The organism is Paenibacillus etheri, from assembly GCF_001012825.1.
Classification (GTDB): Bacteria; Bacillota; Bacilli; order Paenibacillales; family Paenibacillaceae; genus Paenibacillus_AQ; species Paenibacillus_AQ etheri.
The window spans coordinates 1-57,671 of sequence record NZ_LCZJ02000054.1; the positions used below are offsets into that span (position 1 = coordinate 1).

51 protein-coding genes, 1 tRNA gene and 1 pseudogene (1 of these 53 running past the window's edge) are annotated in these 57,671 nt (G+C 42.3%); 14 read left to right on the forward strand and 39 right to left on the reverse strand.

The window, feature by feature from the left end:
* Window positions 1-231: 231 nt before the first annotated feature.
* The 3 genes from UQ64_RS27170 to UQ64_RS27180 form a co-directional block, all read right to left on the reverse strand.
* On the reverse strand, window positions 232-753 hold the full coding sequence (locus UQ64_RS27170) for a glycosyltransferase (protein ID WP_060626590.1): 522 nt from the start codon (window positions 751-753) through the stop codon (window positions 232-234).
* 78 nt (window positions 754-831) lie between these two features.
* Window positions 832-1,755: a hypothetical protein gene (locus tag UQ64_RS27175; RefSeq protein WP_060626591.1), complete on the reverse strand. Its 924-nt coding sequence runs from the start codon at window positions 1,753-1,755 to the stop codon at window positions 832-834.
* Window positions 1,745-2,320, reverse strand: a complete 576-nt coding sequence (locus UQ64_RS27180; RefSeq protein ID WP_060626592.1) for an RNA polymerase sigma factor — start codon at window positions 2,318-2,320, stop codon at window positions 1,745-1,747. The genes UQ64_RS27175 and UQ64_RS27180 overlap by 11 nt, the downstream gene beginning before the upstream one ends.
* Before the next feature lie 390 nt (window positions 2,321-2,710).
* Between UQ64_RS27180 and UQ64_RS27185 the strand changes: the two genes are divergently transcribed.
* From UQ64_RS27185 to UQ64_RS27195, 3 genes are all read left to right on the forward strand, one after another.
* Window positions 2,711-3,901 carry a coenzyme F420-0:L-glutamate ligase gene (locus tag UQ64_RS27185; RefSeq protein WP_060626593.1) on the forward strand — a complete coding sequence of 397 codons (1,191 nt, stop codon included), beginning with the start codon at window positions 2,711-2,713 and terminating at the stop codon, window positions 3,899-3,901.
* A gap of 92 nt (window positions 3,902-3,993) precedes the next feature.
* Window positions 3,994-4,893: a LysR family transcriptional regulator gene (locus tag UQ64_RS27190; RefSeq protein WP_060626594.1), complete on the forward strand. Its 900-nt coding sequence runs from the start codon at window positions 3,994-3,996 to the stop codon at window positions 4,891-4,893.
* Window positions 4,894-4,971: 78 nt separating this feature from the next.
* Window positions 4,972-5,913, forward strand: a complete 942-nt coding sequence (locus tag UQ64_RS27195; RefSeq protein ID WP_060626595.1) for an NAD(P)H-binding protein — start codon at window positions 4,972-4,974, stop codon at window positions 5,911-5,913.
* A 433-nt stretch (window positions 5,914-6,346) separates the two neighbouring features.
* On the opposite strand, the gene UQ64_RS27200 is transcribed toward UQ64_RS27195, so the two are convergent.
* From UQ64_RS27200 to UQ64_RS27210, 3 genes are all read right to left on the reverse strand, one after another.
* A complete protein-coding gene (locus UQ64_RS27200; protein WP_060626596.1) occupies window positions 6,347-7,486 on the reverse strand; it encodes a 5-methyltetrahydropteroyltriglutamate--homocysteine S-methyltransferase in 1,140 nt (379 codons plus the stop codon).
* A 127-nt stretch (window positions 7,487-7,613) separates the two neighbouring features.
* A complete protein-coding gene (locus UQ64_RS27205; RefSeq protein WP_060626597.1) occupies window positions 7,614-8,387 on the reverse strand; it encodes an ABC transporter permease in 774 nt (257 codons plus the stop codon).
* A complete protein-coding gene (locus UQ64_RS27210; RefSeq protein WP_060626598.1) occupies window positions 8,359-9,348 on the reverse strand; it encodes an ABC transporter ATP-binding protein in 990 nt (329 codons plus the stop codon). Before UQ64_RS27210 ends, UQ64_RS27205 begins: the two co-directional genes overlap by 29 nt.
* Window positions 9,349-9,559: 211 nt before the next feature.
* Here UQ64_RS27210 and UQ64_RS32450 point away from each other — a divergent pair, with 211 nt between their 5' ends.
* Window positions 9,560-9,766: an SDR family oxidoreductase gene (locus tag UQ64_RS32450; RefSeq protein ID WP_280818265.1), complete on the forward strand. Its 207-nt coding sequence runs from the start codon at window positions 9,560-9,562 to the stop codon at window positions 9,764-9,766.
* A 142-nt stretch (window positions 9,767-9,908) separates the two neighbouring features.
* On the opposite strand, the gene UQ64_RS27215 is transcribed toward UQ64_RS32450, so the two are convergent.
* The gene (locus UQ64_RS27215; protein ID WP_060626599.1) at window positions 9,909-10,532 is read right to left on the reverse strand and encodes a nucleotidyltransferase family protein; all 624 of its coding nucleotides are present in this window, start codon (window positions 10,530-10,532) and stop codon (window positions 9,909-9,911) included.
* Between the two features lie 388 nt (window positions 10,533-10,920).
* Window positions 10,921-11,805 (reverse strand): LysR family transcriptional regulator, encoded by an 885-nt coding sequence (locus UQ64_RS27225; RefSeq protein WP_060626601.1) that lies wholly within the window; start codon window positions 11,803-11,805, stop codon window positions 10,921-10,923.
* Between the two features lie 110 nt (window positions 11,806-11,915).
* On the opposite strand from UQ64_RS27225, the gene UQ64_RS27230 reads away from it, so the two are divergent.
* Window positions 11,916-13,307: an MFS transporter gene (locus UQ64_RS27230; RefSeq protein WP_060626602.1), complete on the forward strand. Its 1,392-nt coding sequence runs from the start codon at window positions 11,916-11,918 to the stop codon at window positions 13,305-13,307.
* 548 nt (window positions 13,308-13,855) lie between these two features.
* Here the strand turns inward: UQ64_RS27230 and UQ64_RS27235 are convergent.
* From UQ64_RS27235 to UQ64_RS27270, 8 genes are all read right to left on the reverse strand, one after another.
* Complete coding sequence (locus UQ64_RS27235; RefSeq protein ID WP_060626603.1) at window positions 13,856-14,869, reverse strand: zinc-dependent alcohol dehydrogenase family protein; 1,014 nt, start codon at window positions 14,867-14,869, stop codon at window positions 13,856-13,858.
* A 6-nt stretch (window positions 14,870-14,875) separates the two neighbouring features.
* Window positions 14,876-17,449, reverse strand: a complete 2,574-nt coding sequence (locus UQ64_RS27240) for a beta-mannosidase (RefSeq protein WP_060626653.1) — start codon at window positions 17,447-17,449, stop codon at window positions 14,876-14,878.
* Window positions 17,450-17,516: 67 nt separating this feature from the next.
* Window positions 17,517-18,578: a BtaManbiosPhlase gene (locus UQ64_RS27245; protein WP_060626604.1), complete on the reverse strand. Its 1,062-nt coding sequence runs from the start codon at window positions 18,576-18,578 to the stop codon at window positions 17,517-17,519.
* A 36-nt stretch (window positions 18,579-18,614) separates the two neighbouring features.
* Window positions 18,615-19,559: an MTP-1 family protein gene (locus UQ64_RS27250; RefSeq protein WP_060626605.1), complete on the reverse strand. Its 945-nt coding sequence runs from the start codon at window positions 19,557-19,559 to the stop codon at window positions 18,615-18,617.
* Window positions 19,560-19,576: 17 nt separating this feature from the next.
* Complete coding sequence (locus tag UQ64_RS27255; RefSeq protein ID WP_245238272.1) at window positions 19,577-21,232, reverse strand: alpha-glucosidase; 1,656 nt, start codon at window positions 21,230-21,232, stop codon at window positions 19,577-19,579.
* A 23-nt stretch (window positions 21,233-21,255) separates the two neighbouring features.
* Complete coding sequence (locus tag UQ64_RS27260; RefSeq protein WP_060626606.1) at window positions 21,256-22,095, reverse strand: carbohydrate ABC transporter permease; 840 nt, start codon at window positions 22,093-22,095, stop codon at window positions 21,256-21,258.
* Entirely contained in the window at window positions 22,082-22,960 is an 879-nt protein-coding gene (locus tag UQ64_RS27265) for a carbohydrate ABC transporter permease (protein WP_179283670.1), read from the reverse strand. Before UQ64_RS27265 ends, UQ64_RS27260 begins: the two co-directional genes overlap by 14 nt.
* A gap of 2 nt (window positions 22,961-22,962) precedes the next feature.
* Window positions 22,963-24,276, reverse strand: coding sequence for an ABC transporter substrate-binding protein (locus tag UQ64_RS27270; protein ID WP_060626608.1), 1,314 nt, complete (start codon window positions 24,274-24,276; stop codon window positions 22,963-22,965).
* Between the two features lie 335 nt (window positions 24,277-24,611).
* Here UQ64_RS27270 and UQ64_RS27275 point away from each other — a divergent pair, with 335 nt between their 5' ends.
* Window positions 24,612-25,622 (forward strand): LacI family DNA-binding transcriptional regulator, encoded by a 1,011-nt coding sequence (locus tag UQ64_RS27275; protein ID WP_060626655.1) that lies wholly within the window; start codon window positions 24,612-24,614, stop codon window positions 25,620-25,622.
* Between the two features lie 125 nt (window positions 25,623-25,747).
* On the opposite strand, the gene UQ64_RS27280 is transcribed toward UQ64_RS27275, so the two are convergent.
* The 12 genes from UQ64_RS27280 to UQ64_RS27335 form a co-directional block, all read right to left on the reverse strand.
* Window positions 25,748-26,863 (reverse strand): glycoside hydrolase family 88 protein, encoded by a 1,116-nt coding sequence (locus UQ64_RS27280; protein WP_209445891.1) that lies wholly within the window; start codon window positions 26,861-26,863, stop codon window positions 25,748-25,750.
* Entirely contained in the window at window positions 26,844-28,718 is a 1,875-nt protein-coding gene (locus UQ64_RS27285) for a DUF2264 domain-containing protein (protein ID WP_245238273.1), read from the reverse strand. The genes UQ64_RS27280 and UQ64_RS27285 overlap by 20 nt, the downstream gene beginning before the upstream one ends.
* Before the next feature lie 24 nt (window positions 28,719-28,742).
* Window positions 28,743-30,341, reverse strand: coding sequence for a response regulator transcription factor (locus tag UQ64_RS27290; protein ID WP_060626609.1), 1,599 nt, complete (start codon window positions 30,339-30,341; stop codon window positions 28,743-28,745).
* Entirely contained in the window at window positions 30,316-32,115 is a 1,800-nt protein-coding gene (locus tag UQ64_RS27295; protein ID WP_245238275.1) for a cache domain-containing sensor histidine kinase, read from the reverse strand. Before UQ64_RS27295 ends, UQ64_RS27290 begins: the two co-directional genes overlap by 26 nt.
* A 105-nt stretch (window positions 32,116-32,220) precedes the next feature.
* Entirely contained in the window at window positions 32,221-33,585 is a 1,365-nt protein-coding gene (locus UQ64_RS27300) for an ABC transporter substrate-binding protein (protein WP_060626610.1), read from the reverse strand.
* A gap of 139 nt (window positions 33,586-33,724) precedes the next feature.
* Window positions 33,725-34,507, reverse strand: a complete 783-nt coding sequence (locus tag UQ64_RS27305; RefSeq protein ID WP_060626659.1) for a carbohydrate ABC transporter permease — start codon at window positions 34,505-34,507, stop codon at window positions 33,725-33,727.
* A gap of 63 nt (window positions 34,508-34,570) precedes the next feature.
* Window positions 34,571-35,470, reverse strand: a complete 900-nt coding sequence (locus UQ64_RS27310) for a carbohydrate ABC transporter permease (protein ID WP_060626611.1) — start codon at window positions 35,468-35,470, stop codon at window positions 34,571-34,573.
* 258 nt (window positions 35,471-35,728) lie between these two features.
* Complete coding sequence (locus UQ64_RS27315; RefSeq protein WP_060626612.1) at window positions 35,729-36,106, reverse strand: MarR family winged helix-turn-helix transcriptional regulator; 378 nt, start codon at window positions 36,104-36,106, stop codon at window positions 35,729-35,731.
* Window positions 36,107-36,400: 294 nt separating this feature from the next.
* A complete protein-coding gene (locus UQ64_RS27320; protein WP_060626613.1) occupies window positions 36,401-39,331 on the reverse strand; it encodes an insulinase family protein in 2,931 nt (976 codons plus the stop codon).
* A gap of 151 nt (window positions 39,332-39,482) precedes the next feature.
* A complete protein-coding gene (locus UQ64_RS27325) occupies window positions 39,483-39,956 on the reverse strand; it encodes a YhjD family protein (protein WP_060626614.1) in 474 nt (157 codons plus the stop codon).
* The gene (locus tag UQ64_RS27330; protein WP_060626615.1) at window positions 39,953-41,215 is read right to left on the reverse strand and encodes a DNA polymerase IV; all 1,263 of its coding nucleotides are present in this window, start codon (window positions 41,213-41,215) and stop codon (window positions 39,953-39,955) included. Before UQ64_RS27330 ends, UQ64_RS27325 begins: the two co-directional genes overlap by 4 nt.
* Window positions 41,208-41,405 (reverse strand): hypothetical protein, encoded by a 198-nt coding sequence (locus UQ64_RS27335; RefSeq protein ID WP_060626616.1) that lies wholly within the window; start codon window positions 41,403-41,405, stop codon window positions 41,208-41,210. Before UQ64_RS27335 ends, UQ64_RS27330 begins: the two co-directional genes overlap by 8 nt.
* Window positions 41,406-41,722: 317 nt before the next feature.
* Here UQ64_RS27335 and UQ64_RS27340 point away from each other — a divergent pair, with 317 nt between their 5' ends.
* A complete protein-coding gene (locus UQ64_RS27340) occupies window positions 41,723-42,601 on the forward strand; it encodes a helix-turn-helix transcriptional regulator (RefSeq protein ID WP_060626617.1) in 879 nt (292 codons plus the stop codon).
* Between the two features lie 45 nt (window positions 42,602-42,646).
* Here the strand turns inward: UQ64_RS27340 and UQ64_RS27345 are convergent, their stop codons facing one another.
* On the reverse strand, window positions 42,647-44,830 hold the full coding sequence (locus UQ64_RS27345) for an alpha-galactosidase (RefSeq protein ID WP_060626618.1): 2,184 nt from the start codon (window positions 44,828-44,830) through the stop codon (window positions 42,647-42,649).
* Between the two features lie 498 nt (window positions 44,831-45,328).
* Here UQ64_RS27345 and UQ64_RS27350 point away from each other — a divergent pair, with 498 nt between their 5' ends.
* Both UQ64_RS27350 and UQ64_RS27355 read left to right on the forward strand, forming a co-directional pair.
* The gene (locus tag UQ64_RS27350) at window positions 45,329-46,126 is read left to right on the forward strand and encodes a DNA-binding protein (protein ID WP_209445892.1); all 798 of its coding nucleotides are present in this window, start codon (window positions 45,329-45,331) and stop codon (window positions 46,124-46,126) included.
* A 294-nt stretch (window positions 46,127-46,420) separates the two neighbouring features.
* Window positions 46,421-47,494: a Gfo/Idh/MocA family protein gene (locus UQ64_RS27355; RefSeq protein ID WP_060626620.1), complete on the forward strand. Its 1,074-nt coding sequence runs from the start codon at window positions 46,421-46,423 to the stop codon at window positions 47,492-47,494.
* Between the two features lie 159 nt (window positions 47,495-47,653).
* On the opposite strand, the gene UQ64_RS27360 is transcribed toward UQ64_RS27355, so the two are convergent.
* Window positions 47,654-47,842, reverse strand: coding sequence for a hypothetical protein (locus UQ64_RS27360; RefSeq protein WP_060626621.1), 189 nt, complete (start codon window positions 47,840-47,842; stop codon window positions 47,654-47,656).
* Between the two features lie 221 nt (window positions 47,843-48,063).
* On the opposite strand from UQ64_RS27360, the pseudogene UQ64_RS32455 reads away from it, so the two are divergent.
* The 4 genes and pseudogenes from UQ64_RS32455 to UQ64_RS27375 all read left to right on the forward strand — a co-directional run.
* Window positions 48,064-48,237, forward strand: a pseudogene (locus UQ64_RS32455) (FMN-dependent NADH-azoreductase); the annotation flags it as partial.
* 100 nt (window positions 48,238-48,337) lie between these two features.
* Window positions 48,338-48,967, forward strand: coding sequence for a DsbA family protein (locus UQ64_RS27365; protein WP_060626622.1), 630 nt, complete (start codon window positions 48,338-48,340; stop codon window positions 48,965-48,967).
* 103 nt (window positions 48,968-49,070) lie between these two features.
* Complete coding sequence (locus tag UQ64_RS27370; protein WP_060626623.1) at window positions 49,071-49,892, forward strand: MBL fold metallo-hydrolase; 822 nt, start codon at window positions 49,071-49,073, stop codon at window positions 49,890-49,892.
* A gap of 4 nt (window positions 49,893-49,896) precedes the next feature.
* Window positions 49,897-50,295: a nuclear transport factor 2 family protein gene (locus UQ64_RS27375; protein ID WP_060626624.1), complete on the forward strand. Its 399-nt coding sequence runs from the start codon at window positions 49,897-49,899 to the stop codon at window positions 50,293-50,295.
* A gap of 405 nt (window positions 50,296-50,700) precedes the next feature.
* Here UQ64_RS27375 and UQ64_RS27380 read toward each other — a convergent pair whose 3' ends face one another.
* Entirely contained in the window at window positions 50,701-50,859 is a 159-nt protein-coding gene (locus tag UQ64_RS27380) for a hypothetical protein (RefSeq protein ID WP_209445893.1), read from the reverse strand.
* A 118-nt stretch (window positions 50,860-50,977) separates the two neighbouring features.
* Between UQ64_RS27380 and UQ64_RS31135 the strand changes: the two genes are divergently transcribed.
* Window positions 50,978-51,184, forward strand: coding sequence for a DUF6809 family protein (locus UQ64_RS31135; RefSeq protein ID WP_341129588.1), 207 nt, complete (start codon window positions 50,978-50,980; stop codon window positions 51,182-51,184).
* Between the two features lie 109 nt (window positions 51,185-51,293).
* Here UQ64_RS31135 and UQ64_RS27385 read toward each other — a convergent pair.
* The 8 genes from UQ64_RS27385 to lplA all read right to left on the reverse strand — a co-directional run.
* Window positions 51,294-51,368, reverse strand: a tRNA-Leu gene (locus UQ64_RS27385).
* Between the two features lie 566 nt (window positions 51,369-51,934).
* Window positions 51,935-52,153, reverse strand: coding sequence for a hypothetical protein (locus UQ64_RS31410; RefSeq protein ID WP_060626626.1), 219 nt, complete (start codon window positions 52,151-52,153; stop codon window positions 51,935-51,937).
* On the reverse strand, window positions 52,153-52,341 hold the full coding sequence (locus tag UQ64_RS27395; RefSeq protein ID WP_060626627.1) for a hypothetical protein: 189 nt from the start codon (window positions 52,339-52,341) through the stop codon (window positions 52,153-52,155). The genes UQ64_RS31410 and UQ64_RS27395 overlap by 1 nt, the downstream gene beginning before the upstream one ends.
* 144 nt (window positions 52,342-52,485) lie before the next feature.
* Window positions 52,486-54,078: a sensor domain-containing diguanylate cyclase gene (locus UQ64_RS27400; protein ID WP_060626628.1), complete on the reverse strand. Its 1,593-nt coding sequence runs from the start codon at window positions 54,076-54,078 to the stop codon at window positions 52,486-52,488.
* 499 nt (window positions 54,079-54,577) lie between these two features.
* Window positions 54,578-55,105, reverse strand: a complete 528-nt coding sequence (locus tag UQ64_RS27405) for a hypothetical protein (protein WP_060626629.1) — start codon at window positions 55,103-55,105, stop codon at window positions 54,578-54,580.
* 1,077 nt (window positions 55,106-56,182) lie between these two features.
* Window positions 56,183-56,566, reverse strand: a complete 384-nt coding sequence (locus UQ64_RS27410; protein WP_060626630.1) for a hypothetical protein — start codon at window positions 56,564-56,566, stop codon at window positions 56,183-56,185.
* A 70-nt stretch (window positions 56,567-56,636) separates the two neighbouring features.
* On the reverse strand, window positions 56,637-56,921 hold the full coding sequence (locus UQ64_RS27415; protein WP_060626631.1) for an amidase domain-containing protein: 285 nt from the start codon (window positions 56,919-56,921) through the stop codon (window positions 56,637-56,639).
* Between the two features lie 263 nt (window positions 56,922-57,184).
* A protein-coding gene (lplA, locus tag UQ64_RS27420; RefSeq protein ID WP_060626632.1) for a lipoate--protein ligase crosses the window boundary here: on the reverse strand, window positions 57,185-57,671 show its 3' portion. Its footprint extends 458 nt past the window's final position; only the last 487 of its 945 coding nucleotides appear in the window; its start codon lies beyond the right edge, outside the window; the stop codon is at window positions 57,185-57,187.

A 57,671-nucleotide genomic window follows, 5' to 3' on the forward strand; every position in this document is an offset into this window, starting at 1 on the left:
ATTTGAAGAGGCCTATGAATCGCTTGACCAGTACATGGATTTCTACAATAACCGAAAAATGCACGGTAGTTTAAAATCGAAACCTCCTGCCGTATTTTTTTCCACAATCAGTCTGTCCTCTCCACTGTTTAAGGGGGAATAGCTCCACACTTTGCTTGCCAATGGATCTTGCCAGACTCGGCGAATCGTCAGAGATAAGTAGTAGCCCCTACATAATTTAACTAATAAGCATCATATATGCTCTCGCTCTTGTTTATGGGTGGAATGATCCTGATTCACCTTGATTCCCATCCATTTCATCAATCGGTAGAAGGCAAACTCCAAGTTGCGTTTGAACCTGATATACTTACTGCTACTCTCCCTTACACCAAGTTCATATTCCTCCAAGTAGCACACCACAAATTCACGAATAAAACGCATATGATCCAACAGATCTATATCAATCGAGATAACGCAATCCGCCAGTTCTTTAGCGTGCATCAGACTATCCAGTAGGGCATTTTTATAACCTACTTTCGGATCTAACTTAAGCTCAACCACGCTAGGATTCCGTTCTTGATGTTGGTTAATCATTTCCCAGATGTGATCCAAGCTGCTGTCATTAATGAAGAGCAGAAAGCTTTTGTCCGAGACACATTTCTCCCTGATCAATTCAGTTAGTACATTCATAAGCTGACTAATCTTCTCTTCAATTTCAGGCTTCTCATTATAACAAGACAAGACGATGCACAATGTCGGTCTGTTTTTCAGCATAGAACTAACCACCTTAATCTATATAACTTTCCAAAATCCACTTCTTAGCAAGAAACAAGTCTCCATTCCGCAGATAATTTAATGGGCAAGTATTACTTTGGCGAATTCAACGAGTTGTTCTTTCGTAGCAGCAGATCCGGAGAGACTATAGTTCATGAAACCTCCCTCACTCCTCTCAACCCAGTTCAGAGTATGATCGTCATAATAGGTATCCGTGCCCCACACATCTGTAATCAGGTCCTTTGAGGGTTTTGTGATAAAAAACTTGGACTTCTCAACCCCCCTAAGAAAATTCACTTGGTAGGCGATTTCGTCCTTGCCCTTCTTGTAGTTCATCGTAACGGATTGGATTCCACTACCAGCCTTCCGCAAACCATAGGCGTATTCCTTTCCAGTCTCCGTTTCAACAAAAGTTTGAAGGTTATCCTCAGGACTTTGCGGTTGATAGTCCATGTATATATAACCAGCCTCGAATTCGTAACCGTCAGGTACTTGAACGAAAAGGCGACTATTAGCTAACGGCCCTTGAACAGCATCAATAAATGCGTTATGGTCGCGGTATTTAATGGGAGAAGTCGTCCACAAGATCTGGTCAGTTGTCTGCTTTGTGATTTCTTCTTTACTACCGAAATAAACGACGGCTGACTCGCCCGGTGCTATTTGCTTCTTTACCTGCTCCAATATTTTGGTTTGCCAATCGGGAATCTTCGAGTTAGTGCTTCTGACTTCCATGACAGGATTACCAGCTTTATCCCGTAAATTAAACCACTCGTTGGCTACATAAGAAAAGCCACTCAAAAGACCAATCACGCAAATGGCGATGGCCAGCCTCTTCATAGTGATGACGAGCGTTTTGCGAGGATTAGTCGGTATACTTTCCAGCTGTTTAATCTGCATCATGACAGTGTCAGAAAAATCTTGTTCCGGGAGATTCGTCATATTCATCAAATCTTTGATTTTGTGAATCATGTCCGCTTGCTGAGAAAGGTCATTAGGTTTCATTAGCTGTTCCCTCCAATTGTTGAGACCAGAGCGGTCTCAGTCTTTTTTTTATCCGCTCATATTTTTTGCGTGCGGTGGCTGGTTTGCAGTCCATAATTTGACCAATCTCCTCATAACTACGCTCATCAATCACCCGCATCAGAACCAAGTTCCTGTCTTCAGATGAAAGTCGGCCAAGCATCTCCCCGACGAGATCATTGTAATCAGATTCATTAGAGGTAGTGACCTGTTGTTGCCAACGGTATATATTCAATATCTTGTACCAGGCGTTTCGCTTTTTCAGTAAATTAATACAGTGATTATAGGAGATCTTGAATAACCAAGCCGAGAAAGAAATGCTCTCCTTATAGCTGTCTATATTCTGATAACACTTGATAAAAATATCTTGAACCGCGTCCTCTGCTTCCTGTCTATCGCCCAGCATATGATAGCAATACACGTGGATCTGACGTTGATATTGTTTGACCAATAGTCGAAACGGCTCCTGTTGACCGTTTTTAATCTGCTGGATGATCCATTCAATTTCCGCATTTGATATTGCTACGGTTACATGATCTGATTTCATAAGTACTCCTTTCGTATTAGGGTGGCTCTTTCACACGTTATAACAAAACGAACAGTTGTTTTGTGACAGGTAATCTATTTTTTTATCGGATGATTCCGAATCTCGTGTAGAAACGATGCATCTATGTATGTCTATTAATTAATTTAATCGCAACAAAAAAGGGCTGTCTAAAAATTGACCGGCCTCTCACTTATTTGTTTATTAGCAGTTTTATATTTAGATATGATATTGACTTTTAAGCCATTAGTACTCCAACTTATCTATCAATCCTTTTTATATTAGATATCACAAACATTAATTTCACTTATATCACTTAAAAAGGTATAGTAATATAGGGATTATAACCATTACTTATATATAGAGTATACCCTTACAAGAGGAGAGATCATATTGGAAAGAGTAGTTGGAACAGTGGTACGTGGACTCCGCGGGCCCATCATTAACAATGGGGATAACATTGAAGAAATCGTAGTTCAAACCGTATTGAATGCTGCAAAAGTCGAAGGTTTCTCGATCGAGGATCGTGACATTGTAACCGTAACTGAATCCATTGTGGCTCGGGCACAAGGTAACTATGCGACAATTGATAATATTGCTGCTGATGTTAAAGCAAAATTCGGCGAGGAAACCGTGGGTGTTATTTTCCCAATCCTTAGCCGTAACCGATTTGCTAACTGCTTGCGTGGTATTGCCAAAGGGGCAACAAAAGTAGTCTTAATGCTAAGCTATCCAGCTGATGAGGTGGGCAACCATCTTGTAGACATCGACGAACTTGATGCAAAAGGGATCAATCCATGGACGGATGTATTAACAGAAGCTCAGTTCCGTGAACATTTCGGCTATATTAAGCACCCATTCACAGGTGTTGACTATATTGAATATTATAAAGGTTTGATTGAAGCTGAAGGTGTGGCTTGTGAAGTCATCTTCTCCAACAACCCAAAAACCATTTTAAACTATACAAAAAATGTATTAACTTGCGATATTCACACTCGCTTCAGAACCAAACGCATTCTCACAAACAATGGTGCTGAAAAAGTATTTGGCTTGGATGATATTCTTACACAATCCATCGATGGCAGCGGCTTTAACGAAGCCTATGGTCTGCTAGGATCAAATAAAGCAACAGAAGAAAGTGTAAAACTATTTCCAAATAACTGCCAACCTATAGTGGATGGTATCCAAGCAAAAATCAAAGAAATTACAGGTAAAACTGTAGAAGTTATGGTTTATGGCGATGGAGCATTCAAAGATCCAGTCGGAAAAATATGGGAGCTTGCAGATCCAGTTGTCTCCCCTGCTTACACTGCAGGCCTTGATGGAACGCCAAATGAAGTGAAATTGAAATATTTGGCCGATAACAACTTCTCTCATCTTCGTGGTGAAGAGCTGAAACAAGCCATTTCTAAATATATTCAGAATAAAAATGATGATCTCGTTGGTGCGATGGAAGCACAAGGGACTACTCCTCGTAGATTAACGGACCTCATTGGATCATTATCTGATTTGACTTCTGGTAGTGGAGACAAAGGAACACCAATGATTTATATTCAAGGTTACTTCGATAACTATACAAAATAAGAATAGTACAAACAAAGGGAGTCTCTAAACGAGGCTCTCTTTTTTACTTTCTGGGTTATAATTAAACAAACAGCGGCATGCGGAGGATACTTATGAACATAAGAAGGATTAAATATTTTATCGATCTCGTGGAATGCAGAAATTTTACGGAAACAGCTAAAAAGAACTATGTATCGCAGACCACCATTAGCCAACAAATTGCCGTGCTTGAAGAGGAATTCAATATTCAATTGATTGACAGAAAGCAGATCCCTATCGAGCCAACCAAAGCCGGATGGCTTTTCTATGGCGAAGCTCTCATCCTCTGGAAGCAATATAACCATATGAAGATGAGCATGGAAAACTTTCAAAAGTATAATACGCAATCCCTGAGTATCGAATATGCGGCGATGACGGATATCCAAAGTTTATTGAAATTGATTCCCTCGTTTCAGGAGCATCATCCGAATATTAAGCTGGAACTGAATAAAGTATTACTAAAAGATATTGCAGAATATTTGCTAAAAGGGATTTACGACGTGGCTATTGCCTTTGACTCCGAGTTCCAGGGAAAAGAGGACATTGTAACCTATCCCTTATATAAGGGACGTTATTGTGCGGCTGTGAGCCATCACCATCCCCTTTTCCATCATGAAACGATCACTAAAGAGGAGTTATATGAACACCCACTTGTCATGCTGAATCCAACGGTTATTGGAAGCTCTTATCATCTGATGATCCAGCATGCAATTGAAGACGGCTATCAGCCGAACATCCTTCGAACCGCAGACGATGTGGAGACAGAATTGTTCTATATCATAACGGAGAATTTAATCGGCTTTTTCCCGGATAACTATCAGCTCGCCTATCTTCAAGATAAAGTCCGGCTAATCCCCTTAGATGATTCACACCATACCTTTGCAATCGAAGCAGGTTATCTCAAAAATAATACAAACCCAGCCTTGCCCTCCTTCCTGCAACAAATCCAAATTGGATTTAGCAATCGGTCATAAGTTTTATGTGTTAGACTATGTTCTTTTTTTCACATACTATAAGGGTATAATTCATTTCAACAAGGAGTGACAACGATCATGGGTAAATTATTGTTGACTGGTGTCGATGGAAATCTAGGGAAACAAGCTGCGGAATATTTGTTGGAGCTGGTAGATAAAGACCAAATCATTTTTTGCGCCTACGATCCAGCATGTTTGAAAGAATATGCGGAACAAGGGATTGAAACACATGTGACCAACTTTAATAACAAGGACGGCCTTGCCGAAGCTTTTGCTCATGCCGATAAACTTGCTCTAATCTCCATGCCTTTTGTTGGGGAGAAACGCCAAAATGCACAAAAAAATGTGGTCGATGCTGCCAAAGAAGCTGGAGTCAAACAGATCATTTATACTTCTCTGGTAAATGCAGCCGATGAGAGCAATCCAAGCGTAGAAAAAATCGACCATGTGTATACCGAACGTTATATTCAAAGCGTTGGGCTAGATTATATCTTCCTTCGGAATTCCCAATACGCGGAAGCCATGATTACCAATTACTTCACGTATGTGAAGGGTGACGGGGTATTAACGAACAATCAAGGTGATGGTAAAATGGCTTATATCTCGCGGAAGGATTGCGCAAAAGCCGTTGCGTATGCCCTAGCCTCTAATAATTATCAGGAAGCGATTCTAAATATCAACGGGCTTGAATTGATGACAATTACCGACTTCATTAAGATTGGTAATGAAGTAACGGCTAATCATATTACCTACAAAGAAAACACGGATGAAGAGAATTATGCTGTATTCGAAGCAATGGGCGTGCCTAGAACTACCGATGGTGCATTTAAAGAAGGCTCCGAAGCACCCTTTTCTTCAGAAGGTATGGTTACTTTCGGACAAGCTATTCGTGAAGGAAAAATGGATGTTTATACGGACGACTTCAAACAACTAACTGGTCAAGACCCTCTGACCGTGAAATATATGTTTGAACATGCCGATGAATTCCAGGTTGGCGAAAGACACTCTAAAGATAATTAAAAGCTGACACCTTACTTCTTAGGCTAAATCACCCCCGTTTAATAAACGGGGGTGATTTCTTTTATACTGAGAGTGGCACAAAAACAACCCGTTTTCCGAGGTCAGTAGGAGCACTCCAAGCTTCCTCTACTTACTGAACACACACAATTTTCTGCCATTGCAACCACAATCGTGGACAACTCAGCAAGTGCCGTGTGTTAATAATTCCTAATTAATTCTCTGACTCTCTGCTCCGTAAAGCTCAATCATATGCTTGCCCTGGAGATAATCAGGGAAATCCTCCCTAATTACTCTCAATCTTCTCGCATAAAGGGCGGTAGCCAAGTATATCGGTATACTCGCTGTAGAATAAAACACACCTTTAACCGTACGGATAAACATCCGAATGGCTAAAGGTGCATTATCTTTATCTCTGTCTACTTTTTAATTAGAGTTAGTTCCAAATCTCCTCAGCAATCTCTTTAATATAAGCAAGCTTGCGCCATTGCTGCTCCTCTGTCAGATGGTTGCCTTCTTCCGTGGAAGCAAAGCCGCATTGCGGGCTTAGGCAAATCCGGTTTAGATCGACATATTGCTTCGCTTCCTCAATACGCTTCAGAATATCTTCCTTGCTTTCAAGTTCACCAAACTTGGATGAGAACAGGCCAAGTACGACCTGCTGATTGTCTTTCAGGAAACGCAATGGCTTGAAATCGCCTGCACGGTCGGTATCAAATTCCAGATAATAACCCGAGTAGTTATTAATGTTCAGGAGCGTTTCCGCGATAGGCTCGTAACCTCCACCCACTCCAGCATAAGTAGAAACATAATTGCCTCGGCATACATGGGTCGTTACAACGAGATCTTCCGGCAGACCGGTCACAACTTCCTCGTTCAATTTTGCAAGTTCGCTCGCATATTCAGCTACGTTCACGCCAATCTGATTCATAAACGCTATAAACTGTTCGTCGCAAAGCGCTCCCCACGTACAATCGTCGATTTGAATGCTGCGGCAGCCCGCTGCATAGAAGGCAAGAATCGATGCTTTGTATGCTTTAGCAATATCCGAAATTAGCTCTTCACGATTCGGGTATAATTCAATCGTACTTTCCTTATTTTCTGCCCGATCCAGCTCGAACAGGAATTGCGCAGCTGCAGGAATCGATTGACGTGCAACAACATCCTCACCTGCAACGCCTTTTAAAAATTCATAATGTGATACAAAAGGATGGCTGCTGTAGCTTATTTTCCCGGTCAATCGGGCTGTTTCAGGTCTCGACTCCGCGCCGTTAAATTGGTAGCCTTGATCAATAATGGTCCGCTCTACACCGTCAAAGCCCCAGAAGAAGTCGAGATGCCACCAAGAGCGGCGGAACTCGCCGTCAGTTACAGCTTGAAGACCAACCTCTTTTTGTTTTTGCACGAGCTTCACGATCTCGTCGTTCTCTAATTCCTTCAACTGCTCGGCGGTAATTTCACCGTTTTTAAATTTTAATCTAGCTTCTTTTAACGCCTGAGGGCGCAGGAAACTTCCAACAATATCATATCGAAATGGAGTAACGGTTCGCTTTTTAGGTTCGGTTTGAGTGCTCATATATTAATCTCCTCGTAAAAAATTATTAAAATTAATATAGCATATCCGACTGCCTATACCGGTACACCAATGATCTATGACAGGTTATAAGTATTAGCTATACCTAATAGATAAATGATTGTATACGCTAGTATTGCCCCAGAAGCCCTTTCTTCATGGCTATTTTCTCGCAGCGATCAAACACAACGAGCCCTAGAATCAAATATACCAGCGAATTTAATATTAATATGCCATAGTCTGATAAAGGCAACTCCGTTAACGTAAGATTCTCTAGCATCACTGTTCTTACCATATTCACCCCTTTGACGAATGGAGCGAAAGCTAGAAATGGTGCTACAGTTATCGGAACAAATACAAGTCCCATCAAAACGAATTGAAAAATCTGTAAAAAGGCTTGGATTTGCTTCACGATAATAGCTAATCCAGCGATCATAAAGCTAACACCTACCATACTAATCATAGTAACTACAATAATCGGGATAGTTGTCATGGGGTTAAGACTCAGCCACTGTCCGGAGGTTAGCATCGCACCAAAGAGTAAAAGGATCATAATAACAGACTGTAAGCCCAATTGACTGATGATCCGTGTAAGCATGATTTTCCACACACCCATAGGAGACATATATAACTGTTCTAACGTTCCACGCGTCGCTTCTGTGATTACCGAATATCCAATAAAGTTCATCGTCATCATCGTCAAGCTCCAAAAGACTACACTTACAATTGAATATTGAACATTCGTATCAAAACTAGCCGGATCTCCTATGAACATAATCCCAAAGAATGCAGCCAGAAATATAATATAAAAAGTGGCTACTAACGCGATTGTGTTCGGTAGATAACGTTTCATCTCAATATATTCCTTACGAAAATTAGCATTGAACAAATGGAGCCATTTCACGGGTCTTCCCTCCCTTCACAATCTGAATAAACACTTGTTCAAAATCAATGGTTATACGATCAATACTTTCCACCATCGTTCCTTCCTCTTTCAGAAGGTCGAACAACTCGTAAATATCCTGACCATGCTCTAAATTCACTTCCACGATTGTTTCATGAGAGCTTGCTTTATAAGTACTTAAAGGGAATATACTCAACAGTTTTTTCTCCTGTCCAGGGCTTAATTGCTCACCTAATTTAATGGAATATGCCCTTGTTTCAAATAACTTAAGTAAATTCTCCACCCTGTCATCAATCACAACTTCACCTTTGTTAATGATAATGGCACGGTCACACAGCTCCTGAACGACGGGCATATCATGTGAGCTAATAATGATCGTACGTTTCTCTTCCCTCACTATCGTTTTTAGAATATTTCGTAATTCATAACTAACCTCAACATCCAAACCGAGCGTTGGCTCATCCAGCAAGATGACATCCGTATTCGCTAATAACGCCACAGCGATTGCCAGCTTTTGCTGCATCCCCCGAGATAATCCATTAACCAGCTCGTTCTCCTTTTCTTTAAGATTGAATTGCTCTAATAATTTATCTGCTTGATCGGCAATTTGCTTCCGAGAGTACCCCCGGTTACCTGCAAAATACTCTAAATTTTCCCGTACCGTGAGACGCCAATATAAATTCCGGTTCCCCTCTAATACAGCACTAATATGCTCTAGCGCTTTAAGTCTCTTCTTGCAAATATCTAAGCCATTAATGAATATAGAACCCCCATCCGATTCTAACAAACCACAGAGCATCTTTATCGTTGATGTTTTACCAGCACCGTTGGGACCTAGTAAACCGAGAACCTCTCCACGATTTACATGAAAAGAAACATCACGAACGGCATGTATTTTCTCTTTCGTCTTTCTTTTCTCGTAGATCTTGCTAATCCCCCGTACTTCTATAATTTTCTCCACCTTATAACCATCCTCTCCCGTACGATTTAAAAGAGTGATTCCATTGTTAAATTTATTTTATTTTAGGATCTAAATTTAGATAACTGGCTCCAGATGGATACTTTCTCCGTCTGAGGAATGAGATTTGTATAGACGACAACTATGATAAGTCTATGCATATGAGGATTGGCAGAAAATTAATTCCGTCAATGGCTATGACCCGTTCGCTGGGATTAAACATGTCGCGCATTATCTAAAGCGGACTCAAGCTTTAAGTACCTCAAAGGACCTGCTAGACCGATTGATTCAGGTAACGCCTTTGCAGCGTTTGGGTCAAGCCATCGATATTGCCCAAGCGGCGCTGTTTCTGACAACTGATGAATCTTCGTACATTACAGGTTCGGAAATAGTCATCGATGGAGGATACTCAGCTCAATAACAATAATGCCAGCCCTCAAGTTGAATGAGGGCTGGCATTTTTTCATTACAAGGCCATTAGAATATCCATATGAGTAAGAATATAACTGCAATTATTGCCACCACGATCAACAGATTGGTTACCTCGCTCCAACCTCCTTAGCTCAATTCATTTGAGAATAAAAATAAGGTAAGTGCTCCTTTGATAGAGCTTTTTCGATTAATTCTTGATCGTATCCATATTTTTGCAATGCAGTAATAATCGCTTGTGTCCTGTCTGATCGTTGTCTTCTTAAATTAGACTCTAGCTGTATTTCTAGAGGAACCGTAGGAATAGTGTACCGTCCGATTGTCACATTCTTAAAATATTTCCAAATGAATCGCCCGCCTTCCCATATTCCATCACCATCCATAGAATCAGGAATTCCCGCTGAATTGGAGATATGAACGACTTCCACTTTAAACCCATCGATGATCCAACTCCCCTTTGTCCATGAAAAGCCCGAAGAAAAGGTCTGAGTGTATGTCGGTTCTTCTAAAGAGGATAACCAGTTTTCCCCATGAGGGAATTCACATTTATCCAGCAGGGAATATTCCTTCAGAAGTTCTGCAAATTGTGCAATCCCTTCTTTATTTTTTGTATAAATATCAACGTCTCCCGGAGTCATTTCACAGCCCTGTAAAACCGAACCCACCGAGCCAACCAAGATCCATTCTAAATTCGAATTCACTTCCGATGAAAAATAAAGCTCACATACCTTTGACAAAGCTGTTTCCCAGCTATTCATAATTTCACCCCAAATTGACTAGTAAGTTCGATTACATGAAACCTTAATAACCTCAGATGCGTTAAAGAACTATACAAATTCACAGGAGGTTTTTAAAATGAGATACAGTGCTGCAGGCGCACGAATAACCTGTCCTTGTTGTCAAAACGATACCTTTGCTCTGGATTATAAACTACTTAACACAAGCGGAGCATCATTTCTAGGTTTTGACTGGGCGAATAAAAACGCTGCTATACTTATTTGTAAGAGATGCACCCATATTTCATGGTTTATAGAAGAACCAACATCAGATAACTAAACATTACCAGATTCTTCTACATCCTCATTATAAAATATTTCTATAGACCATGCGTCCTTGAGCTGGATGCAATTGTTCTTTTGTATCCAGTTAAATACCTCTAGATAACGATCCGAAATATTCTACAACCACTTCACGAAATTCCAAAGCAGCCTGAGAAATATACCGACTCTTGTGCCATATTAAAGCTATTTCCCTTACCAATTCGTGATTCTCTATTTGAAGATATTTGATGTCTTCCCGTGAATTTCTTGCAGTACTTGGTATGAAGGCAAGACCAATCTCAGCTTCCACAAGTGTGATCAACCTTGCAGGTTCATCCCCCTCATAAACATATTTAGGTGTAAATCCAACCGATTGGCACACAGAGTCTATTAAATCCCGAGTTCCATAACCACTCTTAACCCCTACGAACCATTCATCTCTAAGCTCTATCAAAGATACACTGCTTCGGTCTGCCAAACGGTGCCCCTTAGGAACAGCGACAAGGATTGGGTCGATAAACACGATTTGGCACTCGATGTCATCCCCTTCTATAGGAGGTGAGGACAAGCAAAAGTCCACCTCTCCTCTATCCAAAAGTGTAACCATTTCCTTCGTAGTCAGCATCTGCACATGAAATTGAATATCAGGTCGCTTTTTCCGAAACTCACGAAGGATATTGGGCAATGTACTGGCGGTGGTCACCGCTAATTCGAGCGTGTTATGTTCAGGGTGAGATAAATCACTAAGCTCCTGTTTTCCCTGTTCCAATTCAAACAAAGCTCTTTCTGCACGACGAAGGAATCTGCTTCCGAATTCATTCAGACGTAGGTTCCTACCTACTCGATCGAATAAAGGGACCCCTAGATCCTCCTCCAAACGCTGGATTGTTTTGCTAAGTGATGATTGAGTAACGTGTAGATTTCGTGCAGCTTCGGTCACATGTTCCAACCGGGCTACCGCGAGAAAATATTGCAGCTGAAGAAGTTCCATTTCGCACCCCATTCATTCCTTTAAGTCAATGAGAATATAACATAAAATGCGTTGGAATGAATAATTAAAATCAAGTACGATGACATTAATACGCTTTAGGGGGACCCAAAATGAGTGTTCGTAATTGGTGGTTAATGATTTCAGTGGGTCTAGGGATATTATTGAATCCATTAAATTCGTCAATGGTTTCTGTTGCTATTCCAAGATTGCAAAATGTATTCCAACTTAACTATTCAGGTGTTTCCTGGATTATTTTTTCTTTCTACATTGCTAGTAGCATCGCTCAACCCGTCATGGGAAAGGCCAGCGATTTATTTGGTCGTAAGAAGATATTTCTTACCGGGCTTGTAGTAGCCTTCCTTGCCTCATTATTTGCTCCATTCGCACCAAGCTTCGCGTGGCTCATCGTGTTCCGCATTGTGCAAGCCATTGGAACAAGCATGATGGTTGCCGTAGGGATGGCCATAGTACGGATTCATGTTACGGAAAAACAAGCGACAGCACTGTCTGTTTTGTCTATCTTCCTATCCGGTGCGGCAGCCATTGGACCCTTTATTGGCGGGGTTATCATACACTGGTGGGGCTGGCCAGCTATCTTTTTCGTGAATATTCCATTTGTGATACTGAGCTTTCTATTGTCTTGGAGAAATATTCCCAAAGATGACCCGTCATTAGCCGTCGCACAGGGCATGTCCCTTCGTAAATGGTTGCATTGGATGGATGGATCAGGGATCCTGCTCTTCACAGCGGGTCTGGTTGCCTTGCTCGTAGGATTACTCTCAGCAAAATCATCTGGGCACATCGCTTTAGGAAATGTCATGGTTTCATTGATAGGACTCGCTCTGCTGGGAGTATTCGTACGACATGAGTTAAAAGCGACCTCACCCTTTATTCCTTTACGTACATTCGCCAAATATCCTGCGATGACTTGGGTTAATGTGGAGTTTATGCTCGTTAACGTACTTTACTACTCACTATTTTTCGGGATTCCGTCCTACTTACAAATGGTTCGCCATGTCAGTGAGTTCCAAACAGGGATACTAATGCTAACCTTAGGCCTCTGCTCTCTGGTTACTTCTCCAATAGCAGGACGATGGATCGATAAATCCGGACCAGGACCGGCATTGCTATTGTCTGCAATTTTAATGACTTTGGGATCGGTATGGCTCGTGACATTAAATCAAACTTCACCGGTTATCAGCGTATGTCTGGCTTTGGCTGCCTTCGGGATTAGTAACGGGTTGAATAACGTAGGTATGCAAGCAGCTTTGTTCCAAAGTTCACCAAAAGAAATCATCGGTGTAGCATCCGGATTATTTAATACATCAAGGTATTTGGGAACCATCCTCTCATCGTTGTTAATAGGGATCGTAATGAGAGGTAAGTTCAGCTTTGAGGGATTTCAAGTACTTGGGATTATTCTCACGATCATTGCATTATCTTTGGTATTCATGAGTCGGCGGCGCCGGAAGTCAGGAGATTTGCAGGAGCGGTTAAATTAATGCGAAAACAACCTTTTAATAAAGAAAGTCCCTATGACTAATCGTGGAGGCCACTGAAAAAGTCCCAATACTAATTTCCCTGAAGACTATAATCCAATGTGTCAGTTGTAACTACGGGGAATATTTGGACTTCCGGCCGCTGTTGTCGTAAGAATTTCTTGAATTGTACCGCTGTTCGCGGATGAAATCCGGAGACAAAGGCGGTCGCTATCGCTCCTACAGTTCCAAATTTCCCCTTCGCTACGCTCCTCTAATGTTTTTTAAATTTAAATTATACGGGCGTCTTTTAGAGGGCTATGAAAACTCCATTTCAGGACACCCTTCCTCGATCTTTTCGAGGAAGGGTGTCCTGTTTTGCTGTATAATTATTGTATTAATTCTAGGTGGTGACTCGGATGATTTCAAACCACCAACAATCCCTTAACCTCAGTCCATTTATGGCGATTTACGATATCGTCGTAGCCAGTTTTTGCCCACTAAAAAAAGCGATGCCTCCTGGCGAAATAGCCAGTAGTCATCGCTTGTTGTACGCTTACTATGATTTAGCACTACCTCTCGTGCACAATAACCCCTTTACCAACACGCAGTTTCGAATACTCTTCCATGATTTCCGGTATATCTTTCAACGAAAATCGATGGCTAATCAACGGCTCAATCTGAACGATCCCCTTCTCAATTAACGCAATCGATTCCTCATGGGTATACGGATTAATGAAAGAGCCCATGATTTTCAACTCTTTTGTAAAAATTTCAAATGGTGAGACTTGAATCAACGTGTCTGGGGAAGCAACACCGAACATCAATACTTGTCCACCCTTGCGTGAAGCCTTTACCGCCAGCTCCATGGAATCCGCCCGGCCTACACATTCGATAACAATATCAAATTGATGATGGAGAGCTTCCATCACGCCTGCTGCAGTAGGAGACACCGCTTCATCCGCACCTAATTCGACTAATCGGTCATGCTTGAACACTTCCGGCTCACTAACAATAATCCCTTTAACACCTGCAGCTTTGACGAGCTGTAAGAACAATTGACCAATAAAGCCACCGCCGATAATCAGAACTTGGTGTGTCGGATGAATATCCAGCTTCTTATAACCATGAAGCACACAACCTAGAGGTTCAATCATTGCTCCTTCAATCCAGCTCATTTCATCAGGCAATAAGTAACAGTTCGTCACTGGAACAACGCAATACTCGCCCATGCCACCATCACGAGTCACTCCAACAGCCTGCAAATTATCACACAAATGCACTTTTCCATTCCGGCAGAAATAACAGTTTCCACAATAGATATTCGGATCCACCGATACACGGTCTCCCACCTGCAGGGCTGTAACCTCATCACCTACAGCAACTACTTCGCCTGCGAGCTCATGTCCTAATACAATCGGAGCTGTCACCTCCGCAGACCCAGGGAATCCATGATAAATATGCTGATCTGTACCGCATATCCCACAGCATTTCACACGAAGTTTAACTTCTTTGGAGCCAACAGCCGGAGTTTCCCGGTCCATATATACAATGTGCCTAGTTCCTTGAAATACAGCCGCGTTCATATTAGCTCATCTCCTTAATTCCAGCTTCTGTAGGCTTGCATCATTCATCGCCGTTACACGTAAGGACTCCCACGGCAGTGCCCCGGCATCAACATGCTGCACACGAACAGTCTTCTCTACACCCGGGATCAGATCAAAGAAATTATCATCCATGATTACCCAAGGAGCATCCAGTTCGATCATCACCATCCGAGCAACACGATCAGAGATCAAACGGATATGTCCTTTCGCTTCATCCACGGAGATCTGAATATGTACAGGTTCATAATCCATATCTTTATAGTCTCTTAAATAGAGTACATAATCTTCTGTTACCCGTTTCTTCGAACGAAGTACGACCACAACCTCGCCAGCGCTATGTTGTTGCAGTACCTCAGCTTCAGTTAACTTGGCAAAATTAACTTTACTGTTCACTTCAACGGTAACATCGAATGCACGCTGATATACAATTGAACCATCCATTCGATAGATCGTTAATTCCGCCTCATCCTGATATGCCTCGCGTCGATCGTTGACTGCCCATAGCAGCAGCGGCCCATTCGGATCATGATCCACACATAAGAGTATCGGTGCAAAGAATTTACGCGCATAGTGGTAGCTAGCCTTTGGCAAGCCATAGTAATCGATGACAGACCAGCTTGTTCCCGGCCAGCAATCATTAAACTGCCAGAATAAAGCCCCACTCGTATCCGGCTTATTACGACGGTAATGCTCAATGCCATACCTTAAACCCTCTGCCTGAGTTAGCATCGAGAATTGAATATATTCATAAATATCCTTCGGAACTCCTGTATAACCTTCCATAAGCATAATGCCCTTTGGATAATGAACATCTTTATTCCGGTACTTCATTTCATCGCTATCCCAATAGAACTGATTGTCCGGCATGTTCTTTGCTAAGGTATAACGATTGGAAGCAGCGTGCAGCCCGAATTCACTGGCGAATTTCGTGAAGTCTGACTTGAATCTTTTGAACGATATCCCTTCAACACTATAATCCTGTGTCTGCGGTTCACCAAACTGACGAGGCTCATTATTCCCATGCCAAACTTGCCAGTTATGGGTATCACCCACATCACGAGAATTGTGATCATTACCACCAAAAGGCGAGCTAGGCCAAAACGTTCGCGTGGGATCAAGTTGCTCCAATACCATGGGCATGAGCTCATGATATATTTTTTCTCCATAGAAAGGATGTGTGATTTCACCGCTAGAGGACAGCGCCTCATACAACCAATCATTTTCGTTATTCCCACACCATAGGGCAAGGCTCGTACGACTGCGAAGACGTTTTACGACCTGCTCAATTTCACGGTGAACATTATTCATGAAATTACGATTATAATCCGGATACAATGCACAAGCGAACATAAAGTCCTGCCAGATTAAAATCCCTAACCGGTCACATTCATCAAAGAAAATATCCCGCTCATAAATGCCTCCACCCCAAGCACGCATCATATTCATATTGGCATCCTTGGCCATCTGAAGCAGATGTGTATAGCGGCTATCCGGCACGCTCGCAATAAAGCTATCAACTGGAATCCAATTTGCACCTTTAGCAAAAACTTTTACGCCGTTTAATACAAAAGTGAAAGCATGGCGCCCTTCTTCATCAAGCTGCATCAATTCGATCTTTCGAATCCCAAATGACTGCTCATAGGTATCTATTTGCTCCCCATCGGCAAATAACATAACGCGTAAATGATATAAGAAAGGCGTTCCTAAATCATGGGTCCACCATAACTTTGGATCCGTCACCTGCAAGGTAACAGAATGATGAAGTGTGCGTGCTGTAATCGCTCCATCAACTGTAATGCCTCCAACCCTGTCCAAAGAAACATTTGCTTCTGCAACACTCTCTGCCCCTTCTAAGAGTTCCACACGCGCCGTATACGAACACCCGCGATCAAAAGCATGTGCACATAAATCCACATCAACGACACCTACTTGATCCTGGATCGAAGTTGTTCGAGCAAACACATGATCTAAATGTGCATGACGGCGTTTGATCAAATGCACCTCTTTCCATATGCCAGCACAGACCAGACGTGGACCCCAATCCCAGCCAAAATGACTCTGCGCTTTACGTGTCCAAATCCGTTTTTTGCTAAAGCCCGACCAATAATATTGAATTTTATCGCCTGCGTGCACATGAACAGGATCAAATTTTACAGCAAGCGTATTCTTCCCTTTATTTAATTCACGGGTAACATCAAAAGAATGGCTGATGAACATATTATCTGTTGATCCAAGCTCCACACCATTGAGAAATACGGTTGCATAGGTATCTAACCCTTCGAACAATAACTCTACTTTCTCACCAGGTTTAGGATCAGAATCGTATGAAAAGACCGTACGATACCACCATACCCTTTCTTCCACCCAACGGCATTTCTGATCTTGATGGCCAAAAAAAGGATCCTCAATGATACCTTTCTCCCGAAGCGTCGTATGAATATCACCAGGCACTGTGGTTGTCATCCAGAAATAATCAATGAATTCTGGGGATGCAACTTCAAGATCACGTGCTTCCCCGACATGAAAATCACGAAGTTTCCAATTCTCAGTTAATTTGATGTTCATTCTCTTCGTCATCTCTCCCAAATTAAAACGCCAAAACCACTTCGGTTTTGACGTTTTATTGTTATACGTATACCAAGCTATCTAAAATTTCTTGTACACTAAGTTCTGCGCAAGCCATTGATGTATCCGCGACTCCGTAATACATTTTGACAACATCGCCTTCCACAAGTGCCCCGCAAGAGAATACAACATCACCGAAGAATCCATTCTTCTCATAATCTGCTTCAGGCTCCATGATAGGAGCATTGGAACGCGCAATCACCTTCGAGGGATCATCTAAATCCAATAGGACTGCCCCCATGCAATAACGATGTTCCAGCGTCGCCCCATGGTACAGCTCCAACCAACCTTTTTCGGTCTTGAACGGGACCGCACCGCCGCCGATCCGTCCACTATCCCACATACCGTCACGCAAACCGATCAGATGCTTATGATTGCCCCAATATAATAAATTGTCCGATTCAGCGATCCATATTTCCGGATTTCCCGTGCTTTTCGTCGTTGGACGGTGCAATGCATAATATTTGCCGTTAATTTTCTCCGGGAAAATCAATACGTCTTTATTATCAGGCCCAAAGATCATGCCATGATGAGTTACATTCACGAAATCTTTAGTTGATACCAGCGATTCTCCAACACCTACAGGAGAGACTGCCGAGAAATAAATATAGTAGGTATCCCCAATTTGAGTTACGCGGGGATCTTCCACCCCGAAGGTCTCCAGTGAATTAGAAGGGTACACAAATGGCTTCTCATCTACCGAAAAATGATGTCCATCTTTACTACGGGCAATTCGGATGTAAGATAATGAAGTCAAGTACTGGAATGTAGCACTAGCGGATTTATTCTTGATCACACGCGGATCAGTGAAGTCGAAACGCTCATCATCTGTATTCAGATCCATGATTTCCAATTCATTGGTCTCTGGATTATAAATCGGAGCTTTCACAATCTTTGGATCCTTGCTGATCGGACGTTCCGCTACACGAAGAAACATTAATATTTCACCATTATAGCTGGCGATACCAGCATTAAATGCACCAATTACTTCAAAGTCATCGTGATACGGCTTGACGTCCGCTGGTGTAATTAGTGGATTTTGTTCGTAACGATAGATTTTCATGTTGTAATAACTCCCTTAACCAAATGGATTTCATATTTACAAAACTTCAAATTGAGCAAATGGATCAGGGATTACTGCACATTGTGCTTCCGCATCGCTGATTCCTGCATATATGTGAGCTGTACCGTCTTGATGGCGTACAAGCCCACCGCTAAATACGACATCCGCCAAATCAGGCCGTTTGGTAGCACCTGGTAAGAACTGATTACGTACAGCAATTAATTGAATATCCGAGTATTCACCCGTCGCCGGATCGATAGCGAATACCATCGGGTAATAGTGACGATCGCCCGCATCATCAAAAGATGCGATATGCCCAAGAACACCGAGAAGTCCGTTCTTCAGCAAGTGTGCTTCATTCGCACCGCCCCACTCTTCATCAACAAACTGTCCTTCCAATAACGGTGTTTCTTCGATCAATGGAATGGATAACGCCTCCAACGATGCAATGCGGGTAAAGCCGATTTTACCGCGTCCTCCTTTATCTCCTTGAGGGCGGGTCAGTACTCCGATGCTATCTTTCAGGTCAACTAGGCGCAGATCTTTCATGCCATCTGGACCTTTAAAGAATAATGCTAAGCTCGCGATGTTCTTCCCGCGGTAGAATACTGTACGCCACATTAAGGCATCAGCTTTTACTGGGTGTGGATAAATTTGAACGCCTCCAACAATCAATTCTCCATTGATTTTCGTAAAAAACGGATCTTGAAGTTCAAAGATAGGTGCACCTTCACGGGGAACCCACTGTCCATCACGTTCGACAAAAAAAACGACATTGGAATGCTCACTATCACGGGATTCAACCCGACCAGCAATCACCCACTCACCTTCATCTTGGAAGGGTGCTGTAATGTTGTAGACATCTTTGTGCTCTACACCTGTGAATTTTATTTTTTGTGTATTGGTTACGGATACGTCTTTCATCGCGTATTCCGTGAGCAGTTGTTCACATGTCTTCACAGCATTCTTGTACAGTTTCATAATAAGAAAATTCCTCTCTATTCAAATAATAGCGGCGCACGCATCCATATTGCGGCTTCATTCGGCAACAGCGTTATAAGGTCTGTACCGCTCACTGTTTCTCGGCGGCTTGATAATACACAAGTTGCTTCCCCATCCAGCAATTCACTAGGATCAATCTGTACACTCTGCGAATCATAATTCAAGGCTACGAGTGCTCTAGTATTGAGTTTTTTCAATGTTCTTACATATAAAATAAGATTGCCTCTGCGTTCTAGCACGTCATAATCCCCGAACTGAAACACATCCTGTGTATTACGCAAGTGGAGAAGTTGTCTATAATAATGAAGCAATGAATTCGGTTGATTCCATTCGGACTCCACGTTCAATTGTTCATAATTCGTGCCCATGCCAATCCATGGTGTTCCTGACGTAAACCCACCATGTGGACTTGCGTTCCATTGCATTGGGGAGCGAGACGCATCTCTTCCCTTCGCATTCGCAATTTCCAGAGCTTCCGCCCAGGTAGCCCCCCGCTGTAGTGCGATTTCATATGCGTTCAATCCTTGAATATCCCGCATATCTTCCAGCTTATGGGCTACGAAATTCCGCATCCCAATCTCTTCACCGAAATATAGGAAAGGTACCCCTTTTGCGGTCAAGACCAACGTTGCCATAAGGCGGGCCCGTTCTTCCTCAATCTCCGCGTCCCCTTCACCAAATCGCGAAATTACGCGATCCATATCATGACTGCCGAAGAATAAAGTAGGAATTTGATCTGCACGGTGCACCTTCTCCATCGTCTTAAGCTCGGCGAACAAATTCTCTGGACTAAATACCTTCTGGCTTCCCAGATTGAAATTAAAGACCACATCAAACTTACCCGTTCCGCTGTAACGCCTCAGCATATCCATATCTTCAGAGCCGACCTCACCCACCATGAACATTCCGCTATGCGCATGAACAAACCTACTAATTTCCTCGATGGCATCCATAATTCCATCTTGATTCTGATCATGTACATGCTTCTGCTCACCCGTTACTTCATCCATCGGGTTATCCGGGAATTGATTGGACACCGATAAGAAGTTGATAACATCTAACCGGAACCCGCTTACGCCTTTACCCAGCCAATAGACCATAATATCCTTCATCGCTTCTTTTACTTCCGGATTTGCCCAGTTCAAATCAACCTGTTCTTTCGCAAACCCATGATAGTAATACTGTTCCGTAGCAGCATCCCATTCCCACGCGGTTCCACCAAAAGATGATTCCCAGTTATTTGGAACTCCGCCGTTCACAGCGTCCTTCCAAATGTACCAATCCCGCTTCGGATTTGTCTTTGAGGATCGGGATTCCTTGAACCACGCATGCTCTGAAGACGTATGATTCAGGACAAGATCGGCGATCACTCTGATCCCACGGTTCTTCGCTTCCTGAATAAACCGTTCGAAATCTTCCATCGTTCCAAAGTCTGGATCAATCTGGCAATAATCCGCAATGTCATACCCGTTATCTACTTTTGGAGACTTATAGAATGGTGTTAGCCAAATACCCCCGATGCCAAGATCCCGCAAATAATCCAGTTTGGAAGTAAGACCGTCGAAATCACCAATCCCATCCCCGTTACTATCACAGAAGCTTGGCATATACACTTCATAGAATACCGCCCTTTTCCACCACGGCTTTTCCAATCGTTAACCCCTCCTGTGCTGACCTATTTCAAGTTAAATTGCATGCCTTCCTGGAATTTCTTGCCGAAAATAATGAACAAAATAATGATTGGCAAGGTGAGCATCACTGCACCGGCATACATCGGACCCGGATACGCTTGATACGGACCGAACATCTGAGATAATAAGACGTTCAATGTTAACATGCCGTCACTTCGGACAACGATCATATCCCATAGGAGCTCTGTCCAACGTTCCATTAGCAGGAATAGAAATACAACGGTCGTAATGGACTTCGACATCGGCATCATAATCTTATACAAGATTTTGAAATCGGATGCCCCATCCAGCTTGGCAGCTTCAATGAAGGCGTCGGGTACTGCCTTAAAGAAGTTGGTATACATGAAGATCCCCCATAAACTCATCGCCTTGGGAATAATGAGCGCCCAATACGTATCGAACAGTCCTACTTTTTGAATAATCAAAAAGTTAGGGATGATCAGAATGATTGCCGGGAAGAACATATGAAACAACACAAAGTTGTTAATAGAGTCTCTCCCGCGGAATTTCAGCTTCGCCAACGCATAAGCGACCATAATCGCGAACATCATCATTAAGGCCGTAGATACCAATGAAACGAACACACTGTTAAAGAAGGCGTGGATCCATGGTCTTGTAATCCCGGTCTCACCACCTGTAAAGAGCCATTGATACGAGCGCAGCGTAAATTTCGTCGGTATCAGCTTCCGATCTACCTGTGACCAATCTGCAAGTGAGTTCAATACCATATATAAATAGGGGAATACCATAATCACGAGCAGTACGATCGCAATCAGATAGCGGATCGACAGCCGGAGCTTGATGTTTGAATTAGACCCAACCATTGCGCTTACCCCACATTTCCAGAATTTTTCGGATCACGAAGATAGATATAAATGTCGCAACCGCAGCCATAATCGCGATAGCTGATGCGTAACCTGCCTGCAGGTTCTTAAATGCTTGACTGTATATTTCCATTTGCCATGTATTCGTAGCATAGTTTGGTCCGCCGCCTGTTAATTGGTAGACCTCAGTAAAGATACCGAATGTTGCACCAAAGGATAAAATTAAAGTTGTATAAATCGCAGGGTAAAGCAAAGGCAACGTAATTTTCCAGAACCTTTGGCTGTCCTTCACGCCATCAATCGCCGCTGCTTCATATACTTCCTGATCAATGCTCTCTAAACCTGAAGTAAGAATTAACGCATAGTAACCTGTGAATTTCCAAGCCATAATCATCGCAACGACGAATAATGCCGAGAAAGATCCGCCGAGCCAGTCAATATCTAGACCTAACCGTTCCCTTAGAAACGTCTGAACAGGACTTGTATGTGACAAAAAACCTTTAACAATAAGGGATGCAACAACCCCTGAGGATAGGTAAGGCAAGAAGAATCCAATAAGAAATACGGTTTTTAATTTAGGTAAGCCTTTTACAATTACTGCTACAAAAAGCGACATGGCTGTGACAATCGGTACAAATACGATCATAAATTTGTACGTTACCCAAAAGGCCGATCTTACCCCTGGTGTGCCTAATGCTTTGGTAAAGTTCTTGAATCCTACAAAATCATAAGTTGGTGAAATCAAGTCCCAGTTTGTAAAAGACAAATATAGAGACCAGATAAGCGGCCCTAAAAAAAATACAGTCGAAAAAATAAGGTAAGGGCTGGCAAAAAGCCAGCCTAACCGATTATTATTTTTTTCAATCATTATTGAAGTTCCCCTTCAATCGCCTTCTTCATATTGTCCCAACCCGTTTTTGGATCAATCTCACCACGAACGACTTTGTTAAAGGCCTCTTGACCAATAAAGGTTTGCAATTCGTTGAATTTCGGATTGTCCATGGATGGAACAGCATTCGGGATTGCTTTTGCATACTCTAGCAATACAGGCGTTTTTTCAAATACAGGTTTAAATACTTCATTCGTACCTACATCATCACGTGCTGGAGGCAAGTTTGTTTCTTGGAAAAAGGCAACATCGTTCTTGTCATCCGAGTAGACCCACTTGATGAATTCAATTGCAGCAGCTTGTTGCTCAGGGCTTGCCGATGCATAGATAACAATTCCTTTAGCATCTGCAAATGTTTTTGCATTCGCTGGATCCATACCGTCCGGAACAGGAGGCAATGTTACCTCAAAGTTCTTCTTGTACTGAAGCTCTGGATATTTCTCAGCCCATGTGCTAAAAGTCCAAGGACCGATATCTGTAAACACGCCCACGCCATTTTCGAAAGGTTCTGTTACATTCTGAGACAACAGTCCTTTTTCCTTACGAAGATTGTCAACGAAAGAAAGAACGTCTACACCCGCTTTTTCGTCGCCTACAAAGTTGCTACCTTCAATGAATTTGTTACCGTCTGAAGCTGCATTGTACAGCATGAAGAAGTCGAACCATCTTTTCCAAGATGTAGGGTCAGCTAAGTCAGGTTTCGCCCAAAGATATTTATCTGGGTATTTTGCTTTTAATTTTTTCGTTGCCTCAATTACTTCGCTGTATGTTCTCGGAACTTCGTTCACTCCAGCTTCTTTCAAAATATCCGTTCTCCATCCAAACAACATCGCATTCGAGTAGATTGGGAGAACATATTGATGACCATCCGCAAATTCCCAAGGCTCAATTGTTTTGGTCATATTACGTTTTGTCACAATATCATTGAAGCCAGCTATCGTATCCAATGGAACTAACGCTTTACTGTTTGCAAGTTGCGCTGCAAAACCACGGCTAATATTCTCAGTCATCGTAGGAGCGCTTCCACCCGCGATTGCAGCTTGGATACTTGCCTCAGAAGTAGGGGACTCCTTGATCGCACTTACATTAATTTTCACCTTAGGATTAACAGTCTCATACTCTTTGGCAATCTTTTGCCAATATGCTTGTTGAGTCGGGTTAGGCGCTGCCCAGAACTCAATAGTTGTTACTCCATCTGCTGAAGTGCCAGAATTATTACTCTTCGAACCACAACCAGCAAGAATTGTGAATACTAGCGTAAGTGAAATTAGTACTGCAAGCTTTTTCTTCATAAAATAAAACCTCCCTAAAGTATAGATGCTCTTTCGTACAGAATTCAGTAATTCAATAATCAACTTTTGTAACGTTACAAAATTCGTTAAATCAATGTATTGTAAGCGTTATAATTGCTATTATTATAGTTTTAAGCGAAATTGTCAACCTGTTCTTCGATTTTTTATATATTAGACACAATTACACAAGATACATATTAACTTTACAAAATATTTTTGTAATGTTATAATAATTTAGAATTGTAATGTAGTTTTGCAGCATAATCTTTAGTATTATGAGAGACAGTATGGAAGAATATTCATTACATTTCTTATTAGAAAGGACGTATCTTCGCATGAAGGTGAAGGTAACTATGCAAGATATCGCCGATCGATTAAATATATCGAAGAACTCTGTTTCTCAGGCTCTATCTGGTAAAGATGGTGTCAGTGAAGAAACGAGGCAATTAATTATCGATGCAGCGAATGAGATGGGTTACATCTATTCGCGAGGGCGTAAAAGCACTGAAGAAGAAGTAGGAACCTTTGCTATTTTGGCATCGGAATTTGCATTTTCCAAACGCAACTTTTTTGGAGAAATTTATTTGAGTATTGAGAAGGAAGCAGCGAAGCGAAATAAGCGTATGGTTATTCAATCTATTGATAAGCATTCTTCTGAGAATTTAATCCTGCCTCCTATATTATTGGATCAATCCGTAGAAGGAATCTTGATTCTATCCCATATTACGAACCCTTATATTCAGGCAGTGACCAATACAGGGATTCCCACCGTGTTAATTGATCATCATCATCCTGATCTTAGGGCCGACAGTATTCTCACTAATAATCGCTATGCCGCTTATACAGCGGTGCAGCATCTAATTGAATTGGGACATACCCGTATTGGGTTTATCGGCAACATACAATTCTCTCCAAGCTATTACGAGCGTCTGGAAGGTTATCGCCTGGCCTTATACCAGGCTGGAATTGAATACAACCCACTATGGGTATTAGATCGTGTAATAGAAGAAATGGATGATGTATTCAACGCTGTACAAGCGTTGGATAATCAGCCTACGGCTTGGTTCTGTGTCAATGACGGATTTGGGTTTTTGATCAATTCCGTTGCATACAAGCTTGGGTATCATATCCCCCAAGATGTATCCATTGTCAGCTTCGATAATGGACAATTGTCACGAATAACAACACCGTTGACTACAACGATGGATGTAGATTTGTCTTACTTTGGAAGTAAAGCTGTGGAACAGCTTTTCTGGCGCATTGATCATCCTGAAGAGCCTTTTGTTGAAATCCTCCTTCCTACCCATCTGATCATTCGGGAATCCACACAACATCCAAATGCATAAAATACAGATAAACTTGCTTCCATACACCTATCTAGATAAATTCACCCATAACACAAAAACCTCACCCAATGATGGGTGAGGTTTTTGTGTAGATGTTTTGGAAGAGCGGGTGGTAGAAACTCCTACTACCAATATCCTCTTATTCCGGTCTGCATGCGGATCAGCGCTTCTAGATAATAATAGTCTCCCCAAATCATATGACCATCAGGCACGCGTTCACCTCTAACATGATAGGAACCATGCTTTAGAAGTCCCTCCGCCTCCGGATTTCCAGACGTCGCATAATGATCCACTAAGGATTTCATGCTACGGAGTAAGGCTGCTTCATAAATAGCGCGATCCGGGTCATCTGCATCCAGAAGATCCAGCAGTTCCAAAAGACCAGAAGCCGCAATGGCTGAAGCTGAGCTGTCGCGAGGGGTACCCGCTTCCAACGGCACATCGAAATCCCAATAAGCCACACTGTCCTCCGGAAGATGGTTAATGAAATAATGGGCCAAACTTTTGGAGGTGTTAAGAAAATCTTCATCCCGTGTATAACGATAAGCTAGAGCAAATCCGTATATTCCCCACGCCTGACCACGTGTCCAGGTCGATCCATCCTCATAGCCTTGATGTGTTCCTCCACGAATTGCACTTCCAGTAGCCGGATCAAAGTAAAAAGTATGGTAAGAGGACGCATCCCCACGCACAAGAAACTTACGGCTTTTCATCGCATGCTGAAGAGCTATATCATAATAGCGATTGTCCCCCGTTTCCTCTGTAGCCCAGAACAGCAGTGGCAAATTCATCAAACAGTCAATAATGATACGTCCCGCATTCTCAGGATCACTCTCTAAACCCCAGGCCTGAAGAATCCCAGCTGGTTCACGCCAGCGCTTGCATAGCGTATCCGCAGCCTGCAGACCGACAGCTCGCGCCTCTTCACTGCCTGTTATTTTCCACTCTGCTACCGCAGTTAGTGAGTACAAGAAACCAATATCATGATGGTCCAGGGCGATATGATGATCCAGACGATGCTTGAAGTCTCCTAACCAAGAAGCTGCCGCCTCCTTATAGAATGAATCTTTGCTATATTCATAAGAAAGCCACATCATGCCAACGTAGAATCCCTCTATCCAATCGTCATTATCTCCCCATTCGTATTGTTGCCCCTCTGCGATATGAGGCAGTTGGCCCGGATGGCCTACGATATTACTCCCGATCTTGCGAATAGCATCCTCAATTGCCGTTGTCCACATCTTTATCTCTCCTTTCCGATAAATCAACCGTATGAAGTACTGCATGGTTACGAGGATCGTAGATAACAATCCTTCCGTCCGACTGCTGCTGAATAATTGGTGGTGAAGCCAGACTCTCCTGGTTCTCTGGGGTATTCGTTGCTCCGAAGACAGCAGATATCAATACGTGATCTCCCGGTTCCATTCTGGAACACAAGCTCGGAAGAAACGTCCGCGGTTTCAGCAGATTAGTATTCGGTTCGGGTTGCACGCATTCCCCCCGGTCAAAACCGCTTAGCATATGTATGGCACTGATTCCCCAGGGCAATTGTACCGAGACAGCAGTGTTAGATACATGAATGGTTTCCCGATCACTGCGCGAGAATCCAGCAGACTGGCCAATGGCAAATCCACCCTCCGCTACGTCGAGATGCCGGGTGCTGTGAATGCTGTGAATACGGACATGCCATAGACCTGCTGGAATAATCCATGTCCGCACATGTACATCGTTCCATGGATGCCAGCGGGAATATGCATAACTCTCTCCAATTTCCCAAGTCTCGCAGAATCTGCGTACGCGGTAATGTTCATCGCATTCACACAGTGCTAGTGTAGAATCGTAGGCGCCTTGAACTAACCCGTAACCCGCCTTCGGCACACTGAAACCGAATAACGTAGAGTATGCAAACTTCGAATATTTAGCCGCGCTATGTGCCATATCAAAGTTAGCCATCTGACCTGAGGTATAGGCAATAGCATGCTTATTTCCTTCCGGACGACAGACCAGCATACGCGCCTCTTGGAGCCGCAGTTGATCTTTCAATACAGGTAGTGGTTCTTCTTCCGCTTGCCAAAAAGGATGATCATCCGGCAAGGCAAGAATAAGCATAGCTTTAAAGGCCCAATACGGTGATCCGGGGGCGTTGTAGTTCTCTGTCATTACCAGATTCGGGTAAGCATATCCGATGCTTAGTAGTCCATCTATTCCCATAATAGGCTTCTCAAACCACCAACGAAAATGACGCATTATAATTCCTTTGAGAACGCCATATGAAAAAGGAAGGACCTCGGCATACACCAGTGCACTCCAGAAGGAGACCTGCGCAAAACGATAGGTCAGACTACGTCCAAAAGGAATGGCACTTCCGTCCTCAGCAAACCAATAAATAAAATCTTTAGCAAATTCCGCAGATCTTTCCCGGTAAACTGCAGCCCTCTGAGGATCATCATCCGCCATCAATTTAGCATATATCAGCGTATAATAATGCATAGCAAAAGCAATATAATAATCTCTCTGATCGGTCAGCCCGTCAGAATACCAGCCATCACTCAAGTAGTAGGTATCAATCTTCTCCAAATAATCATTCATTATTGCTTGATCATAGGGCAATCCGATTTTCTTAAAGCCCACATTCACAAGAACCGTGAACATCAGCCAGTTATTCGGGTTCGAACGATCCACATGATTGATCTGGTTCAACCAGTTATATACCTGCATTTTCTGATCATCACTCAGTGGCTCCCATATCTTATGCGGTGCAAGAGCAAGCCCCAGTCCCAGCACTGCCTGTTCCACCATACGCTGGTCTTTGGTCGAGAATTCACCCCAGTATTCTTCATGTTCAGGGTCAGTCCCATTAATGATCCCCTCGAGGAACATGGGCCAAAGTGCACTTTCCCCTCCCCCGCTGGCATGGGGAACAAGCCCCCATAACGGACGGGCGAAGGCCTCCATAAGCGCGGTAGCTTCATTGTATATTGATCCTGTAGCTCCCATATCGATTCCTGCACATCCAGAAGTAAATCGACTCTCCAGCGGAGTATATAGTTCATTTAAGAACATTTGTAATTCATTTTTAGTACCCTTCAGTTCCACAGTAATGGTTCCTCCAATCCACACTCAATGCCAAGCCGCATATTCACTGGGTCTCATGCCCATTTCCCGTTTAAACAGCTTGATAAAATAACTTTTGTTGGCATATCCCAGATACTCGGAGATCTCTTCCACAGTCTTTCCAGACTGATTAAGCAGCTCTTTTGCCTTCTGAAGCTTTAGCATATTTACATATTCAATGAAATTCTGGTTTGTTTCCCGTTTGAAGAGGCGACTGAAATAACTGGCATTCAAGTTCAGGCGTCCAGCCATGTCCTCCAGCGTTATTTTCTCCGTTACATGACTGATCACGAACTGCTGGGCTTTGATAACCTCGCTCCGTTTGGACTTGATTGAGAATATACTTATTTTCCGCGCTAATTCTTCCAAGTACTGAACTAGCCAATCTTCCAAATGCTCGAGGGTTTCAATGTCACCCACCACGCTAAACAGCTTTTCTTCGGCCATTGGCAATGGAGACTGCAGCAGCTGTTTTGTCTTCATTTGCAAATCCATCAGCAAACGGAGCACACATTCCTTGACTTCATTTGGATGGAATTTTTGCGATGCCACCCATTCTCTCCATTCCTTTACATGAACGCGAAGCTCTGTTTCCCTGTTTAGGGCAATATCATCATTAATAACAGCGTACACACTTCCATATTCGGCATAAATATCATCCCTCGAAAAGCTGATCTCTTCAAAACGGTGGATGCCTGCCGCTGGAAAATAAAACCGATGGATCTTCTCCTTTAGCATCCGCTGCAGAGTTCCGCGAATTTCCTCAGGACTGCGCGCCTCAGCGCCAAATATACAGGAAACAGACAGCTTGAGATATTTCTGTACCGCAGAGGCTGCATTTTGTATGGAATGATAGATCGCTTGGTGGTCTCTGGAAGACTGGTCGCTGCAGAAGAGAATAACAATCTCCTTATGGCTGTTTCTCGAAATAAATAAACTGTGATCAGCCTCAAGCACTTCCTGCATAATATTCTCGACGGCAAAAGAAATCGTATATTCACTCATAAGGCGCACCCGCGAGGCTTCCTCTGGACGGTCAATCACTATAAGCATTGGAATGTAGGTCTTGGCATGAATCATAATTCCGTTTGACCGGGCTTGCTCGATCCAAGCCGCCTTGTCCCAAGATTGGTACAACGTATCTTTTAGAAACTTTTCTTTTAGCGCAGCACGGTTCTGTGATTGCTTTTGCTTATATACCAGCATCTCGGTATGCTGCTGCCTGTTCAGACCTACTTCCTTCACAAGTGTTCTAAGTGCATGCTCCAGCTGCTCGATATCCAGTGATTCTTTTAAAATATATTCTCCTACGTTTAATTTCAGCGCCTGCTGAGCGTATTTGAATTCGTTGTGGCAGGACAGAATAATCGCACGGATTCCGGGCTTCATTGCTCTGAATTTCTCAAGCATTTCCAGTCCGTTCATCTTGGGCATGCCAATATCGGTAATGATCAGATCCGGTGGATTCTGCTGTGCTTTTTCCCAAGCCTCGAGTCCGCTATAATAACATCCGGCGAGTTCAATACCGAGCTCGCTCCAAGGTACAGCCTGCGACAAATAACGGATAACCGGATAGTCATCATCCACCAAAATTGCCGTCAGCATTCACCACACCCACCTTTCCATCATTCAGTGGAAACTCCAGACAAATTTCCGTGCCCACATCAGATTCGCTCTGAATATTCAGCTTGAAAGAAGCGCCATAAATCATACTGAGACGTTGGGCCACATTGCGTAAGCCTATGCCGGAGAACCCTTTTCTGTCCTCTTCTGCAATTTGCTCGCTGCTGTATGCGGTTTCACGAAGTCTTTTTAAATTCTCCTGTGTCATGCCGATCCCATTGTCCTTAATGGTGATAGCCAGCGTTCCCGTAGTTGCAATAATACGAGCTCCAATAAAGATCTCGCCACCAAACTGCTCGAATCCATGGATGATGGCGTTCTCGATCATAGGCTGAATCATAAACCGAGGCACCAGCGCTTCACCAGATCCGTCTGCTAAATTCATTTCCAGCCTAACCTGATTGGCATGACGAAAATTCATCAAAGTCACATAATGAGATATCGTATCTGTCTCCTCACGAAGCGGGATAAACTCATTGTCTCTGTTAAAGGTCATACGGAGCAAAGACGACAACGAACCGATCAGCTCGGCGTTCTCCTTGTCTCCTTGCATCAGAATATTTAACCGGATCGAATTCAACAGATTAAACATAAAGTGCGGATTGATCTGCGCCTGCAGCATTTCTAGTTCGGCTTTTCTTTTTCCTGTTTGCTCATAGGTAATTTGTTCAATCATGGACTCGATTCGATCTAGCATTTGGTCGATGGTACGGGCCAGCTGTGCCGCCTCATTATTCCCACGGATTAGCGAACGTTCATCCAATTGACCACGACCTATTCGCTTTACAAAAGCACTCAATTTTACGATAGGTTGAGTTAGCTTAGAGATTAGAACGGTTAAGAGCACGGAAAACAAGCTAAAGAAAAGAATCTGTACAGCTAAGCTGATAAATAAAATCTGTTTATTCTTTGACAATGCCGCCTTCATAGGGATAATGCTCACCATTTGCCATTTGTTGCTGCTCAGTTCCTGGTCTACATACAAAAATTTCTCCCCACTGATCTCGACAGTATCAAGCTCACCATCCTTTTTCCACCACGTCATTGTTTCACCAATTCGGGCCTTATCAGCATGCGAGACTACAGTTCCCTTGTCGTCTAAAAGCATCATCTCTTTACCATTATCATTGTTCAGATAAGGGCGGAGTTTGCGCTCATTAATGTTGATAATCATATATCCGATCGTGCTGCTGGAGGTCGATTGTATAGGTCTCGCAATCGTTACCCAATTGGCTGAGGCCTTATCAGAATAATTGTAGTAAGTGTCGCGCTCCGCTCTCCAGAAAGTCGAAATGGGCTGAGTTTGTTTCAGTAGCGACATCCAATGCTCGCTGTAAAAGGTTTTCGGATTAAAGTCGCTATAAGGATAACTGGTATAAATAAATCCATTCTTTCCGATCAGCGTCACTTTCAAATACTCAGAAAGAACGAACATATCATCCAGCATCCGCGACATACGGTTATACTGGATGATCTCCTTCGCTGAATGGAGCGTCTCTGGATCAGCAGACATCATCTGCCTGATTTCACTGTTCTGAAGCACGAAATTGGACTGCTCCAGCGTTTGTTCAAAAACGGCATTCATATTGGCACTGGACGCATTAAGAGATTCTCTTGCGCTGCCAACGGCCTTCTCCAGAATCAGATCCTTGGTTAAATAATCTGTAACCATGTAAATACACACAAGCGGGATCAGTACGCAAATCATTGAAGACCAGACAAGTTTCATTCGAAGTGATTGATGCTTTCTAAACACGGATGACAGGCCCCATATCTGTTTTAAATTTGGAGCAGGAGGCAGAAATGCTATCCTGCCCCCACATTATAAGCCCCCTTTAGGAAGCGTACAATCAGTCTCCGCCTATTTTCCGCTGTTGTTCTGAACCACTTCCGATATTTTCTTATCGATATTGGTAACGGTGACATCCAGATCCTGTTGGCCAAGGAGATACATCTCCGCTTCTGGAATAACGTTGTTCTTAGCTTCATCCGCATATTTAGCCGGAACTTGCGTCGCACCAGGTGTCGAGTTCTCCATCGTATATTTCAGGGAATCGACATCAATCATAGATGAATCCTTAGAACCATTCACAATCGTATCCACCAATTTGTTCGTATCCGATTTCGCCCAGCCAGAGAAGACACGTCCGCCGATTTCCAGTCCTTCTGAGGTATACCAGCGCACAAAGGTGTAAGCAGCTTCCTTATTCTTAGATTTAGCAGCTATCCCCATATAGGTTGGCTGAACAGGTGAGTAATGTTTGCTCTCACTATCCAATCGAGGGATTGGAGCAAACGCTGTAACGAAAGTTGCCGGAATGGCCTCCGTACCGCCCGATTCCGCAACCATCCAGTCTCCCATTGGAAGCATCGCTGCTAAACCATTAAAATACTGATTCCGGTAGGCAAGTTTCTGCGAAATAATATCCTCATAAGGAGTGGCACTCTTATCTTCGTACATCATTTTCTTCATCATCTGCAAATTAGCCTTAAACTGCGGGTCCAGCGCATTGGAGGTTCCGTCAGCTTTCAGAAATGTATTATTCTCAGGTTTACTCATTAGCTGGAGCTGGAAATAATCCGGCCAATTATGCAGATATGCACCAAAACGCTTCGTCGCACCTTCACCCTTGGTCAATTTTTTCGCATACTCTTCGAAATCCGCCCAGGTCCAGTCGGTCGGAACCGGCAAACCCGCCTCATCTAACATTTCTTTGTTAAGGAGCACGAACCAGCGCTGCATGGAAGACGGTAGCGCATAGATTTTACCATTGACCGAAGTGTCCACCAGGTATTCATCTGTGAGCTTATATCCTTCTTTCTCAATATATTCGTCCATCGGTGCTAACAAACCGATATCTGCACGCTGCGAATAGTTGGTATAAGGAAGTTCTACAATGTCCAGCGGATCACTTGCAGCCGCCATCAAATCGAGCTTCTGCATGGAGGCTACAGAATCACCTTTTTCATTCAACAAATCTACTTCCACATGAATATCAGGATGCGTCTTCTCAAACTCTGCAATAATCGTACTCCACTTCGCTTTAGCTTCCGTCTGCCAGGTACTCAGCTTCAGTGTAACCTTCTCTGCTGCAGGCTCCTTACTTCCACCAGCATCAGGCGCATTTGTCGCTCCTGCATTATTTGTTTTCGCATTTCCACCGCAAGCGGCCAATGACAACGCCATCGATGAGATAACAAGCACGGATAATAATTTCTTTTTCATATAGACCCTCCTATAAATGTGTTGGGTATACCTCGCTTTACAGCCAGTACTATGTAACTGCTTACATGAACATCCTAACATGCAGGATAGATAAGGAAAGTTCTCATATTCTACCGAAGAGAAACTATTTTGACTTTTATTATCCTTTCACGCCTCCGAGAGCAATCCCCTCAATAACCTGCTTCTGGCCGAGAGCAAAGATAATCAGCAGCGGCAGAATTGCAGATACCGCACCAGCCATCATGAGGGAATAGACATCCCCGTATTGGTCCCCAAACAACCGAATACCTAACTGAATAGTAAACAGCTCTTTAGATTTCAAAAAAATGAGTGGATACTGATAGTCGTTCCAGGTCCAGATAAACCGCAAAATAGCATAAGTAGCTACAGCGGGACGGATCAGCGGAAATGCAATTTGTAGAAAAGAACGAAAATGACCTGCTCCATCCATCCGCGCCGATTCAAGATACTCGTTGTTTACCCCCATAAAAAATTGCTTGAGCATAAACGCACCGATAATACTAAAGCTGTTAATTAAGATCAATCCTATATGCGTATCAATCAGATTCAGCCAGTTAAACAGTAGAAACTGTGGAACCAGCGAAGCCTGCGGAGGAACCATGTAAAGTGCCAATACAACTACAAACATCGCATCTCTACCCGGAAAACGCAGCTTGGAGAACCCATAAGCAGCCAGTGCACATATCAGCACATTAATTATAGTCGTAGCCAGCGTAATATAAATGGAATTTCCGTAATACCGAGCGAAATCACCTGACCAAACCTGTTTATAATTCTCAATGAGGTTCCACTGCTGCGGCAGCCATTGTATTGGAAAATTAAACACATCTTTCTCTAGTTTAAAGGAAGTGGACAACATCCATAGAAACGGTAAAAGAAATGCGATACCTAGCAGTCCCATTGCGATTGTCCAGAAGGTTCTGGATAGAAGCTCTTTTCTCACTGTAATTTCTCCTTTCTGCCTTTAATAATTGACCCATTTTTTTTGCGCTAACATCTGCAGGGCTGTTATGATCAGGCAGATGAGGAACAGGACAAGTGCCATGCTTGAGGCATAACCCGTCTTCAATTGATTGAAGGCAGTGTCATATAGCTCATATACGATAACGGTCGTGGAGTTGGCCGGTCCACCCTGTGTCAGCACCTGGATCAGATCGAAAATTTTAAATGAACCAATGACCCCTGTAACCAGCAGGAAAAAGGTAGTTGGCGAAATGCAAGGAACCGTGATATTGCGGAATTTCCGCCAGCTATTGGCCCCATCAATATCAGCTGCTTCGTAAAGATCCTTCGGAATACTCTGTAACCCAGCGATAAAAATAATAATGTTGTAACCGAGCTGAATCCAAATCTGGATTAACATCAGCGATGGCAAAGCATAATGGATATCAGCTAGCCATTTGGGCGGATTACTCCATCCCAGTGACATCAAGAATTGATTGACGGGTCCTAACGAAGGATGAAACATAACCTGCCAAACCATAGCGATGGCGACTACGCTGGAGATGTAAGGAAGGAAATAAATCACTTTAAACAAGTCCTTCAGGAACACCTGTTTATCAATCAAGATCGCTAACAGCAAAGCAACGATAATGGTAACCGGCACCGTGATAATAAAGAGCAGATTATTCAGCAAGCTTTTCATAAAAGCATCATCATGAAACAGCCTTATGAAATTATCCATGCCTGCGAACCGGATCCCCCCTAAACCAGCCACAAAGTTCCAGTCCGTGAAGCTTAACAACAGTGAGCCCAGCACCGGGATCAACGTCAAGATGATCAGCCCCAACATCAGTGGAGCGACGAATAAATACCCAGCGATTGCTTCGCGCGTATCCATTTTAAGATGAAATTTTCGTATCATAGTTCTCCTCCTTTACTTATCCATAATTGTAGAAAAAGTAAGCATTAATCATAAGAACTATAATTGTTCATTTTGGAACTAATTTTACCGATCCTTAAGTTGCGAATTCTTGGGATAACGCAAAAAAGCGCGAGCCAAGCTCCCGCCATCCACTACATTTCTATTTTTCCACGTATAATACAGATCGTTTTACACGGACGCAACCTCTACAACATCTTTTCCATCCCCACCAGTGTCCATGATTAACCCTACGAACGTTTATAGACTTGAATTAACTTTTTGCAGTAAAGACTTTAAGGCTGCAGTTTCTTCTGGACTGAGTGCTTTTGTAATGCTTGCTTCAACCTCAGAGAAAATTTCATTGAACTCCTCGACCAAAAGAGCACCCTTTTCCAAAACAAAAATACTCTTCTGCCGTTCATCGTTCTCAGGAGTGACACGCTTGATATAGCCTTTCTTCTCTAACCCCTGAAGCATGCTGGTGATGCTCGCCCCTTTTCTATTAAAAACCTCCGCCAAATCCTTCTGAATAACACCTTTTTCTTGATTCTCAAAAATATAGCCGATCATACGTCCTTGCTGTGAATTCAGACCTAGCTCATTTAGCCTGGCATCGGCAGTACCTTTTATCTTCATCCCGATCTCACGAATCAAATTAGAAAAGATTAGTTAGAACTCTAAGTAATACCATTAACATAATAGTTAGAAACCTAACTGTAAATGTTCTAACTAAATGAGTTCAATTTAATATTTTTCCACTAAGGTAAGTTCGTGACTACGGTGAATGTTTGGACTTCCGGCCGCTGTTGTCCCCAGACTTCTTGATTGTATACCGTTCTACTTTAGAATGTTTTTTAGTTCAACTTATAAAAAACTCCTTTTCAGCACTTGTCGAGTAGACAAGTACTGAAAAGGAGCTAGTAGAGGAACTTACTTCACAAGTTCCTCTAAACTTCCGAATAATGCTTTTGTCGATTTCAACTTGGACGCATTACCAACCACTGTGAAATAATTTTGTTCCGTCACAGCCTTAAGTAAATCGGTGTACTGTCTGATGTCTTCCGGTGTTGTCGATAAGATTTCATCCCGTTCTTTCTGCAGTTCGGCCTCCGTCACCTGCTCAAAATAATGCCGGTCCGCCCGCCGTCCCTGAGCACTGGGACTAAGTGGCTGGTCCAACATGGACAAGGTGCCGATAATCGCTTTGGTCATCTCATCGGGATCTGCTCCATACCCCTCAACAAATCGATAAGCCTGATCATAAACCTCCAGCGTCTCCTGCAAATTCGGATCACGGTAGGAAGTGAACATCATCATCCCATCTCTGCGCAGAACCAGGTTCCCGCCATAAGCACCGCCCTTCACACGCACGGCATTCCACAGATAGGTGAGGCTCAAGATTTTTTTGAGCACCTGCATTTTGCCGGAATACGTGAATCCTAGCTTAGTGAAGTCGTATCCCTTGACCACATATTGCACCTGACTGGAAGACATAAATCCTTCATTGTCCGCATGTTCCTGCGCTGTAATCTTAGGCATACTCACCACTGGCCGATCCTGGATATCCAGCTTCGCAACATTATTAGCGAATTCCTCATATAAATCAGGTGTTCCAGTCACGCTGATGATCAGATTGTTTTTATTGAACAAATCCCCACAGATGTCCTTCAATGTGTCTGCCACCTGAGCTCCCTGCTGATCGAACGTCTCGGCAAGCTCGCGGATAAAGCGGTAATAAGTAACGCCGCCCTGTTGTTCCTGATACGCTCCCATATCCGAGAAATAAGACATCAGGCGGCTGGCCGCAATCTCATTCCCTCTTTGATTCAGAATCGATTCCATCTGCGAGGCTTCCCGGCGGACGATTTCCTGCAGCTTGGTCAAATTGTCGAGCGCACTTGTATAAAGTATCTCTCGCAGCAGATCCAGTGATTCAGCAATATGCCCCTCTATCACCTTCACCAGCGCAGAGAATTTAGGCTGATAACTCGCCCCCGTAGCTTTTGCAGCGCCAAAGAGCTCATTCCTGAAATATATGCCTCCGGTTTTGATCCCGATTTCACTGGTGAGCTCTTCAATGCTGTAGGAGGCAGTCTCCATTTGGCCCAACACCTCTGCAAGCAGTACTAAATAAGGAATTCGCTCAGGAGCTACAACACTCGTATCCCAATAAAGCTTGCAGTAGGCAATCTTATGGGTAGCTACCTCATGGTGGATCACCTTTATGCCCTCATGGAAATGTTCATAGGTCGGCACCTGTGGTTCTGCACTACGGTTAATGTCCTGAAGGGACAGACTCGGTAGCTTCTGTAAATCTTCGGCTGCATCCCGACGGCTCTGCCGTGCCAGAAGATGCTGTGTACTCTGAACAAGCTGCTCCAACTGATCGGGTTGCAGTGACGCTTTGTATTCACTCAATTGATGCTGAGTGGATGCTTCCTTTTCAGCTGCGATCGTCTTGGACGGGTTCAGCACCACCACACTGCAATGATCACTGTTCAGCAAATAGTCCTCAATCAGCTTCTCAAAATAACGGTCTGCAAGCTTTTCCCGAATGGCCGTGAGCACCTCTTCATAGCGCATGTGAGTAGTCGGCTGACCGTCATAGAGCCAGGACTTCATCACTTCGATATTGTAAGTAAGACCCTTCGGATACTGGTTAAAGTCCGCTTCCCGCAGTTCAAATTCCTTGCTGTTGACCGCTGCCAGCACCAGCTTCTCATCTAGTCCGTCCTGGGCTAGACGCTTTAATGTAGTCTTCACCAGCTCCACGAAAGCATCTTTGGAGGAGGCATTGGAATGAGTCAGCGTAATACCAAGCAGCGGCTGGATCATACTGTCGGAATAAAAAGCAAACGCGTCTTTGCCCAGTCCGCTTTCGAGCAGGGCTTGCTTGAGTGGAGCTGCGTTGCTGTCCATCAGCATGCTTTTTAAAATATCAAAAGCCAGGTTCAGTTCCCGATCTGTAGAGGTTCCAATCACATAATTCAGACTCAAATAAGTTTTGTCTGTGGCTGCTTCTGCTTCCAGAATCGGATAATCCGCTACCAGCTCCGTCATTCCAATGGGCTGTTGAAGGGGAATGGACGTATCGAAGCTGTTTCGTTCATAAGACTTAAGATATTCTTGGTCTATAAATTGCAGCTTTTCTTCAATATTAACGTCACCGTAGAGATAAAAATAACTGTTGGACGGATGATAATAATTGCTGTGCGCCTTATGAAACTGCTCATAGGTAAGCGCAGGAATCTCCTGTGGATCTCCACCTGAAGAATGACGATAGATCGTGTCCGGATACAATGACTTTTTGATTCGGTCCATCAATACCGTAGTTGGCGAGGAATAAGAACCCTTCATCTCGTTGTAAACCACGCCTTTATAGATAAGCTCATCTTCTGGATGCTGAAGCTCGTAATGCCAGCCCTCTTGCTCAAAAATTTCTTGTTGCTTATAAATATTCGGCTGAAAGACACTATCCAAATAAACCTCCACCAAATTGGAAAAGTCCTGATCATTCCGGCTCGCCACTGGATACATTGTCTTATCCCCAAACGTAAATGCGTTCAGGAACGTCTGCATTGAGCCTTTCAGTAATTCTACAAAAGGTTCCTTGACCGGATATTTCTCTGAACCGCATAATACGGAATGCTCCAAAATATGAAAGACCCCCGTGCTATCCTCAGGTGGGGTCCTGAAGCTTACGCTGAATACCTTGTTGTCATCCTGATTCTGCACGAACAGCAGCCTGGCGCCGCTCTTCAGATGTTCCAGCGTGAATACGTTGGATTCGTTCTCCCGGATAAATTCCTCATTAACGACCTGAAATCCATAATAAGTGTTCCCTGTGATCAAACGGCTCATAGATTTCCCTCCTCTGTTTAGGGATATGATAACTCTACATGAGCTTATCATATCCCTGGGCGATTATTCCATCAGTAGAAGGTTTCCGGGATTAATTTCCGGTTCACATAAAACAAGACCACGCCAGTACAATCACTGACAAAGCCTTGTTTTATTTCAAGTGATCTTTTAATATTGCTCCGAGTTCAGCTGTGTATTTAGTCAACCTTAAGCTTATCTCTGTACGCATAACATCTCGAGTTAATCCAAAGCGTTCCTGATATCCTCGGCAAAAGATTTTGTAATACACCAGGAATTCCTCCTGTTCATCTGCCAGCACCCTGATATTCCGCTGTTTCAGCTCTTTTTGCAGCTGATAAGTATCCTGCATGATCCGGCGTTGAATGGCTTGACCAGCCATCAAATAGGCGCGTTTAAGAATGTTGCTGGAGGGCTCGATCTCTTTCAGGCTCTTGCTAACCATGGTATCTATGTAAGGAAGCAAAATGAGATCACGAACCATCGTACGTTCCTCCATAGTTATCATTTTATCTGGGTGCTCACGCTGTTGTTCCTCGTACTGCTCAACATGCTCGGTCATGATCATTTTTGTTTTCCAGCGTTCATTACCCTCAAGTTTACTCATTTAAAGTGACCTCCAATCTGTTCAGCTCTTTCTAGGGCAACACCGGATTCAAGCATAGATGAAGCTCTAATTAGAGCTTTACTGCCATAACGAGCTTTTATTTGATCGATTGCACGTTCTTTGTTGTAAGCCCGAATCCTGTCATCAAAGAGTGTAAGTTGGATGACACTATCATCTGATAGGTTAGACAAGGAAATCGCTAATCGACCTATGGGAAGGCCCGACCAGTTGTCTGCAAATAATTTTTGTGCTGCAGCAGCTACTTCGTGCGTTAGTGATGTTGGTTCGGGCAATGTCATCTGACGCTCGTAAGCGTTTGAACGCTCTCCGTCCGTCTCCAAAACTGAAATAGACACTACCGATCCCATATAACCATACCGCCGGGCTCGCTGGCATACTTCAATAACGAGCTCAAGCAGCACAACCTCAATATCCGTATGCCGGGTGTATAAATTCCAGCGTAAAGCCTTGCCATGTCCCACTGATTTAATCTGATGACGCATTCCTGTGACCACTGGACTAGGATCTAGCCCGCGCGCAGTTTGCCAATAATATTCCGCTTGAATATCACTTTGCTTGCCCATGGTAGTTCGCATTCGTTGCTTAAACTCTGGCAGTTCCATTCGCGCAATGTCTCCAATTGTGGATATGCCCATACGCCAAAAATTCTTGGTCATTCTAGCCGCTACCATAAACATATCCTGCACGGGAAGTTTCCAAAGGGTGGTCTCTAGTTGGTCAAAAGAAAGCTCATATACCCCATCCTTCATCTTTTTGGCGTAGTTATCTGTCGCCATCTTTGCCATAACCTTCGTAGATCCAATACCTACCCGTGTCCAGACTCCCGTCGACAGTAAAACATGGTGCTGAATTTTATGAATCATATCCTGCAGCGAGCCTCCGAAATACGCAAGCGATCCTGTGACATCCAGAAACTGCTCATCGATACTGTAGGGTTCTACCAGATCGGTATATGTTCGGTAAATCTCTGATATCAAGAGTGATACTTTAATGTAAGTCCCCATACGTGGCCTTATTACGATTAGCTCTGGGCATTTCGCTAAAGCTTCCCCTACACGCGAAGCCGTTGTTACCCCCTTTGCTTTTGCAAGCGGGCAGGCCGCCAACACAATACCGTTCATTCTTGCCGGATCTCCTACTGCAACAGGCTTATCTCGATATTCAGGGTGGGCAGCTTTCTCCACAGAGGCGTAAAATGCCTGACAGTCAGACAGTAGAATGACGCGATTCTTAGGCATGCCGTTGTTCCTGCACGGGTTGCCATGAAAGAATATTTACTGCCAAGAACATGCGAGGCGTTCCTGTAGTTAGACAGCTTGCTCGTATGCGGCCGTCACGGATACTGTGTATTTCAATTTTCCGCTGGCTAATATTTCTCGCTTTATCCTGATATATAATTTCAATTATTTGGCCGATGCTGATTTGCATGCGATCGCCTCCATAAAAATAAGAACACTTGTTTGTATTATATGCGTAATCAGGAATTTTAAGCAACAAAAAAGGTGAGGTAATTTCCCCCACCACACCTGGATCTATTTTTCTAGAGCTGAGAATAATCTAACTCAAACCGAACGAGATCACAGTTCAATTGAGTGCATCCATGTGCTATAAAAAATGCGTATCCAGCATTGCGTATTCAACAGAGATTGAATAGAAAACAAAAAAGGTTTACACTTTGATAGAGTAAATAACAGTAGTAAATTATTGATCTATACTCAAAAGTCTTTCTAGAAAGGAAGCTGCTAATGTTCCGTTCCTCCTACACCTTTCGCTCGGAAGAAGAAGCTTCCATGCTTCTGTTTGATTCTATCGGCTGGGAGCAGCTCGATTCACCTGCCTATTCATTCAACGGCCAGAACCGGACGGAGAGAAGTTGTGTTATTTTTCAGTACACCTTATCAGGAGAAGGTAGAATTGAAATAGATGGGGTTGTTCATCGGCTAACGAAGGGCAAAGCTTTTCTAGTGACTGTTCCCAGTATACACAGGTACTATTATCCGGAAGAAGGCACCGAGCCTTGGGAAGTTTTATGGCTCAATCTACGGGGTCCTTTAGCGATTTCACTTTGGAACCAACTTACTGCTCATTGCGGCCCAATTATAGAGCTCCCCCAAGAATCGGTTTCGATCGATTTATTGTGGAATACCTTCAAGGACATACAGGTTCATGAAGAACGAGATTTGCATCTTTTAACAGGAAAAGTCTTTCAGTGGATCTTGTCCATGGAGAAATATCTCAAGAAACCAAATTCGCTTACTACCTTTATAAAAAATGACAAACTTCACGCCGCTATTCAATTTATGAAGGAGGATCTGCATAATAATAATCTAAGCTTAGACGATGTCGCCGCTCATGTTGGTGTTTCCAAACATCATCTTTGCAGACTGTTTCAAAAAAACATCAATCTTTCACCCTTTGAGTATTTAAAAAGACGGCGGATCGAATTGGCAGCTTCTAAACTTAAAACCACAGATTTGAGCATTAACCAGATCGCGACGGAAACCGGATTTGACAATGCCAGCTATTTCGGGAAAGTTTTCCGATCCTATTTTGGGGTCAATCCTTCGACGTACCGCGAACAGGATCTAGCGTTCCTAACCAAACATGTGTTTTTCGAAAACTAATTCATATAAAAAGAGGAGCAAGCCGGTGGCTTCCTCCTCTTTTTATTAAACCTCTTTAAGTACACAGAGTAAGCTTTTAAAATCGCCCTTAAGCTGTGGAAGGGAGAGTCCGAAGTGCATCAGCTCATCCCCTCTGTATACTTCACCGTTAAGCTCAAGTTTGTAGTTCTTAGCTGGGTCGAGTCCTTTCAACCGCAATCTGCGGAGAGGTGCATTAGGCTCGGCCAGAACTCTGAAGTACGTGGCAAAGGCTTCTTTTTTATCATCGGAGACAAACATCCACGCAGTCTGATTACCCTCAAATGGACTAAGCAGTCGATAGAAATCACCGAACTGAATCAGCATTCTCAGTTCCTTGTACTCTGAAACCTGCTTCCGGATATCTTCGCGCTCAGCCTCAGAGAGCTTGGTCATATCTAGCTCGTAACCGAAGCTACCAGACATCGCGACATGGCCACGTGTTTCCAAAGGTGTGATACGGTGCACCTGATGGTTAGGAACAGCCGATACGTGAGCACACATAGAACTTGAAGGATACACAATACTTGTTCCATATTGAATCTTCAATCTTTCAACGGCATCGGTATCATCGCTAGTCCAGGTCTGTGGCATATAATACAGCATTCCTGGATCAAATCGTCCACCACCGCCAGAGCAGCTCTCGAATAGAATATGCGGGAAACGGGTGACGATACGTTCCAGTACATCATAAAGTCCAAGAATATAACGGTGAGCCGTTTCACGTTGACGTTCCGCTGGAAGAAGAGCAGATCCGATCTCCGTCATGTTCCGGTTCATATCCCATTTCACATAAGTAATCGGAGCCGATGACAACACGGAGCTAACCGAATCGACAATATAATCACATACATCCTTACGGGATAAATCCAGAACAAGCTGCTGGCGAGCCAACGTTCTTTTATGACCTGGTACATGAAGACACCAATCCGGATGCTCACGATAAAGATCGCTTTCTGGTGATACCATTTCCGGTTCGAACCATAATCCGAATTCCATGCCCATTGCCGTAATGTCTTCTCCAAGTTTTCCGAGACCTTCTGGAAGCTTGCGGCGATCCTCTACCCAATCTCCAAGTGAGCTATCATCATTGTCTCGTTTCCCAAACCAGCCGTCATCTAAGACAAACAGTTCAAGGCCAAGATCCTTGCCTGCTTGAGCAATTTCTTTGATTTTATCTGCGTTGAAATTAAAATAGGTCGCTTCCCAGTTGTTGATGAGAATAGGGCGTTTACGATCGCGGAATTCGCCTCTGCATAACCGGGTCCGATACAGACGGTGATAAGTTCTTGATAATCCACCAAGTCCTTGACTCGATCTTACCAGTACAGCTTCAGGGGCCTGGAAGGATTCTCCCGGTTCAAGCAACCATTGAAAATTAAACGGTTGAATGCCGATACCCACTCTGGAAATTCCGTATTGATCCACTTCCGCTTGCGCAAGAAAGCTTCCGCTGTACACAAGACTGAACCCGTATACTTCACCGTGATCCTCTGTTGCATCTTTTGAAAGTAAGGCCATAAAAGGATTCTGCTGGGAGCTACTAGCGCCGCGTTTACTATCAATTCGGTGGATACCAGGCACGAGTGGTCTTTTATGGATATGACGTTCTCTCGTCCAAGTACCAGATAATTGCAGCATGTCATAATCAGAATCATGGAAGTCAACATTCGCGCTCAATACACGTTTCAGCACTACATTATCTTTACCCTGATTCTCAATTCTCACGGAACGAGTGATCACATCCTGATTATTAAACACAGTGTAGCTCAATACAGCAACCAGTCCGGATTTGTCATCCTGAAGTAAGAGTTCCAATGTCTCTGCTTCTTCTTCACTTTCAACATAGGTGGAAGGCAGTCCCTTTAATTCAGGCTTTCCTTTATTGATCTTATAGCTCTTATAAAGGAAATCCGTAACGGTCGTACCATCTACCAAATGAACCTCAAGCGCTGGTTCCCGGAAATCACCATTTCCATAAGACGGAAATTCACTTGGAATAGTGTCGAGGGAGATTCTCTTATCCTCCATCGTGTAGGTCGGGCTAAAGGAGCAACGTTCCACCAAATTCAGCGGCTGCGCTATTCCTTCTAATTTAGGACCCCAATAGACATGCGCTGGAAGCTCACCTCTAACGACTTCAATAACATAGCTGGATTGCTCAGACTGTAAATGAAACACCTTGCGGCTGTCATCATAATAAATACTCATAATATCCTCCTCCTCTTCTTATCAGATCTTGTTGTAACGTAATTGGCTTGATTTTTCTCGTTGTTTGAAGTCTATTTTAAAGTTAATTGGAAGGGGATACAATCTTAATATCTATACCTTGAGTAGTAAAATATTGATCCATAAAATCTTCCTACTTAAATATCAAATACGGAACGTACAGTAAGAGATAGGTACATTTCGGTATTTTACGTACAAATAACCCAAAAACAGAGGAGCAAATAAACAGCTTAACAGACATATTTCCTGCGATTCGAAGGAACTTAGTAAAAACACTGTACCCTGGTTATATTTGGACAATCATAAAACAAACACTTGTTTCCTTGTTCCAGTGATGAAAATCACTTACTATATTGGTAAAATAAAGAATAATTTAAAGATACAAACGTCGCAGTAATAACCGATGAATGATATGCTGAAGAAAGGAAGATCGCATTGAAGTTGGATTTGAATGGATTAAATGCCGATTCCTTAACGTGTATGCTTAAGGCATCTTTTTCATTGGAAAATTGGGATGCTATGATTGAAATTGCAGACAAGCTGATCACACAGATTGCAATTATATATGAGACAAGCAGTGACACAATGAGAGAACAAAACCTGAAGCGGAGTGTTCCTTATTATTTTGGATTTAGCTTATGTTCAAAAGGAATCGCACTGCAAAAGCTCGGTAACTATTCTGAAGCTAGAAGGTGTATCTTAGAATATTCTAAATTAGGCTGGATCAAAGGGTTAGATGAAGAAGGTCATCATGAAGTCAACTATTACCGTAATATCGCAAAAGCCAATGCCTACGTGCTAGATCTTCTGGAAGGCAAGACTGGAATCCTAGAGGAGTATGTTGAATTCATTAGAAACAGTGCTGAGGAAGAGTTACTACCGGGACTAATTACTATCTTGGAATCCTCGATAAAATATAACTTTTCCGTAGATTGGATTCTGAGAGAATTCGAAATAAACGCTAACGACATAGGAGCACGAGGAACTCAAGAGAGTATAAGATATTTTGTGGATTACAAATTCTTACTGGCGATGTACCACTACAAACAGGAGAATATGTGTGAGGCAATAAACACAATTCTGGAAACCTTTCAAATAAGTATTACGCTGAAAGATGATACAGGCTTTAAGAAAGCAGCGGCATTATTTGAGATCCTTAGAGACTATGCTAATCAATCACAGCTCCAAGTGCATCACAACATAATGAAAACTATAATAGAGAGGGAGTTTACTAATGAAAAAGAAAATGTTCTTGCTGACAGTCGTAGTCTTGATTAGTTCCAGCTTAATGATTACCTCTGCTAGTGCTTCTGCTGTCGATTCGGGTTCCACAATTTACACCGTTAACAATCACGGAATGGGTCATTGATTGAAATTTTATAAGTGGATTATACAAAGGAGCGATCATCCGGTTATTGGATAATCGCTCCTTTGTTTGTAAATACACAAGATAGTTTAGCTAAAAACAACAAAAAGTAATCGTTTCACATTATACATAATCCTATGTACGCTATCATTTTTCATATACAATAATGATACATATCAATCAACCATTAGAGGTGTACTTTAACGATGAACAGACCTATTCGTTTTGGAATAATCGGAAGCGGCTGGCGGGCGGAAATATACCTTAAGTTGGCTCACCTGCTTCCGCAGCAATTTCAGGTAAGCGGTGTATTGATCCGCAACCCTGCTAAATACCAGCCACTGATCGACAAATGGAACCTGACCGTATACAACTCGATGGAACGTCTTGCGGCAGAGAGCGATTTTGTGGTCCTGGCGGTGTCCAAGAGCGCTGCCGCCTCACTGCTGTTGGAGCTTACAGCGCTGCAAATACCTGTGTTGGCCGAAACACCCACCGCCTCCACGCCGGCTGAATATGAACTACTTCGGTCCAGTGCCCTTGATTTTCCTCTGATTCAAGTAGCCGAGCAATATCCGCTGCTGCCTCACCATCAGGCAAGAACCGCCTATATTCAAACCGGACATTTGGGCGAGGTAGGTCATGTACAAGTCTCTGTTGCGCATGGTTATCATGGAATTAGCCTGATCCGTAAATGGCTCTCGATCACTGACACCGCATGTGAAATCACAGCTCGCCGGCTGGAGGTTCCAATCATGGACTTCTCTTATAGGGGGAGGGAGGCCGAAGATGACCTGAAGACAGAGCAGCAGGATATCGCGATTATGGTGTTTCCCTCCGGCAAAAGTGCAGTGCTTGACTTCACCCGCTCCCAATATTTCTCGCCCCTCCGTACCAACCGGGTACTCATCCGCGGATCACATGGGGAAATTCGCGATAATGAGATTATCCGCCGCCTGGGAACCGAAGAGACCGAGTATATGAACATTAATCGGATTCAAGGCGGACAGGAAGGCAGTCTGGAAAGTCTCTCCTTGCATGAATTGCGTGCAGGACAGCTTAGTCTATTTAAGAACCCGTTTCATCCCTCTCCCCTTTCTGATGAAGAGATTGGGATAGGACAAGCCTTATTGAATATGTCCAGCTTCCTGCACACGGGAACTTCAGCATACTCATTAGCGGATGCCTTAACAGACATCAGATTGTCATTCGCGGTCGATGAAGCCACCGCCCTTGGAAGTACTATAACTTTGCAAGATGAGATCAGGTCTGCCAAATAAAAACAAACACATGGGAAATTCCCCTGCTGATATACAAAAAAAGCTTAACAGAAGGGACTTGAGCGCTGAAGCAGTCATGACCGAAAACCGCGACTCTCCAGTAATGGAAGAATCGCGGTTTTCCTATTTAATAATCCTTGCCAGTGAACAGCGATGTTCTCACTTTAACCAGTCAATAGACTCCCACTCCATTTTATCTGCGCCGACTTCGTTCAGTTTTGCAATACAATCATCGTAGATTTCATCTGAATCAGTTGTTTGGCGAGAATCACTTCCGGAGTCCGTTAGTGGACAATATCCTGCATCCCCTGATAAATGACCGTAGTCTCTATCCTTAGGGACCGGCATGTGTACAGTGTGCCCCACTCTTTAATTGGAAACTTAAAAAACAAAAAACCTTGATTTCTCAAGGTTTTCACTGTATGCCGAGGACGGGGGTCGAACCCGTACGGTAGTCACTTACCGCAGGATTTAATAAATAGGAAGTTAATTTTTTTGTCAATAAGAATTGACTTTCGTTCTAGTTGTAACTAGAATAGTTACAACTGGTAGTGACCGTGCCTGTTAAAGATAAAAAAGCACTGCATATTTAAGCACGTGGTGCTTCCTACTCTGAAGGTCCAGCTAAAGAACTAGAAATGGAGCATCGCCATCTTTTGGTAATTATGAATTTTTTTGGCGTCCCTTCTTTTGAAGCAATCGATGTTGAAGGGCATAATAGGGCGCCTGAAAAAGCACAATAGATTAAAGAAGATGCAATTCTACGCGCTAAAAAGTTAGCTGAGAATTTCTAAGTAACAGCGAGATTGGTTAATAATAAAAAAATAAAGGTAGGCGTTTTTAATGGAGACAAAACAAGACACTCTTATATATGTATGGGATGCATATTGTGGATGGTGCTATGGATTTTCAGAAAGTATTAGAGATTTTTACAAAAATCACCCTGAAATTCCGTTAACTGTTTTATCCGGAGGATTATTTTTAGATAATCTGCCAATAAAAAAATTCTCATATATATCAGAAGGTAATAAAAGAATTAATCAACTTACTGGTGTAGAATTTGGTCCTTCATATCAGGCTTTGTTGTCAGAAGGTACTTTTACAATGAATTCAAAAGATGCTGCAATTGGCTTTTCAGCTTTACGTTCATTAGCACCGAACCGTTTGTTAGAATTTACTTCTGCCATGCAAAAAGCGTTTTATTATAATGGAAAAAGTCTGAGTGACCCTGAAACATATCGTAAGATAGCTATTGATCATCATTTGGATCCTGAACAAGTACTAGAGCGACTAAAATCTCAAGAAACTATAATAGATGTTCAAAATGATTTCAACACGGTTCAACAACTTGGTATAAATAGCTATCCCTCTTTACTTCTACACAAGGATAACCAATTAATTCCTATTGGTGGCGGAGTAATGACGTCGGATAAAATTGAAGCACGTTTTAAAGATTGTTATCAAGGATTTTAATTAAAAGTATAAAACATTTATCATTCCACAGAATATATCGGCTGAGAGGGAAAAATAAAATGTAATAATTTAAATAACTTCACCAATAAGGAGATAAAATTCTATGTTTAAAACAATCGAAATGAATCAAAATGATGTGAAATTGACGATATTTAGTTCTGAAGAAAATAGTTTTATGGTGACTGCAACCTTAGTTGAAAAAGCAGGACATGCATTCTTAATAAATGCGAAATTCACTCAATCCGATTCGAAAGAAATTGTTGATTACCTAAATAAAAATAACTTATATTTAGATAAAATTTATATTATTCATGGAGATCCGGACTACTACTTTGGGTTAGAAAGTATTAAAGCAGCGTATCCAGAAGCCATTGCGTATGCCACAGAATCTACTGTTGAACATATTATTCATTCTGTCTTAGGTAAATTAAAAGTCTGGAAAGATGCACTTGGAGAAAACGCACCAAGCAATGTTGTATTGCCTCAAGTATTTGCAGAAAAAACTATTGACTTTCAAGGTTTAACATTTGAACTTGTAGGTTTAGATAATTACAGAACTAGCTTATTTAACAGAGAATTGAAATTATTGATTGGTGGCATTGATATATTTAACGAAATACATGTTTTCATAGCAGATACTAGCTCAAAAGAAGCAATGGAAGCTTGGATTGAGAACTTGAAAGTGTTACAAGGGTTAAATGCTAACATAATCGTACCAAGCCATGGTTCAATTGAAAAATCCTTAGATAATCAAGCACTTATTGCAACTATCAATTATCTAAAAACTGCAATTAAAGCTTCTGAAGAAAGTAAAACTTCTACGGATTTTGTTGCAAAGCTTGAAGCAGAATATCCAGGCTATGCAAATAAAGGCGTATTAGAATTAAGTGCAAAAGTTGTAACGAAAGAAATTCCTTGGGGGTAATGTTATGAATATATACCAAAAATTATTACATGAAACGTATGTATTAACCGGTGAAGGAAAATTGGATGCCTTCAAAATGTATTTAAGTGATAATGTATCTTGGACAGAAGCTGCTGGATTTCCTTATGCGGGTACTTATGTAGGTCCTAATGAAGTAGTGAAAAACGTACATGAACGCCTTGGAACCGAATGGGATGGCTATTCTGCAAAAGATGAAATCTATGCGTTTAATAATCACACTGTTATCGTCTACGGGAAATATAGTGGGACGTATAAAGCAACAGGAAAATCATTTATAGCAGACTTTTGCCATCTATATGAATTTGATGAGAATGATAAGGTTAAAAAATTTATTCAAATCGTAGACAGCGCAACTGTCAATAATGCATTAAGTTCAAATTAGTTGTTTGTAACTTAACTTGTATACGAGGTAGCGTCAGGATAACCGTATTTTCCTGACGCTACCCCATCGCTATCAAGCTAAGGTTTTACACTACCCATAAAGCAAAAAAGACGTTATCCTTTCTGTAGAATTATAGGAAAGGATGGCGTTTCTTTGGCATATAGGGCAACGATTTGATCTTCGATGCCTGTTAAATCTAAAGTAGAGTTGAACAAGTAATTTATCGGATTCTTAACTAGGAGCTCTCCTGTCATACCTTCTAGAAAATCTAAAAGATTAATGACTATATCATTTATGTTAGTGTTTTGTTCAGAAGAGACTAAGTTATTGATGATATCTGTTTCCTACAGTCAATCTATTCATTGTCTTTAATTTTTTTGATAGATACTTCGTTTTTTTCTATTATCACTTCATAGACACCACAGTAACAACTACGCTTTTTAAATCCAACGGACTGTTATTAGTAATCATCAGATTATACTCTTCATCCTTAGCTGTTGGTGTATCGCTTAAAGTATCTGAGTTGTTTTTTTCACAACCGGATAATAAGACTATAAACAACATAAAAATAGTTAGCCATCTCTTCTTTGTCAATTCAGTCGCCTCTCATTCTGATTATCTAATGCGTTGGCAAGAAATTAAAAAAACATATTGGTTCAAATGGCGCTAAACATCTGAAATCATAGAGATTTGGAAGGAGCGACTTTCAGAGGAGGAGTTCGACGAGTTGGAAGCGTTATTAGACTTATATGCTCAAACTCATGGCATGGAGTTAACATCTATTTTCAAATATGGATTTCGCTTGGGGGCGGGCATCATGGTCGAGGTCTTAACCGGGGAAGAGGAACTTGCTAGTAAGTTGGGTACCTTTCATGACAAAACTCCATAATTAAAGGAGTAAATCCTGTGCGCTTAATAATTGTTCTAAATACAATTCCCTTTTGAAACTAATTCAAAAAACAAAAAACCTTGATTTCTCAAGGTTTTCACTGTGATGCCGAGGACGGGGGTCGAACCCGTACGGTACTCACGTACCGCAGGATTTTAAGTCCTGTGCGTCTGCCTGTTCCGCCAAAGCGTTGATAACACTGGATTTTTCGGTGCTTAAAGCTTCGACACCTAACCCTTTATTACTTACTCTTATGAAACACCCAACGATAATAATACTCCCACTCTGGTTTTCTTTCCTCGGGAATATTATCAATTAATTGAATCATAAAATTCTGCTAAGCTTATACTTCTTCTTACCGTATCTTAAAAGTATCCTTAAAATTTCAATTTTTCAGTCGCAACTAAATCTCCGCCACGAACAATCTTCCAGCCATATTCCTTCATATACTTAATTGTTGTACTATTTTCAATAACTTTTGCCTCATCCATATTGCAATTAAGTATTTGAATAGTTTCTATTATGCTTTCGGGTGGGTGGAGTTTTGTCCAAGCAGCACCTTTACCCCAAAAATGATCAATAAACTTGTTATTGAGATATGGAGTTTGTCCAACATATTATTTGTTATTTGTAAGCCTTAAGACATAAACCCACCTATCCATGCGTACATTCTCATTAGTCATTTCACCCCTCCATACGACAAAGAAAACCGCTTAAAATTCACATTTTATTCTGAGTGCCCTCGCTTTCTTATAACCTTGTTGCCACCTTCTTTACGAAAAGATCAACTTTCATTTCTTCAACATCAATAAAATCAGAAAGATTGACATTGTAACTTATTGAAATTTCATCCAACAGTTTTTTCAAATCTTGGCTTCCAGCATGTACTCCCAAGAGTACATCACTTCGTACTTGTCTGTTAAAAATAATCAGAAAAAATTGTAAAATTTCTTTATATAATTGCTCCATTATCTTGATGTTCTACATCCTAAATACACCGGATTTAAATGCTGCGACCATATTCTTTTTCTTAGTCCGCCGCTACCTGTTGCCTTTCCTATATAAATTAATTCTTTATTGATTTTTGTGAACCAAGCATATGCTTCTTCCATTGTTGCTAGTGCTGCCTTTTCATCTTTTGTTAAGCATATAGCCATTGAAAAAAACCTCCTTCTACTTCATCTGATTTAGTCAGATACAGCAAAGGAGGTTTATATGCTTCTACGCAAATTCTGTATTTCTAAGGTTTTCACTATGTATGCCGAGGACGGGGCACGTACCGCATATTACGAGCAATTGTTTCAAACATCAGCGACCATCGCCCGGTTTCTTCCCCTGCTCTTGGCCAAGTATAACGCCTGATCCGCCTTCTCCAGCAGCCCCTCCCGCTCCAATGCATGAATAGGATAATGGGCGATTCCCTGGGAGATCGTAACCTGTGTCGGGATTGGACCCCTGCTTTGTTCCAGTGCCCGCCGGACTCTTTCAGCTACGGTGAAGGCTTCCTCAGGTCTAGTGTGGGCCATCAAGATGATGAACTCTTCGCCGCCGTAGCGGTGGCAAACATCGTCTGGGCGAAACGAGGTAACTATAACTTTGGCTACATGTTTCAGCACTTCGTCGCCGACGAGATGGCCGTAGGTGTCGTTCACGAGTTTAAATTTGTCTACATCCAGCACAATGAGCGAAAACGGTTGCCCTGAGGCAATCCACTGGCTCATCGTATACTCTAACGATCTCCGGTTCTTTAAACCGGTCAGAGCATCCGTCGCGGCCTCTTGGGTCAGTTGATCCGTCTGCTTCTGAATATCCGTCACGGCAAGCAACACAGCCTTGGTCAGCAGATCTGCCTCTCGGCTCCATTGTGGCTTCGCTTCCGGCAATACAATCTTCTCCTTGCCCATCCTGCTCACCAGATTTGCCAGGTAGACAAAAGGCCGGGCCAACTTGCACGCTACGAGAATAACGCCCATCAGGAGTATAATGAACGGAAACAACGAATACCCGAGAATTGTCCGAAGGTGGCCCATCAGTTGATAATGGATGACACTAAGCGGCGAAACGACTACAATTCCCCATCCGTTGGCAGGAACGCTGGAGTATCCGGCAAGCATTTCAACGCTACGGGTGTTGCGCACTTGCTGTTCCCCGCTTTCCCCTTTCATAAGTTTCTGCACAACCTTGTTACTGCTGACATCCTCCCCAATGAGCTGCTTATCCGGGTGGTACAACAGATGCCCGCTTGAATCCACAATATAATAATAAGAGCCAGAATCGTCCACGTTGTTGTCGCCAAAAATCATAGACAAAATATTGTTCTCCTGCAGATAAAATGTGCCGCTCAAAATACCGCGATATGTACCATTGTTGCTGAAAATTGGCTGACTCATAAACACGATTAGTCTCTTGGTGGTCGAGGTCATGTAGGGGGAAGATATGTAAGGTTTTTTGATCGCCAGAGCTTCCAAACCGGCCTTAGAAGTAATACGGTCGCCTACCGGCCCCAAACTAGCCGGTACTACGTTGCGGAGCAGCCCGTCGGCATCGACCACGGCGATAGAATTGAAGTAATTGCTACTATTGCGCATTAGTTCCAAATAATCATCCACTTGCTCCGGCGTTGAGGCATCGTCATCGGAGAGTGTGGCAGCGCTGTATTCCAAACTGCTGCGCATGGACTGAAATAAGGAATCCATTGTCTTAGTCATTCGGTCAGCGTTGTAGTAATTCAGATGGAGTGTAGTCTCCATCAATGATTGTTTTTTGGACTCGTAAGAGCCGATCAGAAGAATGCTTGAGGTTAGTAGAACCACCAGCGTAACCAAGCCCGTAAGCAGCGATGTGAGACTGAGCTTTTTACTTTGACGCGGCTCGGCCCTTCTCAGTGTAAGCAAACTATAACCCTCCTTGGTTCTTGAAAACTAGCTTAATCAATAATACAACAAATTAAGATGCTATTCGACAATAATCAATGAACTCCAATCTCTCACACACTATACGTAACGTTCGATATACGGTGGTTCATGAAATATTCCATATAAAAAACTCTTCTCCAGAACTTGTGAATTGACAAGCACTGAAAAAGATTGTTTTTATACGTGAACATTGAAGACCTTAAAGAGTTTGGCTCTCAAATTATTGAAGAGATTTACAATGCTCCAAAGTTTGACTCAATATAAATATGAGTAAATACCGCACCGTGACAGGGCTAAACGTTTCAGACTCCAATGAGTCATATAGTTCTGCCCCTCTTTCCACGCAAATCCCAGAAGCATCCGTTCATGCAAGACGTTCCATTTGCAAATTGCCTAGTGCATTAAATGCACATTGTCTCCGACTCGCAGAATCACTTCGAGAAATAGTTTTTTTCCATATTGGAATCCTTCATTGTGCTTAATGTGAATTTAGAGACTCTAAGTTGTGTGATAATTCATCAGGTAGTGGCTCTTTCATTAGTTTGTTAAGTATTTCATTCCTTGCTCCGTTGTTCTTCAAAAATGAGAATAGCAGGTTTGCCTTATCCGTACGATTCATTAGAGCATAGGCAACAAACCATACTTCAGGAGCAGAAACTTGAACACCATTCCAACTCGAAATCGGAACTGTTGGCATTTTACAAAGCCCTTTAGTAGAATGAATCGAGAAGTTTCCTAATATTTCAACCTGAGGGTTTCTTTTGTGAATTAATAGTTTATACTCACTTCCGAAAGGATAATCACCACTTTTTAGTTCCTCAACTTTGAAGTTTCGTAGAGCATCCATGACAGTTTCTTTAGGTGCGTCAGTCATAATATCCCAATCATGAGCGGAATTGAATAGACCTAAACTTAGTAATAAACCGCTCCCACCCAAGGAATAGTTAATGCCGAATTGCTCTAATTTTTCTGTTACGATAACCAAATTGTTAATATCTGAATTCATTATTCGAGAACCTTCCTTTAGTTATTTTTTCATTTATCATACCATATATTGGAAGTTTGGGAGATGCCCACTACTTGTTCAATCCTTTGGCAATAAGCCTTGATAACCATGCGAACATTTTGCATTTAAATTCAAGCGCTGTGTTCACATCATCTATGCGAAAGTTAGCGTTATTCCTTGGCTCTAATATTATTTCGTTGTTGCGATTATGAATGATTTAGGAAATATGCGTAGGGCTTGATTGATGATTTTGCTCAATGCTGCCTGTTCCGTTAATTGATAGCTTACTAGGGAAGTATAGAAAAACGAGGGGAAAATACGTGACGACTAACTGTAGACTTGGGGCTTAATAATGACGGCAGCCGAAACTCGACAGATTCAAACTATAAAAAAACAAAAAAACCTTGATTTCTCAAGGTTTTCACTGTGATGCCGAGGACGGGGGTCGAACCCGTAAGGTACTCACGTACCGCAGGATTTTAAGTCTTGAAGTAGTCCTCTTAGCCCCTTTTCTACACCACGGGAAGCTCTAATACAAATCCTTTAACCATGCGGGTTAAGGGCTTTTTTTGTGTTCTATACTCTCTGCGTTCGGGAATTTGTATGTGCAGCCATGTTAGCAAAAATGTTAGCAAACAGATTTGAGTAGGAGCTTCTTACGCATCAGCCCCTTATTACGTCCACTCATTCTTACTTAGGAGGTCTATCCATTTGAATACGCTTAGAACGCAATCCTACAAGCATTTGCTGGCTTCTATCCTCAGAGAAAAGCCCTACACAGTTATGTTATAAATGAGCTGTATCATAGCTTCACCAATCCGGTCTCATTTGTCAATGTAACGGAGTAGGAGATAATGAGCGTAAAGTGCATTGGTTCATCCAGAGCAAAACAAATTATTTCTACCGTACAGCTTGTATTGTACAAGGGTTTGCGGCACCCTTGACCGAATCAAGCGTAATCTGCTCATCAATTATAGTTTTCTATTTTTTGTTTAATTTTGTATGTTCAAAATTAATTATATCATTCTTTAAATACAATCTCTGTGTACTTTATAAATTTTCGATTTGTTATCCCAACTACGGTTTAATACTTACTTTTGTTGCATACCACTTTCCAGATTTTAATATTAGTGTTACGTTGACAGGTTCTCTAAATGCAAGATCATCATTTTTATATTCTTGAGTTACAAATGCTTTTGATACTACAAAGAAATGCAACGGAAATACAAAACCAATATGATGAGAGCTTTTACTATATTTAAAGCTATCCGCTGTCATCCCACGTTCGACTGGATTAATATTTTCAAATGCTGAACTATTCATGTACTTCATATCGGCGTTCCGCTTCATGGCTTCTTCTAGAATAATTTTGGTATCATGTGCAATCCATGCACCAAAGGAGATATATGCAATAACAAATAAAAGAATAAATGAAAGGAGTAACTTTCTTTTATTTCTCATTAGTAATTTCTCCCTCAGTCAAACAGAATTTATAAAATCTCTAGATTGTACCATTGTCAACGTCTTTTTTCTAAAAAATATGTGTGAAATATGGAATAACATTACCCGGTGTGTTAATGATATAGAAATCCCATGTTACATTTTTTCGATTGGTTGTATGATATGAAACCAGTGGTGTAGAAGGTGTGTCTCGGTTCGTGATTACCGCTGTATGATTCATGGTATAGTCAGAACCTTTATCATAAGAAATTATATCGCCCTCGTATAAATGTTCTGGTCCCGGCTTCCCATAGCCATGAATTGTATCTGTACTTCTAATCGAAAGTCCAGTATTGCGAATTATTATTAATAGCATAAGTTAGTGCATATGCTTTTGCTTGTGTTCTATTAAATGCATATGGTAGCAGTAGGTGAAACTATAGACGATGGTGTGGAATCTAAATGATTTGAAGATTCTTCACGCGTTGTATTTATACCTACTTTCTCTGTATATGATTGCTCCTGTACATCTGTGCAGTTTCATTTATTTTAGTTGAGTACTTTTCAAGGTTGTTAATTGCTTTTTTCACCAGTAGAAGGACGGCACAATCGCATCAAAGCGTATCAGCGCCGCCAAATTTATATAAAACTATTCTCATGCAAATCCCGAAAAATTTCCTCAAGAAGATTTTTTTCCATGATTTGATGAAAATCTATATTTATGAATTTATTTTCAAACTCTTCGAAATTCAAAATAGCTAAGCTGTCAGAATAAATCTTCAAAAATTTCACAACTCCGTGCTCCACGTTAAAAAAAGCCTGAATATTGCCTGAAGGTGTACTTCTTTCTACAATAACATTGTATTTGGGGCTCTCTCCGTAAATCCATTTGTTATCAAAATATTTTTCCATGAGTAAAGGTGTATATGTCATTTTACTATATCTCACCGGAGCAGCAACGTTGCCGTAAACGTTCATGAAGCTTTTTATTAACGCTTCCGTCAAGCTGGCAACAGATATAGCATTATTCAGCTCCTTCAGATTGATGACTCTACTTTTTACAGAGCTTATTCCTTTTGCTTCCAGCTTTAATTTTGACGGCTTTAATATTCTCTCCAACTGCTCC

Excerpts from the sequence above, each read along its gene's own strand:
- UQ64_RS27170 (WP_060626590.1), bottom strand. The coding sequence starts at position 753 with ATGCTGAAAAACAGACCGACATTGTGCATCGTCTTGTCTTGTTATAAT.
- UQ64_RS27175 (WP_060626591.1), bottom strand. The coding sequence starts at position 1,755 with ATGAAACCTAATGACCTTTCTCAGCAAGCGGACATGATTCACAAAATC.
- UQ64_RS27180 (WP_060626592.1), bottom strand. The coding sequence starts at position 2,320 with ATGAAATCAGATCATGTAACCGTAGCAATATCAAATGCGGAAATTGAA.
- UQ64_RS27190 (WP_060626594.1), top strand. The coding sequence starts at position 3,994 with ATGAACATAAGAAGGATTAAATATTTTATCGATCTCGTGGAATGCAGA.
- UQ64_RS27195 (WP_060626595.1), top strand. The coding sequence starts at position 4,972 with ATGGGTAAATTATTGTTGACTGGTGTCGATGGAAATCTAGGGAAACAA.
- UQ64_RS27200 (WP_060626596.1), bottom strand. The coding sequence starts at position 7,486 with ATGAGCACTCAAACCGAACCTAAAAAGCGAACCGTTACTCCATTTCGA.
- UQ64_RS27215 (WP_060626599.1), bottom strand. The coding sequence starts at position 10,532 with ATGAATAGCTGGGAAACAGCTTTGTCAAAGGTATGTGAGCTTTATTTT.
- UQ64_RS27225 (WP_060626601.1), bottom strand. The coding sequence starts at position 11,805 with ATGGAACTTCTTCAGCTGCAATATTTTCTCGCGGTAGCCCGGTTGGAA.
- UQ64_RS27230 (WP_060626602.1), top strand. The coding sequence starts at position 11,916 with ATGAGTGTTCGTAATTGGTGGTTAATGATTTCAGTGGGTCTAGGGATA.
- UQ64_RS27235 (WP_060626603.1), bottom strand. The coding sequence starts at position 14,869 with ATGAACGCGGCTGTATTTCAAGGAACTAGGCACATTGTATATATGGAC.
- UQ64_RS27245 (WP_060626604.1), bottom strand. The coding sequence starts at position 18,578 with ATGAAAATCTATCGTTACGAACAAAATCCACTAATTACACCAGCGGAC.
- UQ64_RS27250 (WP_060626605.1), bottom strand. The coding sequence starts at position 19,559 with ATGAAACTGTACAAGAATGCTGTGAAGACATGTGAACAACTGCTCACG.
- UQ64_RS27260 (WP_060626606.1), bottom strand. The coding sequence starts at position 22,095 with ATGGTTGGGTCTAATTCAAACATCAAGCTCCGGCTGTCGATCCGCTAT.
- UQ64_RS27270 (WP_060626608.1), bottom strand. The coding sequence starts at position 24,276 with ATGAAGAAAAAGCTTGCAGTACTAATTTCACTTACGCTAGTATTCACA.
- UQ64_RS27275 (WP_060626655.1), top strand. The coding sequence starts at position 24,612 with ATGAAGGTGAAGGTAACTATGCAAGATATCGCCGATCGATTAAATATA.
- UQ64_RS27280 (WP_209445891.1), bottom strand. The coding sequence starts at position 26,863 with ATGTGGACAACGGCAATTGAGGATGCTATTCGCAAGATCGGGAGTAAT.
- UQ64_RS27290 (WP_060626609.1), bottom strand. The coding sequence starts at position 30,341 with ATGCTGACGGCAATTTTGGTGGATGATGACTATCCGGTTATCCGTTAT.
- UQ64_RS27300 (WP_060626610.1), bottom strand. The coding sequence starts at position 33,585 with ATGAAAAAGAAATTATTATCCGTGCTTGTTATCTCATCGATGGCGTTG.
- UQ64_RS27305 (WP_060626659.1), bottom strand. The coding sequence starts at position 34,507 with ATGGGACTGCTAGGTATCGCATTTCTTTTACCGTTTCTATGGATGTTG.
- UQ64_RS27310 (WP_060626611.1), bottom strand. The coding sequence starts at position 35,470 with ATGATACGAAAATTTCATCTTAAAATGGATACGCGCGAAGCAATCGCT.
- UQ64_RS27315 (WP_060626612.1), bottom strand. The coding sequence starts at position 36,106 with ATGAAGATAAAAGGTACTGCCGATGCCAGGCTAAATGAGCTAGGTCTG.
- UQ64_RS27320 (WP_060626613.1), bottom strand. The coding sequence starts at position 39,331 with ATGAGCCGTTTGATCACAGGGAACACTTATTATGGATTTCAGGTCGTT.
- UQ64_RS27325 (WP_060626614.1), bottom strand. The coding sequence starts at position 39,956 with ATGAGTAAACTTGAGGGTAATGAACGCTGGAAAACAAAAATGATCATG.
- UQ64_RS27330 (WP_060626615.1), bottom strand. The coding sequence starts at position 41,215 with ATGCCTAAGAATCGCGTCATTCTACTGTCTGACTGTCAGGCATTTTAC.
- UQ64_RS27335 (WP_060626616.1), bottom strand. The coding sequence starts at position 41,405 with ATGCAAATCAGCATCGGCCAAATAATTGAAATTATATATCAGGATAAA.
- UQ64_RS27340 (WP_060626617.1), top strand. The coding sequence starts at position 41,723 with ATGTTCCGTTCCTCCTACACCTTTCGCTCGGAAGAAGAAGCTTCCATG.
- UQ64_RS27345 (WP_060626618.1), bottom strand. The coding sequence starts at position 44,830 with ATGAGTATTTATTATGATGACAGCCGCAAGGTGTTTCATTTACAGTCT.
- UQ64_RS27350 (WP_209445892.1), top strand. The coding sequence starts at position 45,329 with ATGCTTAAGGCATCTTTTTCATTGGAAAATTGGGATGCTATGATTGAA.
- UQ64_RS27355 (WP_060626620.1), top strand. The coding sequence starts at position 46,421 with ATGAACAGACCTATTCGTTTTGGAATAATCGGAAGCGGCTGGCGGGCG.
- UQ64_RS27360 (WP_060626621.1), bottom strand. The coding sequence starts at position 47,842 with ATGCCGGTCCCTAAGGATAGAGACTACGGTCATTTATCAGGGGATGCA.
- UQ64_RS27365 (WP_060626622.1), top strand. The coding sequence starts at position 48,338 with ATGGAGACAAAACAAGACACTCTTATATATGTATGGGATGCATATTGT.
- UQ64_RS27370 (WP_060626623.1), top strand. The coding sequence starts at position 49,071 with ATGTTTAAAACAATCGAAATGAATCAAAATGATGTGAAATTGACGATA.
- UQ64_RS27375 (WP_060626624.1), top strand. The coding sequence starts at position 49,897 with ATGAATATATACCAAAAATTATTACATGAAACGTATGTATTAACCGGT.
- UQ64_RS27380 (WP_209445893.1), bottom strand. The coding sequence starts at position 50,859 with ATGTTGTTTATAGTCTTATTATCCGGTTGTGAAAAAAACAACTCAGAT.
- UQ64_RS31410 (WP_060626626.1), bottom strand. The coding sequence starts at position 52,153 with ATGGAGCAATTATATAAAGAAATTTTACAATTTTTTCTGATTATTTTT.
- UQ64_RS27395 (WP_060626627.1), bottom strand. The coding sequence starts at position 52,341 with ATGGCTATATGCTTAACAAAAGATGAAAAGGCAGCACTAGCAACAATG.
- UQ64_RS27405 (WP_060626629.1), bottom strand. The coding sequence starts at position 55,105 with ATGAATTCAGATATTAACAATTTGGTTATCGTAACAGAAAAATTAGAG.
- UQ64_RS27410 (WP_060626630.1), bottom strand. The coding sequence starts at position 56,566 with ATGAGAAATAAAAGAAAGTTACTCCTTTCATTTATTCTTTTATTTGTT.
- UQ64_RS27415 (WP_060626631.1), bottom strand. The coding sequence starts at position 56,921 with ATGCTATTAATAATAATTCGCAATACTGGACTTTCGATTAGAAGTACA.